The 57,671-nt window shown below is 51.0% G+C and carries 54 protein-coding genes and 1 riboswitch (1 of these 55 only partly in view); of the genes, 47 read left to right on the forward strand and 7 right to left on the reverse strand.

All coding sequences use genetic code 11. The annotated features are described in order from the left end of the window. The 3 genes from AC3ARB_RS04015 to AC3ARB_RS04025 form a co-directional block, all read left to right on the forward strand. Nucleotides 1–497: the 3' portion of an ABC transporter ATP-binding protein gene (locus AC3ARB_RS04015; protein WP_488321271.1), read on the forward strand. 262 nt of this gene lie to the left of the window's left edge; 497 of the gene's 759 nt are visible here — the last part of the coding sequence; its start codon lies beyond the left edge, outside the window; its stop codon occupies nt 495–497. A gap of 191 nt (nt 498–688) precedes the next feature. Next, entirely contained in the window at nt 689–2,926 is a 2,238-nt protein-coding gene (gene metE / locus AC3ARB_RS04020) for a 5-methyltetrahydropteroyltriglutamate--homocysteine S-methyltransferase (RefSeq protein WP_488321272.1), read from the forward strand. Between the two features lie 161 nt (nt 2,927–3,087). Beyond that, nucleotides 3,088–4,929 carry a bifunctional homocysteine S-methyltransferase/methylenetetrahydrofolate reductase gene (locus AC3ARB_RS04025; protein ID WP_488321273.1) on the forward strand — a complete coding sequence of 614 codons (1,842 nt, stop codon included), beginning with the start codon at nt 3,088–3,090 and terminating at the stop codon, nt 4,927–4,929. A gap of 59 nt (nt 4,930–4,988) precedes the next feature. Here AC3ARB_RS04025 and AC3ARB_RS04030 read toward each other — a convergent pair whose 3' ends face one another. Beyond that, complete coding sequence (locus tag AC3ARB_RS04030) at nt 4,989–5,486, reverse strand: hypothetical protein (RefSeq protein ID WP_488321274.1); 498 nt, start codon at nt 5,484–5,486, stop codon at nt 4,989–4,991. Nucleotides 5,487–5,737: 251 nt separating this feature from the next. On the opposite strand from AC3ARB_RS04030, the gene AC3ARB_RS04035 reads away from it, so the two are divergent. From AC3ARB_RS04035 to AC3ARB_RS04045, 3 genes are all read left to right on the forward strand, one after another. Further along, nucleotides 5,738–6,838 carry a galactose ABC transporter substrate-binding protein gene (locus tag AC3ARB_RS04035; RefSeq protein WP_488321275.1) on the forward strand — a complete coding sequence of 367 codons (1,101 nt, stop codon included), beginning with the start codon at nt 5,738–5,740 and terminating at the stop codon, nt 6,836–6,838. Nucleotides 6,839–6,967: 129 nt separating this feature from the next. After that, the gene (locus AC3ARB_RS04040; protein WP_488321276.1) at nt 6,968–8,491 is read left to right on the forward strand and encodes a sugar ABC transporter ATP-binding protein; all 1,524 of its coding nucleotides are present in this window, start codon (nt 6,968–6,970) and stop codon (nt 8,489–8,491) included. A 1-nt stretch (nt 8,492) separates the two neighbouring features. Next, on the forward strand, nt 8,493–9,488 hold the full coding sequence (locus AC3ARB_RS04045) for an ABC transporter permease subunit (RefSeq protein WP_488321277.1): 996 nt from the start codon (nt 8,493–8,495) through the stop codon (nt 9,486–9,488). Nucleotides 9,489–9,534: 46 nt separating this feature from the next. Here AC3ARB_RS04045 and AC3ARB_RS04050 read toward each other — a convergent pair whose 3' ends face one another. The 3 genes from AC3ARB_RS04050 to AC3ARB_RS04060 all read right to left on the reverse strand — a co-directional run bounded on the left by AC3ARB_RS04050 (nt 9,535) and on the right by AC3ARB_RS04060 (nt 12,527). Next, entirely contained in the window at nt 9,535–10,809 is a 1,275-nt protein-coding gene (locus tag AC3ARB_RS04050; protein ID WP_488321278.1) for a hydroxymethylglutaryl-CoA reductase, degradative, read from the reverse strand. 1 nt (nt 10,810) lies between these two features. Further along, nucleotides 10,811–11,980, reverse strand: a complete 1,170-nt coding sequence (locus AC3ARB_RS04055) for a hydroxymethylglutaryl-CoA synthase (protein ID WP_488321279.1) — start codon at nt 11,978–11,980, stop codon at nt 10,811–10,813. 340 nt (nt 11,981–12,320) lie between these two features. Next, nucleotides 12,321–12,527 carry a hypothetical protein gene (locus AC3ARB_RS04060; protein ID WP_488321280.1) on the reverse strand — a complete coding sequence of 69 codons (207 nt, stop codon included), beginning with the start codon at nt 12,525–12,527 and terminating at the stop codon, nt 12,321–12,323. Between the two features lie 276 nt (nt 12,528–12,803). On the opposite strand from AC3ARB_RS04060, the gene ylqF reads away from it, so the two are divergent. The 20 genes from ylqF to smpB all read left to right on the forward strand — a co-directional run bounded on the left by ylqF (nt 12,804) and on the right by smpB (nt 31,057). Further along, nucleotides 12,804–13,661 (forward strand): ribosome biogenesis GTPase YlqF, encoded by an 858-nt coding sequence (ylqF, locus tag AC3ARB_RS04065; protein WP_488321281.1) that lies wholly within the window; start codon nt 12,804–12,806, stop codon nt 13,659–13,661. Continuing rightward, a complete protein-coding gene (gene rnhB / locus AC3ARB_RS04070) occupies nt 13,639–14,412 on the forward strand; it encodes a ribonuclease HII (protein ID WP_488321282.1) in 774 nt (257 codons plus the stop codon). The genes ylqF and rnhB overlap by 23 nt, the downstream gene beginning before the upstream one ends. After that, entirely contained in the window at nt 14,412–15,422 is a 1,011-nt protein-coding gene (locus AC3ARB_RS04075; RefSeq protein WP_488321527.1) for a YdcF family protein, read from the forward strand. Before rnhB ends, AC3ARB_RS04075 begins: the two co-directional genes overlap by 1 nt. Before the next feature lie 3 nt (nt 15,423–15,425). Beyond that, nucleotides 15,426–15,986, forward strand: coding sequence for a sugar O-acetyltransferase (locus AC3ARB_RS04080; RefSeq protein WP_488321283.1), 561 nt, complete (start codon nt 15,426–15,428; stop codon nt 15,984–15,986). An 836-nt stretch (nt 15,987–16,822) separates the two neighbouring features. Further along, on the forward strand, nt 16,823–17,899 hold the full coding sequence (proB, locus tag AC3ARB_RS04085) for a glutamate 5-kinase (protein ID WP_488321284.1): 1,077 nt from the start codon (nt 16,823–16,825) through the stop codon (nt 17,897–17,899). Between the two features lie 10 nt (nt 17,900–17,909). Then, nucleotides 17,910–19,151: a glutamate-5-semialdehyde dehydrogenase gene (locus AC3ARB_RS04090; protein WP_488321285.1), complete on the forward strand. Its 1,242-nt coding sequence runs from the start codon at nt 17,910–17,912 to the stop codon at nt 19,149–19,151. Between the two features lie 7 nt (nt 19,152–19,158). Next, nucleotides 19,159–19,959 (forward strand): pyrroline-5-carboxylate reductase, encoded by an 801-nt coding sequence (gene proC, locus AC3ARB_RS04095; protein WP_488321286.1) that lies wholly within the window; start codon nt 19,159–19,161, stop codon nt 19,957–19,959. A gap of 128 nt (nt 19,960–20,087) precedes the next feature. Next, a complete protein-coding gene (locus AC3ARB_RS04100) occupies nt 20,088–20,786 on the forward strand; it encodes a GntR family transcriptional regulator (protein WP_488321287.1) in 699 nt (232 codons plus the stop codon). 78 nt (nt 20,787–20,864) lie between these two features. Continuing rightward, complete coding sequence (trmFO, locus tag AC3ARB_RS04105; protein WP_488321288.1) at nt 20,865–22,199, forward strand: methylenetetrahydrofolate--tRNA-(uracil(54)-C(5))-methyltransferase (FADH(2)-oxidizing) TrmFO; 1,335 nt, start codon at nt 20,865–20,867, stop codon at nt 22,197–22,199. Nucleotides 22,200–22,243: 44 nt separating this feature from the next. Beyond that, a complete protein-coding gene (locus AC3ARB_RS04110) occupies nt 22,244–22,552 on the forward strand; it encodes a hypothetical protein (RefSeq protein WP_488321289.1) in 309 nt (102 codons plus the stop codon). Nucleotides 22,553–22,592: 40 nt separating this feature from the next. Next, the gene (locus tag AC3ARB_RS04115; RefSeq protein WP_488321528.1) at nt 22,593–22,898 is read left to right on the forward strand and encodes a DNA-formamidopyrimidine glycosylase family protein; all 306 of its coding nucleotides are present in this window, start codon (nt 22,593–22,595) and stop codon (nt 22,896–22,898) included. A gap of 166 nt (nt 22,899–23,064) precedes the next feature. After that, entirely contained in the window at nt 23,065–23,907 is an 843-nt protein-coding gene (gene mutM / locus AC3ARB_RS04120; RefSeq protein ID WP_488321290.1) for a DNA-formamidopyrimidine glycosylase, read from the forward strand. An 11-nt stretch (nt 23,908–23,918) separates the two neighbouring features. Further along, nucleotides 23,919–24,740 (forward strand): hypothetical protein, encoded by an 822-nt coding sequence (locus AC3ARB_RS04125; RefSeq protein WP_488321291.1) that lies wholly within the window; start codon nt 23,919–23,921, stop codon nt 24,738–24,740. A gap of 127 nt (nt 24,741–24,867) precedes the next feature. Then, nucleotides 24,868–25,467, forward strand: a complete 600-nt coding sequence (gene coaE / locus AC3ARB_RS04130) for a dephospho-CoA kinase (RefSeq protein ID WP_488321292.1) — start codon at nt 24,868–24,870, stop codon at nt 25,465–25,467. A gap of 116 nt (nt 25,468–25,583) precedes the next feature. Then, a complete protein-coding gene (locus tag AC3ARB_RS04135) occupies nt 25,584–26,141 on the forward strand; it encodes a hypothetical protein (protein ID WP_488321293.1) in 558 nt (185 codons plus the stop codon). Continuing rightward, the gene (locus tag AC3ARB_RS04140) at nt 26,138–27,649 is read left to right on the forward strand and encodes a helicase HerA-like domain-containing protein (RefSeq protein WP_488321294.1); all 1,512 of its coding nucleotides are present in this window, start codon (nt 26,138–26,140) and stop codon (nt 27,647–27,649) included. Before AC3ARB_RS04135 ends, AC3ARB_RS04140 begins: the two co-directional genes overlap by 4 nt. A gap of 70 nt (nt 27,650–27,719) precedes the next feature. Beyond that, the gene (gene rpmG, locus AC3ARB_RS04145) at nt 27,720–27,866 is read left to right on the forward strand and encodes a 50S ribosomal protein L33 (RefSeq protein WP_488321529.1); all 147 of its coding nucleotides are present in this window, start codon (nt 27,720–27,722) and stop codon (nt 27,864–27,866) included. A 47-nt stretch (nt 27,867–27,913) separates the two neighbouring features. Then, entirely contained in the window at nt 27,914–28,150 is a 237-nt protein-coding gene (gene secG / locus AC3ARB_RS04150) for a preprotein translocase subunit SecG (protein WP_488321295.1), read from the forward strand. Nucleotides 28,151–28,266: 116 nt separating this feature from the next. After that, the gene (rnr, locus tag AC3ARB_RS04155) at nt 28,267–30,627 is read left to right on the forward strand and encodes a ribonuclease R (RefSeq protein WP_488321296.1); all 2,361 of its coding nucleotides are present in this window, start codon (nt 28,267–28,269) and stop codon (nt 30,625–30,627) included. Beyond that, nucleotides 30,590–31,057, forward strand: a complete 468-nt coding sequence (gene smpB, locus AC3ARB_RS04160; protein ID WP_488321297.1) for an SsrA-binding protein SmpB — start codon at nt 30,590–30,592, stop codon at nt 31,055–31,057. Before rnr ends, smpB begins: the two co-directional genes overlap by 38 nt. A 62-nt stretch (nt 31,058–31,119) precedes the next feature. Here smpB and AC3ARB_RS04165 read toward each other — a convergent pair whose 3' ends face one another. Next, on the reverse strand, nt 31,120–31,410 hold the full coding sequence (locus tag AC3ARB_RS04165; RefSeq protein ID WP_488321298.1) for a hypothetical protein: 291 nt from the start codon (nt 31,408–31,410) through the stop codon (nt 31,120–31,122). Between the two features lie 359 nt (nt 31,411–31,769). Between AC3ARB_RS04165 and AC3ARB_RS04170 the strand changes: the two genes are divergently transcribed. The 19 genes from AC3ARB_RS04170 to AC3ARB_RS04260 all read left to right on the forward strand — a co-directional run bounded on the left by AC3ARB_RS04170 (nt 31,770) and on the right by AC3ARB_RS04260 (nt 53,686). After that, nucleotides 31,770–32,882, forward strand: a complete 1,113-nt coding sequence (locus tag AC3ARB_RS04170; protein ID WP_488321299.1) for an LPXTG cell wall anchor domain-containing protein — start codon at nt 31,770–31,772, stop codon at nt 32,880–32,882. A 221-nt stretch (nt 32,883–33,103) separates the two neighbouring features. Continuing rightward, nucleotides 33,104–38,590, forward strand: a complete 5,487-nt coding sequence (locus AC3ARB_RS04175) for a G5 domain-containing protein (RefSeq protein ID WP_488321300.1) — start codon at nt 33,104–33,106, stop codon at nt 38,588–38,590. A 181-nt stretch (nt 38,591–38,771) separates the two neighbouring features. Beyond that, complete coding sequence (locus tag AC3ARB_RS04180; RefSeq protein ID WP_488321301.1) at nt 38,772–39,506, forward strand: TSUP family transporter; 735 nt, start codon at nt 38,772–38,774, stop codon at nt 39,504–39,506. Then, a complete protein-coding gene (locus AC3ARB_RS04185; protein ID WP_488321302.1) occupies nt 39,506–39,778 on the forward strand; it encodes a DUF1294 domain-containing protein in 273 nt (90 codons plus the stop codon). The genes AC3ARB_RS04180 and AC3ARB_RS04185 overlap by 1 nt, the downstream gene beginning before the upstream one ends. Nucleotides 39,779–39,834: 56 nt before the next feature. Then, on the forward strand, nt 39,835–40,329 hold the full coding sequence (locus AC3ARB_RS04190; protein ID WP_488321303.1) for a GAF domain-containing protein: 495 nt from the start codon (nt 39,835–39,837) through the stop codon (nt 40,327–40,329). Further along, nucleotides 40,329–41,999 carry a DNA polymerase III subunit gamma/tau gene (dnaX, locus tag AC3ARB_RS04195; protein WP_488321304.1) on the forward strand — a complete coding sequence of 557 codons (1,671 nt, stop codon included), beginning with the start codon at nt 40,329–40,331 and terminating at the stop codon, nt 41,997–41,999. Before AC3ARB_RS04190 ends, dnaX begins: the two co-directional genes overlap by 1 nt. Before the next feature lie 75 nt (nt 42,000–42,074). Next, nucleotides 42,075–42,914: a diadenylate cyclase CdaA gene (gene cdaA, locus AC3ARB_RS04200; protein WP_488321305.1), complete on the forward strand. Its 840-nt coding sequence runs from the start codon at nt 42,075–42,077 to the stop codon at nt 42,912–42,914. A 1-nt stretch (nt 42,915) separates the two neighbouring features. Then, entirely contained in the window at nt 42,916–43,878 is a 963-nt protein-coding gene (locus tag AC3ARB_RS04205; RefSeq protein ID WP_488321306.1) for a CdaR family protein, read from the forward strand. Nucleotides 43,879–43,938: 60 nt separating this feature from the next. Next, a complete protein-coding gene (gene glmM, locus AC3ARB_RS04210) occupies nt 43,939–45,288 on the forward strand; it encodes a phosphoglucosamine mutase (RefSeq protein ID WP_488321307.1) in 1,350 nt (449 codons plus the stop codon). Nucleotides 45,289–45,555: 267 nt separating this feature from the next. Then, the gene (locus AC3ARB_RS04215; protein WP_488321308.1) at nt 45,556–46,038 is read left to right on the forward strand and encodes a hypothetical protein; all 483 of its coding nucleotides are present in this window, start codon (nt 45,556–45,558) and stop codon (nt 46,036–46,038) included. 262 nt (nt 46,039–46,300) lie between these two features. Continuing rightward, entirely contained in the window at nt 46,301–47,191 is an 891-nt protein-coding gene (gene ifs / locus AC3ARB_RS04220; protein ID WP_488321309.1) for an NAD glycohydrolase toxin immunity factor, read from the forward strand. Between the two features lie 238 nt (nt 47,192–47,429). After that, nucleotides 47,430–47,783, forward strand: coding sequence for a DUF2200 domain-containing protein (locus AC3ARB_RS04225; RefSeq protein WP_488321310.1), 354 nt, complete (start codon nt 47,430–47,432; stop codon nt 47,781–47,783). Nucleotides 47,784–47,989: 206 nt separating this feature from the next. Next, nucleotides 47,990–48,286: an HIRAN domain-containing protein gene (locus tag AC3ARB_RS04230; RefSeq protein ID WP_488321311.1), complete on the forward strand. Its 297-nt coding sequence runs from the start codon at nt 47,990–47,992 to the stop codon at nt 48,284–48,286. 56 nt (nt 48,287–48,342) lie between these two features. Beyond that, entirely contained in the window at nt 48,343–49,479 is a 1,137-nt protein-coding gene (gene hemW, locus AC3ARB_RS04235) for a radical SAM family heme chaperone HemW (protein WP_488321312.1), read from the forward strand. A 1-nt stretch (nt 49,480) separates the two neighbouring features. Beyond that, nucleotides 49,481–50,218, forward strand: coding sequence for an acyl-ACP thioesterase domain-containing protein (locus AC3ARB_RS04240; protein ID WP_488321313.1), 738 nt, complete (start codon nt 49,481–49,483; stop codon nt 50,216–50,218). Between the two features lie 104 nt (nt 50,219–50,322). Beyond that, nucleotides 50,323–50,943 carry an NUDIX hydrolase N-terminal domain-containing protein gene (locus tag AC3ARB_RS04245; protein ID WP_488321314.1) on the forward strand — a complete coding sequence of 207 codons (621 nt, stop codon included), beginning with the start codon at nt 50,323–50,325 and terminating at the stop codon, nt 50,941–50,943. Between the two features lie 603 nt (nt 50,944–51,546). Continuing rightward, nucleotides 51,547–52,734, forward strand: a complete 1,188-nt coding sequence (gene metK, locus AC3ARB_RS04250; RefSeq protein ID WP_488321315.1) for a methionine adenosyltransferase — start codon at nt 51,547–51,549, stop codon at nt 52,732–52,734. Between the two features lie 54 nt (nt 52,735–52,788). Further along, nucleotides 52,789–53,208: a hypothetical protein gene (locus AC3ARB_RS04255; protein ID WP_488321316.1), complete on the forward strand. Its 420-nt coding sequence runs from the start codon at nt 52,789–52,791 to the stop codon at nt 53,206–53,208. A gap of 178 nt (nt 53,209–53,386) precedes the next feature. After that, the gene (locus AC3ARB_RS04260) at nt 53,387–53,686 is read left to right on the forward strand and encodes a GNAT family N-acetyltransferase (RefSeq protein WP_488321317.1); all 300 of its coding nucleotides are present in this window, start codon (nt 53,387–53,389) and stop codon (nt 53,684–53,686) included. Nucleotides 53,687–53,853: 167 nt separating this feature from the next. Here AC3ARB_RS04260 and AC3ARB_RS04265 read toward each other — a convergent pair whose 3' ends face one another. Further along, nucleotides 53,854–54,285 carry a GtrA family protein gene (locus AC3ARB_RS04265; RefSeq protein ID WP_488321318.1) on the reverse strand — a complete coding sequence of 144 codons (432 nt, stop codon included), beginning with the start codon at nt 54,283–54,285 and terminating at the stop codon, nt 53,854–53,856. A gap of 28 nt (nt 54,286–54,313) precedes the next feature. Beyond that, a riboswitch (PreQ1 riboswitch) is annotated at nt 54,314–54,422 on the forward strand. Here AC3ARB_RS04265 and AC3ARB_RS04270 point away from each other — a divergent pair. Continuing rightward, entirely contained in the window at nt 54,420–54,929 is a 510-nt protein-coding gene (locus tag AC3ARB_RS04270) for a QueT transporter family protein (protein ID WP_488321319.1), read from the forward strand. Its footprint overlaps the riboswitch before it by 3 nt. Nucleotides 54,930–54,998: 69 nt before the next feature. Then, on the forward strand, nt 54,999–56,147 hold the full coding sequence (locus tag AC3ARB_RS04275; protein ID WP_488321320.1) for an MFS transporter: 1,149 nt from the start codon (nt 54,999–55,001) through the stop codon (nt 56,145–56,147). A 66-nt stretch (nt 56,148–56,213) separates the two neighbouring features. Here AC3ARB_RS04275 and mnmE read toward each other — a convergent pair whose 3' ends face one another. After that, nucleotides 56,214–57,581 carry a tRNA uridine-5-carboxymethylaminomethyl(34) synthesis GTPase MnmE gene (gene mnmE / locus AC3ARB_RS04280; protein ID WP_488321321.1) on the reverse strand — a complete coding sequence of 456 codons (1,368 nt, stop codon included), beginning with the start codon at nt 57,579–57,581 and terminating at the stop codon, nt 56,214–56,216. Between the last annotated feature and the right edge of the window lie 90 nt (nt 57,582–57,671).

Here is a 57,671-nt window from a genome sequence, read left to right on the forward strand (position 1 = left end):
TTTTCCAAGACCCTAAAATGGGCACCGCTCCCCGCATGACGGTGGCCGAAAACCTCCTGATTGCCCAAGAGCGGGGCCAGAAACGCCGTCTGGTTTCTCGCCAGCTGGCCCAACACCGTTCGGCCTTTCAGGAGCTCCTGGCTCAGGTTGGTAACGGTCTGGAGGAGCATTTGGATAGCCCAGCGGGCAGTCTGTCTGGCGGCCAACGCCAGGCTCTGAGCCTGCTCATGGCCACCCTCAAACGGCCTGACCTCCTCCTTTTGGATGAGCACACGGCCGCCCTTGACCCCAAAACTAGCCAATCCCTCATGGCCCTGACCCAGCGGTTTGTGGCTGAGGACCAGTTGACCGCCCTCATGATTACCCACCAGATGGCTGATGCCCTGACCTACGGCAACCGCCTCCTGGTTATGAAGCAGGGCCGCATCATCCGTGACTTGACTGCTGAGGAGAAGCAGGAGATGACCATTCAAGATTACTATCAGTTATTTGATTAGAACTAAGGTTGGGATTTAGTCCCGACCTTTTTTCAGTCAGGAGTTGTTAGTTTTTTTGATATAGTTTGAAACTATACCTCTCCATAAAAACATAATAACTTGAAACCTATTGATTTTTAGCCTTGTATGCCTTATCATAAAACTGTAAACAAAAACGACCTTATAGTTTGGCTATTAGAAGGAGACTGATTATGACAAAAATTTCAAGTTTGGGTTACCCACGTTTGGGTGAAAACCGTGAGTGGAAGAAGCTGATTGAGGCCTACTGGGCTGGCACCATCAGCCAGGAAGACCTCTTTGCCCAGGCCAAGGACCTGCGGACCAGTTTCTTGACCAAGCAGCTGGAGGCTGGTTTGGACCTGATTCCAGTCGGTGATTTCTCCCTCTACGACCACATTTTGGACTTGTCCTTGCAGTTCAACATCATTCCTGAGCGTTTCCGTGACCTGCCGCTGGATATTGACCTCTACTTTGCGGTGGCCCGTGGCAACAAGGCTAACGTGGCCTCTGCCCTCAAGAAGTGGTTCAACACCAACTACCACTACATCGTTCCTGAGTGGACACCGACCACCACGCCAAAACTGACCAACACCCGCCTCTTGGACCTCTATTTAGAGGCACGCGAGCTGGTTGGCGACAAGGCCAAGCCAGTCATCACGGGTCCGATTACCTATGTGGCTTTGTCAAATGGCCTAGCTGATATCAAGTCAGCCGTTGACAGCTTGCTCCCACTTTACAAGCAGGTCTTTACAGAACTGGTTGCCGCTGGTGCTGGCTATATTCAAATCGATGAGCCAATCTTTGTGACTGATGAATCAGCTGACTACCTGGAGCTGGCAAAAGAGGTTTACGCTTATTTTGCCCAGGAAGTGCCAGAAGCCAAATTCATCTTCCAAACCTATTTTGAAGCTCTGATTAGTCCAGACTTGGCAGACCTGCCTGTGGCAGCCTTTGGTCTCGACCTGGTTCACGGCCTGGAGGAAAACCTGGCTAGCCTGACAGACGGCCGCTTTGCGGACAAGGAAGTCTTCGCTGGGGTGGTTGATGGCCGTAACATCTGGTCAACAGACCTTACCAAGACCTCTGCTCTGCTATCCGACCTGAAAGGTCGTGTCAAAGAACTGGTGGTGCAGCCATCATGCTCCCTCCTCCACGTGCCAGTAACCACTAAAAACGAGACCGACCTGGACCCAGTTCTCTTGGGCGGTTTGAGCTTCGCTGACGAGAAATTGACTGAAATCAAGCTCTTGGCGGAGAAATTGGACGGTCAGGACAATCCAGCCTACGACCAACATGTGGCCGCCTTTGATGCCCTGCAAGCGGCAGACTTCCGTCACCTGGACTTGGAGAAAATTGCTGACATCCGCACCGAGCGGACTTCAGGTCATGCCGAGCGTAAGCTTATCCAACAAGAGAAACTTGGCCTGCCAATACTGCCAACCACGACCATCGGTTCCTTCCCACAATCATCAGAAGTGCGTCAGACCCGCCTGGCTTGGAAGCGTGGCGACATCACCAATGAACAATATGAAGCCTTCATCAATGCAGAAATCGAGCGTTGGATTCGGATTCAGGAAGACTTGGACATCGACGTGCTGGTGCACGGTGAGTTTGAACGGGTGGACATGGTGGAATTCTTCGGTCAGAAGCTGGCTGGTTTCACCACAACCAAGCTGGGTTGGGTCCAGTCTTACGGTTCTCGTGCTGTTAAACCGCCAATCATCTACGGTGATGTCAAACATATCCAGCCATTGACCGTTAAGGAATCAGCCTTTGCTCAGAGCTTGACTGACCGTCCGGTTAAGGGCATGCTGACTGGACCAATCACTATCACCAACTGGTCCTTTGAGCGGACAGACATTTCCCGTGCTGAACTCTTCAACCAAATCGGTTTGGCCATCAAGGACGAAATCAAGCTCTTGGAAGAGGCTGGCATTGCCATTATCCAGGTGGACGAGGCGGCCCTGCGTGAAGGTCTGCCGCTCCGCAAGAGCAAGCAGCAGGCTTACCTGGATGACTCGGTCAATGCCTTCCGCATTGCGACCTCGTCTGTGGCGGACAGCACCCAAATCCACACCCACATGTGCTACTCTAAGTTCGAAGAAATCATCGATTCCATCCGTGCCTTGGATGCGGACGTGATTTCCATTGAGACCAGCCGTAGCCACGGTGACATCATTGAGGCCTTTGAAACGGCTGTTTACCCGCTGGGTATCGGTCTGGGGGTTTACGATATCCACTCCCCTCGTGTACCAACCCAGGAAGAAGTGGTGGCCAACATCAAACGCCCATTGCAGCAGTTGTCAACGGATCAATTCTGGGTTAACCCAGACTGCGGCCTCAAGACCCGTGGCGAAGTGGAAACACTAGCGGCCCTTGAAGTTCTGGTGGCAGCGACCAAGGCTGTTCGTCAGGAATTGGAAGGCTAGCCAGATTGCATTAACTAATTGTTGCTAGAGCCACCCAAGCTCACTCGCCAAGTCTGGCCGAGCAGGGCTGGGTGGCTCTTCTTAGTTGGGAAACGGGTTTGCCTGCTCGGCTATTGGCGAGCGAAAGCGAGCCCCCCTAAAAAATCCCCGAAGGAGAGCTTATGTCCAGATTATTGGAACGTTTAGAAAAAGAAATTTTAGTGGCAGATGGGGCCATGGGGACCCTGCTCTATGCGGATGGTCTGGACACCTGTCACGAGGCCTACAACATCAGCCATCCTGAGCGGATTGCGGCCATTCATCGTGCCTATATCGAGGCGGGAGCGGATATTATCCAGACCAATACCTATGCGGCCAAGGCCCATCGCTTGCGGTCTTTCGGTTTGGAGGGGCAGGTCAAGGCCATCAACCAGGCCGGTGTGGCCCTGGCTCGGGCGACGGCAGGAGACGAGGTCTTTGTTCTGGGAACCATCGGAGCGTCTCGGAGCTTACGCCATTGTGAGCTGAGCTTGGCCGCTATTGTGGCTGAGACGGTGGAGCAGGCGGGCTACCTTTTGGAAACAGGTCAGGTGGACGGTCTCTTGCTAGAAACCTACTACGATTTGGAAGAATTGGTGGCGGTTCTTAAAGCTCTCCGTCCCTTGACCGACCTGCCTATCATGACCAACATCACCCTGCAAGAGGTGGGGCTGACCGCAGACGGTCAGCCTGCTGCGGAAGTCCTGGCCCAGCTCAGCCAGCTGGGGGCAGATGTGGTGGGGCTTAACTGCCACTTGGGCCCTGCACACATGCTCCAATCGTTGGAGAACCTGCCCCTGCTGGACCATGCTTACTTGGCGGTTTACCCCAATGCTAGCCTGCTCAGTTTGCAGGAAGATGGCAACACCAGCCAATACAGTTTCAGCCAGAATGCGGCCTATTTTGGTCAGGCCAGCAAGGCCTTTGCGGAGCAAGGTGTTCGCCTGATTGGTGGCTGTTGTGGGACGACACCAGACCATATCCGAGCCGCTAAAACTGCCTTGCGGGGCGTGGCACCCATTTCTGAAAAAGAAGTGAGAGCTGAGAACCTTGAAGAGTTGGTGGTCAGACTTAGTCAGCCGACCAGATCACTAGCCGACCGAGCCAAGAGAGAAGTGACGGTCATTGCGGAGATTGACCCACCCAAAACCCTTGACCTGGAACGGTTTGTGACTGGGGTCAAGGCTCTGGATCAGGCTGGCCTGTCGGCCATTACCCTGGCGGACAACTCTCTAGCCAGCACGAGGATTTGTAACCTGAGCCTGGCGGCTAGCCTAAAAAACCAGATTGAGACGCCTTTCTTGCTCCACTTGGCCTGCCGTGACCACAACATGATTGGTCTCCAGTCTCGCCTCTTGGGCATGGATGTTTTGGGTATTGACAACATTCTGGCCGTGACGGGTGACCCTTCTAAGATGGGGGATTTTCCTGGGGCGACCAGCGTTTACGACCTCAACAGTTTCAAGCTGATTGGTCTGGTTAAGCAGCTCAACCAGGGCTTGGGCTACACAGGGGCTGCCCTCAAAAAAGCCACCAACTTCACGGTGGCGGCGGCTTTCAACCCCAACATCAAGAACCTGGCTCGCTCCTACCGCCTGATTGAGAAAAAGATTGCGGCCGGGGCCGACTACTTCATCACCCAGCCCGTTTACAGCTCGGCTATTCTTGAGGAAATGGCAGAGCTGGTAAGACCGTATGAGCAGCCGTTTTTTATCGGGATCATGCCGATTGTGACCTACAACAATGCCATGTTCCTCCACAATGAGGTACCAGGAATCACTCTGGATGAGGACCTGTTGGCCCGTTTGGAGGCGGTCAAGGAAGACAAAAAAGCCTGCGAGGCCATCGGTTTGTCTGAGAGCAAACGGCTGATTGACCGAGCTCTGGAACTTGGTTTCAAGGGCATCTACCTGATTACGCCTTTTATGCGATATGATTTGACCTGCCAGCTGGCAGAATATGTGCAGGAGAAGGTTAGTGAGTAGATCGATTTTTTTCTAAAAATGACACGCTAAAAGCTAGGCCCTGGGACCTAGCTTTTAGCTTAGTTTTCGATGATACCATTGCTTGACGAATGGGTCAGCAAGTCTTTGGATTTCTTGATAGCGAAGTAGTAGAGGACAATCAGTCCACCTTGAATCGCCAAGCCAATCAGATTAAACCCGTTCACTTGGCCACCAATCAAATTGAAAACAGCAACAATCCCTCCAATATAGTAAGGCACCAGGCTAGGCTGGTTGGCAGCAATCTTCTTGCGGTTAAGCAGGGCTAAAATGGCAACAATCAAGGGGAACATGGTTGCGGCAACCATGATGAGAATACCGATGGTACCGAAGAGGCTTTGGACCATTTGCAGTTGTTCTGGGCTGGTTCCAGCCCCATCTGCTAAACCGGCTTGAAAGTCTGGATTGCCTAGCATAGCCATCCCAAAGATGATGCCAACAAGGCCCAAGAGACCAAATGCAGCAAAAATAAAGTTGAGGACAATAGTCGTCATATTGAGGGACTGAAGGTCTTGACGTGTTTTTTCTAATGAAATCATGATAAATCTCCTTTTCTTTTATACTGATAGAATAACACAAAAAAGAGAGAAAAGCAAGCCATAACATGCTGTTTTTACTAAATTTTCTGAATTTAATAACGGAAATCTAGGAAAAAATTTCAAAAAAATTTTCAAAACCACTTGACAATTGTTTAGTAAAAGTTTACCATAGAGTTGTTAAGGAAATCGCTTGCAGTGGTTTCGAAACAAAATTGGTTACTCTTTTATCTTTAGAAAGGATAAGTTTTACAATGAAAAAAAGTTTGAAGTATTTGGCTCTCTCAGCCTCAGTTTTGTCTCTCGTAGCATGTAGCAGTGGTGGCGGCGGTTCTGAAGCTGCTGGCGGTGGCTCAGGCAAAACCTACAACGTTGGTGTTGCCATCTACAAATTTGATGACAACTTCATGACCCTCTACCGTGAAGAGTTGCAAACTTACTTTGACAAATTGAGCGAAGAAACTGGTGACAAATACGTTCTTGATTTCCAAGACGGTAAACAAGACCAGGCCACTCAAACTGAGCAAATCAACAACTTCATCGCTCAAGGCAAAGACGTTATCTTGGCTAACTTGGTTGACCCAACTGCGGCTGGTGCCATCATCAACCAAGCTAAATCAGCTGAAATTCCAGTTGTTTTGATTAACCGCGAACCAGAAGTATCTGAACTTGAAATTTGGGAAGGCAAGACAGCCTATGTTGGTGCTGATGCCACCCAATCAGGTACCTACCAAGGTGAGATCATCGCTGCAACTGATTCTAAGGGGGATATCAACGGTGACGGTAAAGTCAACTACATCACCCTCTTCGGTGACCCAGCTAACGTTGACGCACAACAACGGACAGCTTACTCTGTTAAAGCCCTTGATGATGCTGGTATCAAGCGTGAAGCCTTGGCTGAGCCATACCTGGCTAACTGGGATACCGCTAAAGGTCAAGAAGTTACTGCAACTGCCCTTGAGCAATTCGGTGACAAACTGGAAGTTGTCTTCGCCAACAACGACGGTATGGCGGTTGGTGCGGTAACAGCTATCAAGGCTGCTGGTCGTACCGTTGGTAAGGACATCTTGGTAGTCGGTGTAGACGCTATTCCAGATGCCATGGAGCTTCTTGAAAAAGGTGAGTTGACTGGTACTGTTTTGAACGACCACTACAACCAATCACACACTGCAGCTGACGTTGCTGTTAAGTTGATTAAGGGTGAAGATGTGTCTTCTTACTACTGGGTTAACTACGTGAAAGTAACCTCAAAAGCTGATGCTGAACTTAAAGATGCAGAAGCGAAAACTGAAACAACTAAAGAAGCTAAAGCGCGCTACGAAGAACGTGCTAAGAGCGAAAAATCTAGCAACTAATCAGTCATAAAAGAGTAACCCAATTTAGAAAAGTCGAATATGTTCTTGCCTTCTTAGGCCAGTCAGGGTATCTGGTGGCTCTGGACGGTAAGAACATATTTCGTTAAAAGAGAAAGTGAGCCGTGGCGAATGAGTAATTATATTTTAGAAATGACCAACATTACCAAGACATTCCCAGGGGTCAAGGCTTTGGATAATGTGACCTTCAAGCTCCGTCCAGGGACGGTGCACGCCCTCATGGGGGAGAATGGTGCAGGTAAGTCAACCCTGATGAAGTGTCTGTTTGGGATTTACCATCGTGATGGGGGCAAGATTGTCTTTGATGGCAAGGAAGTTGATTTCAAGGATTCCAAGGAAGCCATTGACGCTGGTGTGTCCATGATTCACCAGGAATTGCAGCCTATCCGCATGATGTCTATCGCAGAAAACGTCTTTTTGGGCAACTACCCCCTCGGTAAGTTCAACCTGGTTGACCATGCCAAGATGAATGCTGATACCAAGGAACTTTTGGATGAGGTAGGCCTTTACATTGACCCCAAAACCTTGCTGAATGAATTGACCGTGTCCCAGATGCAGTCTGTTGAGATTGCCAAGGCCATTTCCCACAAGGCCAAGGTCGTGATCATGGATGAGCCGACCTCTTCTCTGACCAGTTCAGAGGTTGAGAAACTCTTTGAAATCATTGATAGCCTCAAGAAGAAAAATATCGGTATCATTTACATTTCTCACAAGATGGATGAAATCTTGCGGATTTCAGATGATATTTCCATCATGCGGGATGGCCAGTATGTGGGCACTTGGCCTGCCAGCGAGATGACCACCGCCAAAATCATCCAGAACATGGTTGGTCGTGAGTTGACCAGTCTTTTCCCACCTAAGACCAATGTGGTGTCTGAGGAGCTTATCCTCAAGGTGGATAACTTGACCTCACCAAACCCGCTGTCCTTCAAAAATGCCAGTTTTGACCTCCACAAGGGTGAAATCTTGGGTATCGGTGGACTTGTTGGTGCTCAGCGGACCGAGCTCATGGAGGCCCTTTACGGGATGCGGGTTCTAAAAGAGGGACAAATCTCTGTCCATGGTCGTCCTGTGACCATCAAGAAACCAGCGGATGCCATCGCCAACAAAATCGCCCTGGTAACGGAAGACCGCCGCTACAACGGTATCTTTGGGGTGCTTTCGATCACGGACAACGCCTCAATCGCGGCCCTCAAGCAATATGTCGGTGGTTTTGGGCTCTTGGATGACAAACGAATGAACGAGGTTGTGGATACCAACGTGTCCCGCCTGCGGGTTAAGACGCCAAACACCAAGACCAAGATTGGTACCCTGTCGGGTGGTAACCAGCAGAAGGTTATCCTGGCTCGCTGGCTGGCCAATAACCCAGATATTTTGATTCTGGATGAGCCAACTCGGGGTATTGACGTTGGTGCCAAGTACGAGATTTATCAAATCATCAATGATTTGGCAGCCGAAGGCAAGGCCATCATCATGATCACCTCTGAAATGTCTGAGCTTTTGGGCGTTTCAGACCGTGTAATGGTTATGTGTGAGGGCCGGGTAGCTGGTTTCCTGGACAAGGAAGAGGCCACTCAAGAGTCCGTAATGACCTTGGCAACGAAATTTATGGTAGGCAATCAAGAAGGAGAATAAGATGACAGACGCTAAAAAAGCCTTTAATCTAGGGGAGTTTTTAACCAAGAACTCCATGTACATCGTTGTAGCCGTGATGATTCTCTATACAGGTCTCACGAAAGACAACTTTTTCACCATGGGGAATGCGGCCAACATCATGGCCAACACCTCAGTTCGTTTCATCATCGCTCTGGGGATTTCAGGGTGTTTGATTACGCGTGGTACTGACCTGTCGGCAGGTCGTGTGGTTGGTTTGACCGCCATCATCACAGCAACACTGGTTCAGAAACCTGACTTTGCAGGTAAGTTCTTCCCTAACTTGCCAGATTTACCGATTATTGTGCCACTCTTGGCTGCCCTTGTGGTTGGTGCACTCTTGGGCTTGCTCAACGGTTCCATCATTTCCTTCCTCAACGTGCCACCATTCTTGGCAACCTTGGGTACTCAAATCATGACCTACGGTTTGGTCTTGATTTACTCACAAAGTAAGCCAATCGGTACCTTCAAGGATGAGTTCGTTAACCTGGGTCAAGGTAAGCTCTTTGGGGTTATCCCTTACATCACCATTATTGCTGCCCTGGTTGGTCTGGGCATGTGGGTTCTTTACAACAAGACCCGTTATGGTAAGTACATGTACGCTATCGGTGGTAACGAGCACGCTGCTGAGGTTTCAGGGGTAAACGTTCGTTTGTCGAAAGTTAAGATTTTCCTTTTGGCAGGTCTCCTCTACGGCTTGGCAGGCTTCCTCTTGACCGCTAAGACTGGTTCGGCTGGTGCTGGTGCTGGTATGGGTTATGAGCTTGACGCCATCGCCTCTGCGACAATCGGTGGTGTTTCTACCGCTGGTGGTCAAGGTACTGTTCCAGGCATTCTCCTCGGGGTATTCGTCTTCGAGCTCCTCAAGGTCTGCTTGACTTACCTGGGGGTATCACCAGACATGACCAACGTTATTCAAGGTATCGTCATCATCGTGGCCGTTGCCCTGGATATCCGCAAAACTATGGTTAGAAAATAAGATAAAAAAGAGCGTCCGCGTGGTCGCTCTTTTCTTATGGGATTACTTATTTTTTTCGCTGTTTTTGTAAAATAGCTGTCGCAGTCTCCAAGTTGAGGTGAGGGGCGGTCAGGAGCTCTTTGACGACTTGGTCAAGTTCCCCAGCTGTCGCTCCTGCAAGGAGTGCCAAGGATTTGGCATGGAGTTTCATGTGACCAGCCTGAATGCCAGCCCCAGTCAGGGCCTTGACTGCTGCCAGGTTCTGAGCCAGACCTATTGAGACAATCAAGCGAGCCAATTCCTTGGCAGTTGGCTGACCTAGCAGATCATGGGCAACTTGAACACTGGGGTTGAGGCCGATGGAACCGCCCTTGGTCCCAATCGGCATGGGCATGGTCAGCTGACCGAGAAGTTTTGTCTTGTCTTCGCTAAGGGTCCAGGTTGAGAGGCCCTGATAGCGGCCGGCTCGGCTGGCGTAGGCATGGCCGCCAGCCTCGATGGCCCGCCAGTCATTGCCAGTTGCCAGCACCAAGGCATCAATGCCATTGAAAATGCCCTTGTTGTGGGTGCTGGCTCGGTAGGGGTCAGCCTGGGCAAAGTCGCTGGCCAGGGCAATCCGCTCAGCCAACTCCAAGGCTTCCTTGGGGTCTCTGCTGAGATAAGGGAGGTCAACAGCACACTTCGCCGTGACTAGGCTCTCGGTGGCATAGTTGGACAGGATGGCCATGAGGCTCTTGCCACCAGTCAGCTCTTCCAGAGGACCACGCAGGGCCTCCATCATGGTGTTGACCATGTTGGCTCCCATGGCCTCCTGGGTGTCCACCTTGAGGTAGGCCACCAGAAAGCTGGTCTGACCGTCGACCAGTTCAACAGTCAGGTCTCTGGCTCCGCCCCCTCGTTTGACGATGGAGGGGTGGGCGTCATTGGCGATTTGCAGGAGCTGGTCTTTCTGAGCAAGGACGGCAGCAGTAGCGGCTGTCACGTCAGCAACCCCATAGAGGGCCACTTGCCCAATCATGAGGCGGTTGTGGAGGGTGGTGGTGAAGCCACCTGACCGACTGATCAGCTTGCTGGCGTAGCTTGCTGCCGCCACAACGGAGGGCTCCTCAGTGGCAAAGGGTACCTGGTAGATCTTGCCGTCCACCAGGACATCGGGCACCAAGGCCAGGGGCAGGCTGAGGGTTCCCAGTACATTTTCCACCATGTTATTGGCCACGTCCAGCGGGAGCTGGCTGTTAGCGGCCAACTTGCCCCAGTTTTCTGCTGACAACAGGCCCTGTTCTTTGAGAATGGTCAGCCGTTCTTCACGGCTTTTCTTGTAAAATCCTGTCCAAGTTCCCATCTTAGTTTACCTTTTTATAGATGCGGCGGTGCTGGTCGATAGCGGTTAGGGCGTAGTCGCCCGTCAGGTAGCTGCCAAAGCTGGCAGAACCGTCAGCGTCAAGCACAGCTTCTTCATAGAAGAGTTTTTCATAGTCTTCTGTGGAAATGGCTGAGCGGCTATCCAGTTCCGCTTGGCGGTCGGTTCTCAGTTGCTCTTCAAAACCGTCTACCAGCGTTGCTGTGAAGACCTCACAAACTGCACCAGAACCGTAGCTAAAGAGACCAATCCGGTCACCCGCTTGCAAAGCTCTGCTATTTTCCAAAAGAGAAAGAAGAGAGAGGTAAAGCGATCCGGTGTAGATGTTGCCCACCTGGCGGTTGTAGGCGATGGCGGCCTCGAAGTTGGCCAGGAGCTGGTCGCGTTTGGCCTCACTCAGGTCAGCAGGCATGAGGCTCAGCAGGCCTTTTTGGGCCAGTTTAGGGAAGGGCACGTGGAAGCAGAAGGCGGCCAGGTCGTCCAGCTTGCTGTCGAAACGGTGCTGGTGCTCGGCCCAGGTCGTGGTCAGGCAGTCTAGGTACTGTTCGGTCGAAAAACGGCCATCCACATAAGGGGTGCTGGAATAGTTTGGTCGCCAGAAGTCCATGATGTCGCGGGTTTGGGCCACATTGTCATCATGGAGAACGAGCAAGCGAGGCTTGCTGGTCACCAGCATGGCCACGGCACCAGCCCCCTGTGTCGGTTCACCGCCAGAGCGGACGCCGTACTTGGCGATGTCGCTGGCGATGACTAGGACCTTGCTGTCAGGGTGCTTGGCCAGGTGGGCCTTGGCGTAGTCCAAACCAGCCGTAGCGGCATAGCAGGCCTCTTTCATCTCGATGGAGCGGGCAAAAGGCTGGATGCCCAAGAGGCTGTGGAGGAAGACGCTGGCCGCCTTACTCTGGTCGATGCCGGTCTCAGTGCCAACGATAATTAGGTCGATGGTCGCCTTGTCCTCGTCGGTCAAGATTTGACTGGCAGCAGAAGCGGCCAGGGTCACAATATCTTCGGTAATGGGTGAAATGCTGATGCTATCTATCATCAGGCCCTTGTGAAATTTGCCGACGTCCTCGCCACGAGCCGCAGCAAAATCCGTCATCTCTAAACGGTATTGACTGGTCGAAAAACCAATCTTATCAATTCCGATGGTCATGTTACAATCCTTTTCTTTCATTTTCAGACTGTACTATTTTATCATAATTTGGGCAAAAAGCTGTGCGAAAAAACCTAGACCGGCTGGAAATCAGTCTCGAGACGGATAGAGTTGTAGCTATTCTGACGAAGCTGGCTAAAAAATCTTTCAGTTTTGTAAAATCGTGGTATAATAGAAGCCACTTATAGACTTTAAGCACTAAAGCAAAGACCTCTTGTATACGAAAGGATTTTTTTACTATGGCGACTATTCAATGGTTTCCAGGCTACATGTCCAAGGCCAGACGGCTACGGGAACTAAAAAAGACACCTGCCGGGAAGATTTTCCCGACAGGTTTTTCTTATGACTGATTGTTTTGGTCTTGGTAGAGCTTATCCTTGACCTGATTGTGAAGGTGAATAAAGCAGACCCCGTGCATGCCAATCAGACCTAAAGCCAGTAACAAGGCCCAGTTGGCAGACAGGATAGCAAAGTTGACCAGGTGCAAGGGAATCAAGATGTCCCAAAAAATGACAAAGTATGCGGTGCGACGAATCAGCTTTAACATGGCAGCCCTCCTTGGTTGTTCTAAGTTTATTATCTCACAATTTTTAGAAAAGGTCCAAGAAAAACAGGTTCCTAGTAGGGAAAAACAAGGGAAGGGCGATAAGGTTCAGACTTCACCTCTTCCTAACTGAAAGCTGTTTACAATTTCTGAAAAAACGCAGCTTGTATCAAAAATTAAAGCATGGGTTTTGGCCATACCCTGACCTCTCTCCCTTTCAAAATCTAGCCATTTGTGCTAGAATGGTCTGATAGACAGAAAGACGAAAGGATGATTACTATGGCGACTATTCAATGGTTTCCAGGCCACATGTCCAAGGCCAGACGGCAGGTCCAGGAAAACCTTAAATTTGTTGATTTTGTGACCATTTTGGTGGACGCAAGGCTGCCCTTGTCCAGCCAGAACCCCATGCTGACCAAGATTGTGGGCGACAAGCCCAAACTCTTGATTCTCAACAAGGCTGATTTGGCAGATAAGGAAGCCACCAAGGCCTGGCGGGCTTTCTACGAGGCTCAGGGCATCAAGACCCTGGCTCTTAACTCCAAGGAGCAAATCACGGTCAAGCTGGTGACTGAGGCAGCTAAGAGCCTCATGGCTGACAAGCTGGTTCGCCTGCGGGAGCGGGGGATTCACAAGGAAACCCTGCGGACCATGATCATCGGCATTCCCAACGCTGGTAAGTCCACCCTCATGAACCGCCTGGCTGGCAAGAAAATTGCTGTGGTCGGCAACAAGCCTGGGGTGACCAAGGGCCAGCAGTGGCTCAAGACCAACAAGGAGCTGGAGATTTTGGACACGCCTGGTATCCTCTGGCCCAAGTTTGAGGACCAGCTGGTCGGTCTTAAACTGGCTTTGACCGGTGCCATCAAGGACAACCTCCTGCCCATGGACGAGGTGACCATCTTCGGCCTGGACTACTTCAAGGCTAACTACCCTGACCGCCTCAAGGACCGTTTCAAGGGTGTGGATTGGGACCAGGACACGCCTGAGCTCATCATGGACTTGACTCAAAAACTGGGATTCAAAGATGACTATGACCGCTTTTACCAGCTCTTTGTCAAAGAGGTGCGGGACGGCCGTTTGGGCACCTATACCCTAGACAAGGTGGACGAGCATGGCGACTATACAGGAGATTAAGGCCCAGCTGGCTGAACTGACGGATTTGGCAGACCCCCTTTTTGCTGTTTTTTTGGAAGATAGCCGAGCAGGGGTGCAGGCGGCCATCAGGAAACGCCGTAAGGAGCTGGAAGCAGAAGTCGCCGAGGACAGCCGTTTAGAAGCTCTGCTATGCTACGAAAAAGACCTCAACCAAAAGGGCTACCAGCTTATCGCAGGCATCGACGAAGTCGGGCGGGGCCCCCTGGCGGGACCAGTCGTGGCGGCGGCGGTTATCCTGCCTGTCGGCTGCAAAATCAAGGACCTCAATGACAGCAAGCAGATTCCTAAGAAAAAGCATGCGGCGGTTTATGAGGCGGTCATGAGCCAGGCTCTGGCCGTGGGCATCAGCGTGCAGGGGCCTGAGGTCATCGACGCGGTTAACATCTACCAGGCCACCAAGCTGGCCATGCTGGATGCCTTGAATCAGCTGGCTGTTCGACCCGACCACCTGCTGATTGATGCCATGACCTTGGAGAGTGACCTGCCGCAAACCAGCCTGATTAAGGGCGATAGTAAGAGCATGTCCATTGCGGCGGCCTCCATCGTGGCCAAGGTGACCCGTGACCGCCTGATGGCGGATTATGACCAGCTTTATCCAGGCTATGATTTCGCCCAAAATTCGGGATACGGCACGGCCAAACATTTGGCGGGTCTTCGAAATTTGGGTGTTACGCCTATCCACCGAAAGAGTTTTGAGCCAGTAAAAAGTATGGTGGAGGAGAAGATGTGATGATTTGGATTGCCGTTTTAGCCTGGTTGGCTTTTTTACTGATGTTTATATTTGAACGCCGTCAGATCTTGATTGGCTTTAGTTTCTTGGTGGTCAGTGGCCTGACCACATTGGCTCTTGGGGCTAATTTACTGAATCAAGAGGGCCCAATCAATCCTTTAGCTTCTCTGATAATCGGTCTCATCGGGATCGTTGTTCTCTTATCCATCGTTTTTGGCCCCTTCTTGCTATTGCTTACCCTCCTGTACAACAGTTGGCAGTTGCTTCGTCGGGAAGGAACCCGTTGGTACAATTTCTTGTCCTTGGGCTTGGCTATTGGATTAGGCATTTACCTTTACTTGTTTCCACGCTTGGGCAATCAGTTGCAGTCACCGACAATCTGGTACTATCTCTACCTTCTTGTCGGTCTTTGGATTTTCTATGCCATAACCCTGAGCATTTCCTACACCGTTGCTAGTTTTCTCAACCTCATCAATCTGGTCACCAACCCCTTAAACTATGTCGTGGTTCTGGGGGCTGGTCTTAATGGTGAGGAGGTTACGCCGCTTCTGGCTTCTCGGATTGATAAGGGCATTGCTATTTACCGTAAACACAAGGGCAGCAAGTTGATCATGTCGGGTGGTCAGGGTGCTGATGAGGTCATCTCAGAAGCTCAGGCCATGACCAACTATGCCCTCAAGCAAGGCGTGCCAGCCGAGGACATTCTCTTGGAGAACCAATCGACCAATACTAGGGAAAATATCCGCTACTCGGTGCGTTTGATGATGGGCGAGAAGCGATTTGCCATCGTGACCAATTATTACCACCTCTTTAGAGCTCTGATTTTTGCCCGCAAGGAAGGGGTCAAGTGTATCGGCTACGGGGCCAAGACCAAGTTCTACTTTAGTCTCAATGCCTTCATCCGGGAATTTGTCGGTTATGTGACCATCAGTTGGAAATGGCATGCTGGCCTTCTAAGCCTCTTAACCCTTGTTTATCTGATTGTCGTTGCTCTGGTTTTGAAAGGCTAATCCATGACCGAATGTGACAAAATGATTACCGGCCAGCTTTATGATGCCAGCCACTCCGACCTAGTTGCCCTGCGACGACAAGCTCGGCAAAAGATGCAGGCTTTCAACCAAGAACTGGATGAGATTAAACGCAGCCAGCTCCTTAAGGGTTGGTTTGGGCGAACAGGCCAGCATCTTGTGATTGAGACTGGATTTGCCTGTGACTATGGTATCAATATCCATGTAGGCGAGAACTTTTTTGCCAACTTCAACTGCACTTTCTTGGACGTCTGCCCCATTACCATTGGTGATCATGCCATGCTGGGCCCTAATGTCCAACTCTTGCCCCCCTCGCACCCCCTGGATGCGGAGGAACGTATTGCTGGTCTGGAATACGGCAAGCCTATCACCATCGGTGACAAGGTTTGGATTGGGGGCGGGGCGATTATTCTGCCTGGTGTTACTTTAGGAAATAATGTGGTCGTGGCAGCAGGGGCGGTAGTGACAAAATCTTTCGCTGAAGATAATATTGTTCTGGCTGGCAATCCAGCCCGTATTATCAAGCGCCTTAATATGGCACTTTAGTTTATAGAACTGCCTGTTTTAGTTTGTCTTACGACGGCTTCTCCATGCCTCTGACTAAGGAGAGATGAGAAGGCCAAGTATAAACTTAGTCAAAATCCAATAGGGGCTGGCGTGTTTCTACCATCAGCCTGATTTCTTATTTCTGGCTCGCTCCTTCAATAGTTCACTAGCTTGTTGGATTTATTGGTGGTAACCATCATCGCCCTAAAAGAAAACCAAAGCATTATAACTAGAACAAGTCGATCAGTTTCTCGACTTGTTTTTTCATTAGCCTTACCGAGCCTTTTCTTGTATCCTACAGAGTTGCAGGATACCAAATGAGGCATTTTTCCGTACGATTTATTTTTCATTAGCCTTGCCGAGCATTTTCTTGTATCTTGCAGTTTTGCAGGAGGTCAAATGAGCCATTTTTCCGTACGATTTATTTTGCATTAGCCTTGCCGAGCCTTTTCTTGCATCCTGCAGATTTGCAGGAGGTCAAATGAGCCTTTTTTCCGTACGATTTGTTTTGCCTTAGCCTTTCTGAGCCTTTTCTTGCATCCTGCAGATTTGCAGGAAGTTGAACGAGCCTTTTTTCCGTACGATTTGTTTTGTATTAAGACTTCTCTTTGCCTCGCAGGGGGGAGGTTTCTCCCTCGAATCGCCATCAAACGAGAGGGGGGCTTAGCCTAGAGTGGAAAGACTTGCGGTTTTATGTTTTATAGATGGCGATTTTCTTTGATAGAAATTGCAGAAGTGAAATCTGGGGAGCATTTTGAGTTGGCTGATAATCTTAGGAAGTAATGGAAATTCCAGTTTTGTGGTATAATGGAGCAATCATCATTTAGGAGAAACCTATGACCTATCATCGGATTGTTTTTAAGGTTGGGACCAGTTCCCTGACCGATGCAGCAGGCAACTTGCTGCCAGAAAAGATTGAAAAAATTACCCGCCAGCTGGCTCAGCTCCACAAGGCTGGCCACCAGTTGATTTTGGTGACCTCGGGTTCCATCGCTGCTGGCTTCAGACGGTTGGGTTTTGATAAGCGACCGACCCGGATTGCGGAAAAACAGGCCTCAGCAGCTGTTGGTCAAGGGCTTTTGATTGAGGAGTACACCAAGTTCTTGCTCCAAGACGGGATTGTCTCGGCCCAGGTGCTTTTGACCCAGGATGATTTTGCCGATGCCAGACGCTACCAGAACGCTTCTCAGGCCATGCAGGTCCTGCTCAAGCAGGGGGCCATTCCCATCATCAACGAAAACGACATGGTGGCTGTTGAGGAAATCAAGGTCGGGGACAATGACACCCTGTCTGCCCAGGTAGCTTCCCTGATCAAGGCGGATTTGCTGGTGCTTTTGACCGATGTTGACGGCCTCTACACGGCCAATCCAGCGACCGACCCAACTGCCCAGCACATTCCAGAGGTTCATGAGATTTCACCAGAACTTCATGCCATGGCAGCAGGAGCAGGGACGGCTAACGGGACAGGTGGCATGGCCACCAAGATTCAGGCGGCCGTTTTGGCCACCCGGTCTGGGGTTCCGGTTTACATCTGTTCGTCAGCAGCTGACACGGCCATGATTGAGGCTGTTAGTCAGGCCAACCGTGGCACCCTCTTTCATGCTGACCGGCAAAAACTCAACCAACGCAAGCAATGGTTGGCCTTCTATGCTCGGACAGAAGGGGCTGTTTACCTTGACCAAGGAGCGACCCAGGCCATGAAGGACCAGGGCAGAAGTCTGCTGGTTTCTGGTGTCAAAGCCCTGGATGGCAGCTTTCAGGCTGGTGACATCGTGTCCGTTTATAGCCAGGCTGACCAGACCCTCATCGGTAAGGGACGGGTCAAGCTGTCTTCCGACGAGCTCCGCCAGAAGATGACGGCCCTGAACCCAGAGGGCATTGTCATTCACCGTAACGACTGGGTAAGTTTGTAAAGGAGACCAAATGAGTACAACACAAGAGTTATTAGACAGCCTCTTGGCCCACAAGGCGGCCATCAATTTTGCGACAAGAGACCAGAAAAATCAGGCCCTGGCTGCCATGGCGGATAGTCTGGTTGAGGCAAGCGAGGCTATTTTAGCGGCCAATGCCCAGGACATGGCTGCGGCCAAGGGGCAGATTTCAGAGGTCATGCTGGATCGTCTGCTCTTGACCCCTGAGCGGATTGAGGGGATGGCAGCGGGCATTCGAGCCTTGATTGACCTGCCAGACCCTGTTGGTCGGATTCTGTCTCAGGAAACCCGTCCCAACGGTTTAGTCTTGACCAAGACCAGCGTTCCTTTTGGTCTGATTGCCATGATTTACGAGAGCCGTCCCAACGTGACCTCAGATGCGGCAGCCTTGGCTATCAAGAGTGGCAATGCCTGCATCCTTCGGAGTGGCAAGGAGGCTTGGTTGTCTGCGCAAGCCATTGTGACCGCCCTAAAAGACGGCCTCCAAAAGGCTGGCCTCTCCCCTCAGGTCATCGAGCTGGTTCAGGATACCAGCCGAGCGTCGGCTACGGAGCTGATGACGGCTAAGGGCAAGGTGGACCTCCTCATCCCTCGGGGCGGGGCTGGCCTGATTCAGGCGGTGGTGACCCAGGCGACGGTGCCGGTCATCGAGACGGGCACGGGCATCTGCCACCTCTATGTGGACCAGGCGGCCGATTTGGCCATGGCCCTGGAGATAGCGGTCAACGCCAAGACTAGCCGACCATCTGTCTGCAATTCCGCTGAGGTGCTTTTGGTCCATGAAGCTGTCGCTGGTCAGTTTTTGCCAGCCCTAGAAGAGCGTTTGGCCGGTCAGGTGACCCTCAAGGCAGACCCTGAGGCTCAAAACCATTTGCCTTCAGCTCAGGCAGCAGGGTCAGAAGATTTCGATACAGAGTTTTTGGACTATGTCTTGGCAGTCAAGGTGGTTTCAGGGGTTGCTGAGGCGATTGCCCACATCAACCAGCACTCGACCGGCCATAGTGAAGCCATCGTGACGGCGGATCAGGCTGCCGCTGACCAATTCACCCTCCAAGTGGACTCGTCTTCAGTCTATGTGAATGCCTCTACCCGTTTTACCGACGGCGGGGAATTTGGCTTGGGCTGTGAACTGGGCATTTCCACCCAGAAAATGCATGCTCGTGGCCCAATGGGTCTCGAAGAAATGACCAGCTACAAGTACATCATTCGTGGCAATGGCCAGGTCAGAAAGTGAGGTGCCCATGACCATCGGATTTATCGGTGTGGGCAATATGGGCGGAGCTCTGGCTCAGGCCGTTGCTGCCAGGGGTCAGGATATTGTCCTGTCCAACCACAACCTGGAACGGGCTCAAGCCTTGGCTCAGGCCTTGCCAGGGGCCCAGATGGCTAGCAATGCAGAAATCGTTCGGACCTGCTCGGTCATTTTTCTGGGGGTCAAGCCCTATCAGATTCAGTCGCTCTTGACTGACCTTCAAGTCGAGATTGCTCAAAACCCGACCGCCCTCTGGGTGTCCATGGCGGCTGGCCTAACCTTGAACCAGCTGGCCAGTCAACTGCCTCAAGAAGCTGGTCTAATTCGCCTCATGCCCAACACCCCTGTGGCCATTGGTCAAGGCATGTCTACTTACGCTGTCAAGGTTGGGGAGCGGGAGCAGGCAGACCGAGAGCTCTTTGAAAATCTTCTAGCCACTTCTGGAAAACTGCTCCAGTTACCAGAACACTTGATTGATGCAGCGACTGGCATTGCTGGCTGTGGTCCTGCCTTTGTTTACCAGTTTATTGAAGCCTTGGCGGATGCTGGGGTCAAGCATGGCCTGCAGCGCCAGGACAGCCTCAATTTGGCTGCCCAAACCCTGCTTGGGGCAGCTAGTTTGGTTTTGGAAACTGGCCAGCATCCTGCGGTCCTGCGTGACCAGGTGACCTCGCCTGGTGGGTCAACCATTGCTGGGGTTGTGGCCTTGGAGGAGCATGGCTTCCGCCACGCGGTCATCTCTGCGGTCAGCCAAGCCATTGCTCGCACCAAAGAATTGGGAAACAGCTAGGATTAGAGTTACAGAAGTAGCACATCTCCCCTTTATGATCATGTTGTTTTTTGATAAAATAGAACTAGGTCAATTTCAGTCTCTCATTTGAGAATAATTATCAAGACAGTGTTTAATAAGGAGGGCTTATGCAACCAATTTATGTGACCATTCGAGATAGTATCAAGCAGCGGGTGGACGAGGGGGTCTGGACCATTGGTGACCGCCTGCCCAGCGAGCGGGATTTGGCGGAGGAGTTTGCTGTTAGTCGGATGACCCTGCGTCAGGCAGTCAGCCTCCTAGTCGAAGAAGGGGTCTTGGAACGGCGGGTCGGTTCAGGGACCTATGTGGCCAGCCGCAGGGTTCAGGAGAAGATGCGGGGAACCACCTCCTTTACCGAAATCGTGACTTCCCAGGGCAAGGTAGCTTCCAGCCGTTTGATTAGCTATCAGAAAAAATTGGCCAGCGAGACTGAGCTGCACCAGCTGGGCCTGACTGTTAAGGATTATGTCATCCGAATGGAACGGGTTCGCTACGCAGACGGCCTTCCTGTGGTTTATGAAGTGGCCAGCATTCCTGAGAAATTGATTCGGGGGGTGGACAAGAAGGCCGTCACCGAGCATTTTTTCCAGACCTTGATTGACAGCGGCTATACCATCGGCAAGAGCCAGCAGACCATTTACGCCAAGACGGCCAGCGACCGAGTGGCCAGCTATCTGGGTCTGCAAAAGGGTCATGCCATTTTGGCCCTGACCCAGGTATCCTACTTTACCGACGGCCAGCCCTTTGAATACGTTCGCAGTCAGTACGTCGGCGACCGTTTCGAGTTTTATTTGGAGAATAACTAGACAGTTCAAGGCCCTTGAACTGTTTTTTAAAGTAAAATTTGGTAAAATAGAGGGATAAAACTAGAAATGGAAACAAACATGACAGCAAACTATATCAACGTTATCGGAGCAGGTTTGGCGGGTTCAGAAGCCGCCTACCAGATTGCCAAGCGGGGCATTCCCGTCAAACTCTACGAAATGCGTGGGGTCAAGCCAACGCCCCAGCACAAGACAGACAGCTTTGCCGAGCTGGTTTGTTCTAATTCCTTCCGTGGGGACAGCCTGACCAATGCGGTTGGCCTCCTCAAGGAAGAAATGCGTCGTCTGGACTCCGTCATTCTCCGCAACGGTGAGGCCCACCGCGTTCCTGCTGGTGGCGCCATGGCGGTGGACCGTGAGGGATACGCTGAGGCCGTGACGGTTGAGCTCCACAACCACCCTCTGATTGAGGTCATTCGGGAGGAGATTACCGAGATTCCTGATGACGCCATCACGGTGATTGCGACTGGCCCATTGACCAGCGACAGCCTGGCAGAAAAGATTCACGCCCTGAACGGTGGCTCTGGCTTTTACTTCTATGACGCGGCAGCCCCTATTATCGATAAAAACTCCATCGACATGAGCAAGGTCTATCTCAAGTCCCGCTACGACAAGGGCGAGGCGGCCTACCTTAACTGCCCCATGACCAAGGAGGAGTTCCTGGCCTTCCACGAGGCTTTGGTCAATGCTGAAGAGGCACCCTTGAACAGTTTTGAAAAAGAGAAGTACTTCGAAGGGTGCATGCCCATCGAGGTTATGGCCAAGCGGGGCATCAAAACCATGCTCTATGGGCCAATGAAGCCGGTAGGTCTGGAATACCCAGAGGACTATGAGGGGCCACGAGACGGCGACTTCAAGACCCCTTACGCTGTTGTCCAGCTCCGTCAGGACAATGCGGCTGGCAGCCTCTTTAACATTGTCGGCTTCCAGACCCACCTCAAGTGGGGCGAGCAGAAGCGGGTCTTCCAGATGATTCCAGGTCTGGAAAATGCAGAAATCGTCCGCTACGGGGTCATGCACCGCAATTCTTACATGGATTCGCCAAATCTATTGGAGCAGACCTTCCGCTCCAAGCTCCGTCCCAATGTCTTTTTCGCTGGTCAGATGACCGGTGTTGAAGGTTATGTGGAATCAGCTGCTAGCGGTCTGGTGGCCGGTATCAACGCCGCTCGTCTCTTCAAGGGTGAAGAAGAAGTCATCTTCCCAGAAACAACTGCCATCGGCAGCCTGCCTTACTATGTCACCCATGCGGAAAGCAAGCATTTCCAGCCTATGAACGTCAACTTCGGTATTATCAAAGAGTTGGACGGCCCACGCATTCGTGACAAGAAAGAACGCTATGAAAAAATTGCTGAGCGGGCTCTTAGCGATTTGGAAGCTTTTTTGACGGTTTAAACCTAAATTATTCGCACTGTCACATAGAGACATGAGGGAGCATTATGGCTAGGGAAATCAACAAAACAGAATTTTTACGGTTGATAAAAGCCGTTTACAACCAGCACCACCAAGTCCTGACCGAAGATTTGAAACAAGAACTATTGTTAGCGGCTCGAGAGATTGAAACGGGTGGCAATCTAGATTTAGCTGCCGTTCGTTTGGCGAGCAGAACCACCGCAGAAATTCGTTACTTTAGTCTGGGGCAAACAGCCCCTAAGGAATTGGTTGAATTGACCAATTTTCTCAACCAGAGAAAAGGGAAATACTGGTTCTGGTCAAGTTTAACCCGTCCGCCAGGCGGTGGACGGTAAGACCATCGAGGCGGTTCGAATCAGTTAGCCTCGTCTAGTGGTGACGGGAGCGGACCAGTTGACGGCTGACCTGGTTGGGGCTACCATCACGGGCATGGCTCGTCGGGGCAAGTACCTGATTTTTGAACTGGGCGACCGAGCCATGATTTCCCACCTCCGCATGGAGGGCAAGTGGCTGCTTTTCCCTCAAGACCAGGTACCTAGTAGCAAGCATTTCCAGCCTATGAACGTCAACTTTGGTATTATCAAGGAACTGGACGGCTCACGCATTCGTGACAAGAAAGAACGCTCCGAAAAAATCGCCGAGCGAGCTCTTAACGATTTGGAAGCCTTTTTAACGGTTTAGTTAGCAGGTGTCACGGAACTTTTGTCAAAGTTTTTTGTAACAGGAGTAGGGAACAATGCCAACTAAAATTGACCACGATACTTTGCTAGACCTAATAAAATCCCTCTATAACCAGCTTCATGAGAGATTGAACCGTTAACGATAACAACTTTTACAAGGAGGACCTATGCCAGAATTACCTGAAGTCGAAACGGTCAGACGGGGTCTGGAAGGCTTGGTGGTCGGCAAGACCATCACGGCGGTTGAGATTAGCTATCCCCGTTTAGTGGTGACTGGGGCGGAGCAATTGGCGACCGACCTGGTTGGTGCCACCATAACTGGCATGTCTAGGCGGGGCAAGTACCTGATTTTTGAACTTGGCGATCGAGCCATGATTTCCCACCTCCGCATGGAGGGCAAGTGGCTGCTCTTTCCCCGAGATGAGGTGCCCGCCAACAAGCATTTTCACGCCTTTTTTGACCTCTCGGACGGCTCCACCCTGGTCTATCAGGATGTGCGCAAGTTCGGCACGCTTGAGCTTTTGGAAATGGCAGAGCTGCTCAGCTATTTCACCAAAAAGAAACTGGGGCCAGAGCCTGTCAAGGGCAAGTTTGGCTATGCCCCTTTTGAGCGGGCGGTGCTTGCCAGTCGCAAGCCCATCAAGCCCCACCTGCTGGACCAGTCGCTGGTGGTTGGTCTGGGCAATATCTATGTGGACGAGGTTCTCTGGGCCAGTAGGGTCCATCCTGAGTCTCTGTCCAGCCAGCTCAAGCCTGCCCAAATCAAGCGGCTCCATGCTGAGACTATTCGTATCTTGCAGCTGGGCATTGAAAAAGGTGGCTCGACCATCCGTACCTATCGCAATGCCCTGGGCGAGGACGGCACCATGCAGGCCTACCACCAGGTCTATGCCAAGACAGGCCAACCTTGTGGCCGTTGTGCCACCCCAATTGAAAAAATCAAGGTGGCGGGGCGTGGCAGCCATTTCTGTCCAAAATGTCAGAAACGGGCAAAGTTGGAAATAAGTTGAAAGAAAAACCTATGGAGAAACTAATCTATCGTTCGCAGACCAAAAAATGGTATAACAAATATACAAAAGTTCGAAGTGAGTATTATCAAGATAATGATATTGTTAAAAAATATACCGTAACAATCAGGAAGGGTGTTGGGAGAGGTGAGGGTTGGAGTGAATATTCAACTTTGAAATCAAGTTGGCAGATTGATGATCCATTAATGCCAGATTGGTTGCATTCTTATATTGATTATAAGGCGGTTAGTGAGTTTATGATAACCAAGATTTCTGAAAGAAATGCTAACCAGGTACAGTCAAAACTGATTGAGTTTGAAGAGCTGGGGTATATAATTGATGAATTTGATGCAAATCAATGGATAGTTTTTAGCTCTGATACAGCTTTAGTTTGTACAAATCCCAAGAGTCTTCATCCATGGAACGATATTAAACATTTGATTGTATTAGCCTATCAGCGACAACGGATGAGTTCTAAATTGTTAAAAAAATTTCAAGATGATTGGTTTAGTAAGAGAATTGACTATCCTAGATTACTTGAACAAGCGAAAACCAATGATTTGATTTTGGCAGCGAGTGCTGCACAGCAAGAGAAAGAGAAACAGGATAAAATTAACGCTGAAAAATATGATGAGATTAATTTTTTACTGAATCGCATGCGTGAGAATCTTCAAGCAGTTATTCCCAAGATTAGTGATAGAGCTGCCGATGAGCTTAACTTGATTATTGAATTAAGTCATGACCTTGAGGTAACCCAGTATAATTATGAATTTCTTTACAGGGAGGCTAGAAAGATTATGATTGCCGAGAATAAAAGAAATAATCGTTCAACTTGATTGATGGGGTATAATCTGATTACCTGAGTCTATCATTCGATGGGAGCAGTTGTACTAATTACTTTAAGGCTAGAGAAGTTTCTTTCACTAGCCTTTTATGGTAAAATGAAAGGAGAAGAGGTGCGTGATGACAAAGACCATTATCGGCCTGACAGGCGGGATTGCCTCAGGCAAATCAACAGTGAGTGCCTACCTGCAAAAGCAAGGTTACCCTGTTTTGGACGCGGACCAGCTGGTTCATGACTTGCAGGCTCCTGGTGGCAGGCTTTATGAGGCCTTACTGGCTCAGTTTGGGCCAGCTATCCTGGCAGCTGATGGTCAGTTGGACCGCCCCAAGTTGGCTGAGTTGATTTTTTCCAGTCCAGAGAACTTGGAGCTGTCTAATCGACTGCAGGACCAGATTATTCGTGAGGAACTGGCTGAGGAGAAAGACCGCTTGTTGGCTCAGGCTGACCTGATTTTTCTGGATATTCCCCTCTTGTTTGAGAAGGGGTATGAGGTCTGGTGCGACCAGGTCTGGCTGGTGGCTGTTGATGAAGCTGTCCAGCTGGAACGGCTCATGGCCCGCAACGGTTATAGTCTGGAAGAAGCCCAAAAACGAATGACCAGTCAGCTACCTCTGGCTGATAAACTGAAACGTGCTGACCGAGTGATTGACAACAATGGCTCGCTAGAAACCACCTATGAGCAGGTCCAGAAAATGCTGGATGAATCGAGAATTTTCTAGAAACTATCTGAAAATAGAGCCTGAAAAAATCAAGTTCTATCCCAATCGTAACCAATCAGGCAGGGACTAGCATGACGCTCTGCCATTTTCCTAAAGAATAAGGAGTTTTTACCGTCTTGCCTATGATTATTTTGGCTAGTTTAGCCCTGATTTTCCTTATTTTAGGGTTAACCGCCTGGTTTGTCTTTCGGGTGATCCGTAGGGCCAGAGAAGAGAATACCCAGTACCAGATTTTTGCCCAGGAACATGGATATCAGTATGATCGGGCCCAAGGAAACCCTAATTATCGGCTGATCCATCGAAAGACGACTAAGTCAGCTATCTTAGTTACAGTTGGAGATAATCCCTATGTAACCAAGTACGCTAACTTTAAGACTTACCCTTTTGGTAGGGGTGGTCAGCAAAAAGTGGCGGATGTCATCTCAGGTACTTATGAGGGAGAGACTTTTCGAGCTTTTACCTATTATTTTACTGGCAGCAGTTTAGAAGGAACTGGTCCTGGTGGAACCTTCAGTATCCTATTGATGACAGGAAATCCTGATCGTCTTGATTTACCAGACAATGTCTTTGCGGAAGATGGTATGCTCTGCCATTATTTACCTGAACTACTGACGGTTAGCACCCTACATGATCGTATCAACGACCTTAAAACCATTAAAAGGAGACTCCAATGACCCAACTTCAAATCGCTAAGGGCAAAAATCCTGCCCAGCTTCACCTCAACATGCTCAACCGCCACGGCCTGATTGCTGGGGCGACGGGGACGGGTAAGACCGTGACCCTCAAGGTTCTGGCCGAGCAGCTGAGCCAGGCTGGCGTGCCGGTTTTTCTGGCCGATATCAAGGGCGATTTGGCCAACTTGGCCAAGAGCGGTCAGGTGACCGACAAGCTGGCCGAACGCTTGGATAAGCTGGGGCTGGCGGATAGCTATGAAAACATGGGCTTTCCAGTCCGACTCTGGGACGTCTTTGGGGAGGCTGGTCTCCCTGTTCGAACCACCATTTCGGAGATGGGGGCACCGCTTTTGGCCCGCATCCTCAACCTCAACGAGACCCAGACCGGCATCCTCAACATCGCTTTCAAGGTGGCGGACGATAATGGCTGGCTCCTGATTGACCTCAAGGACTTGCAGGCTCTTCTACGGGAAATAGCCGAGCAGGCCAGTGTGTATTCGGCCCAGTATGGCAATATTGCCAAGCAGTCAGTGGCAGCTATCCAGCGAAGCCTTTTAGTCTTGGAGCAAGAAGGTGGGGACATCTTCTTTGGTGAACCTGCTTTGGACCTGGCAGACTTTATGCAGGTGGACAGCGAGGGCAATGGGGCCATCAACATCCTCAATGCTACCAAGCTCTTCAACTCCCCTAACCTGTATTCGACTTTCCTCTTGTGGATGCTGGCGGAGCTTTTTGAGAACTTACCAGAAGTGGGCGATTTGGACAAACCAAAATTGGTCTTCTTCTTTGATGAGGCCCACCTGCTCTTTAAGGATGCTCCGAAAATTTTTGTGGACAAGGTGGAGCAGATTGTTCGCTTGATTCGGTCAAAAGGGGTAGGGATTTTCTTCATCACCCAGAACCCGCTGGACCTGCCAGAGGCGGTCTTGGCCCAGCTGGGCAACCGGGTCCAGCATGCCCTTCGGGCCTACACGCCAAAAGAGCTTAAGGCTGTTAAAACGGCTGCGGAGACCTTCCGTCAGAACCCTGATTTGGACGTGGCCAGGGTCATCACCGAATTGGAAGTGGGTGAGGCTTTGGTGTCCTTCCTCAACGACAAGGCCCAACCGAGCGTGGTAGAGCGGGCCTTCATCTACCCACCTCAGTCCAGCTTTGAGCCCCTCTCTGCCTTAGATGTCCAAGGCTTGATTAACAGCTCGCCATTTTACAACAAATACATGGACAGCCTAGACCGTGAGTCTGCCCATGAGGTCTTGGAAAAACGCCTGCTCAACCAGCAGGCTGAGGCTGCTGCTGCCCAGGAAGCCAAGGAGGCCGAAAAAGCGGCCAAGGCCCTGGCCAAGGAGCAGGAGCAGGCCAGAAAAGAGGCTGAGAAAGCCGTCCGTGCCAAGGCTCGCCAGCCTAAATCAGCCGTAGAAAAGGCGGCAGACAGTTTCATCAACTCAGCGGTGCGTGCTGTCGGGCGTGAGCTGGTTCGGGGGATTTTTGGTAGCCTGAGAAAACGTTAGGCTCATGCCCCTAGGCGGCAGGCCAGTCTTGTGGTATAATATAGTATCATGTAAGAGAAAGGCTGGTGCCATGCGGGTCAAAATCCACCTCAAATGCCAGGAATGTGGCAGCAAAAATTATCTAACCAGCAAGAACAAGACGACTCATCCCGACAGGATTCAGGTGCCCAAATATTGCCCCAAGGAGCGAAAAGTAACCTTACACCTTGAAACCTGAGCCCGAATGTGTTAGAATAGTCAAGACGATAGTGGAGGACAAGACAGATGTATGACATTTTACTGGTGACCTTGCTGGTCTTATCGGGTTTCTTGGTGATTGCTATTTTTATGCAACCCCAGAAAAACCCAAGCAGCAATGTCTTTGATAGCAGCGGTTCAGAAGCTCTTTTTGAACGGACCAAGGCCAGAGGCTTTGAAGCCTTTATGCAACGCCTAACGGGGATTTTAGTCTTCTTTTGGTTGGCGGTTGCCCTGGCCCTTGCGGTATTATCAAGTAAGTAGTCGGAAAATGAGCTTGACGTGAGTCAAGCTTATTTTTGGCTTTGTCCCCAAGACCATGTCAGGTGGTGTGACCTGAGGCAGTTGGATAGACAAGACGGATAGAATAAGGAAAACAAATGAAAACACAATTATTAGAGTATTTAGCCCAGGTGGGCAAGGTCAGCATGGCTGACCTGTCAGCGGGTCTGGGTCTGCAAGGGGCGGCCCAGTTCCGTGACCTGGTCAAGACCATTTCACAACTAGAAGCCAAAGGTCAGCTGACCTTTGATGACTTGGGCAACATTGCCCTCAACACCAAGAAACCTGCCAAGCAGGAAGTGACCATTCAGGGGATTTTCCGAGCCAACAAGGCTGGTTTTGGTTTTGTCAGCGTGGACGAGGCGGAAAACGACCTCTTTGTCGGCCGTAACGACGTTGGCCATGCCCTAGACGGGGACACGGTTGAGGTGACCATCACCAAGGTGGGTGACCGCCTCAAGGGAACGGCTGCGGAAGCCCGTGTGGTTGGTATCGTCAAGCGGGCCATGGCCACCATCGTGGGCAAGGTGACCCTGGACGACAGCCTGCCAGGCCATGTCGGCTATATCCTCAGCAAGAACGCCAAGATTAACCAGAAGATTTATGTGAAAACCAGCCCGCTGGTGTTGGAAGGCACAGAAATCCTCAAAGTGGATATCCTGACCTACCCATCAGCGGACCAGGCTCATTTTACAGCAGAGGTGCGGGACATCATCGGCCACGAGGGCGATGTGGGCATCGATGTTCTGGAAGTCCTGGAAAGCATGGACATCGTGTCGGCCTTCCCAGAGGCAGTCATGGCAGAAGCCGAAGCCGTGCCTGATCTGCCCCAGGAAAAAGACTATGTGGGTCGGGTTGACCTGCGTCAGGAAATCACCTTTACCGTCGACGGGGCGGATGCCAAGGACCTGGACGATGCCGTTCATATCAAGCGGCTGGACAACGGCAACTTCGAGCTGGGTGTCCACATTGCCGACGTGTCCTACTATGTGACCGAGGGCTCTGAGCTGGACAAGGAGGCCCTGCGTCGGGGCACTTCGGTCTATGTGACCGACCGGGTGGTTCCTATGCTACCTGAGCGGCTTTCTAACGGCATTTGCTCCCTCAACCCCCAGGTGGACCGCCTGACCCAGTCGGCCATCATGGAGATTGACGGCAAGGGTCGCCTGGTCGACTACCAGATTTGCCAGTCGGTCATCAAGACCACCTACCGCATGACCTACTCGGACGTTAATAAGATGTTGGCGGGCGATGAGGAGCTCCTGGCTCGCTACGAGGCTATCGCTGCTAGTGTGGGGGAAATGGCAGAGCTGCACAATATCCTTGAGCAGATGAGGGTTAACCGTGGTGCCCTCAACTTTGACACCAGAGAAAGCAAAATCATCGTGGACGACAAGGGCCTGCCAGTCGATGTGGTCGTTCGTGAGCGGGGCGTGGCTGAGCGACTGATTGAGTCCTTCATGCTGGCCGCCAACGAGTGTGTGGCCAAGCATTTTGCAACGGCCAAGCTGCCCTTCATCTATCGGATTCACGAGGAGCCAAAGGCCGAGAAATTGCAGAAGTTCATGGACTACGCCAGCCTCTTTGGGGTTCAGGTGAGAGGAACAGCCAGCAAGGTATCACAAGATGCCCTCCAAGACTTTATGCGTCGGGTGGAAGGCCAGCCAGGGAGCGAAGTGTTGTCTATGATGCTCCTCCGCTCCATGCAGCAGGCCAAGTATTCGGAGCACAACAATGGCCACTATGGTCTGGCGGCCGAGTTCTACACCCACTTTACCAGCCCAATCCGCCGTTACCCAGACCTCTTGGTTCACCGCCTGATTCGGGACTACGGTCAGGTGACGGCTGAGAAAACCGACCACTATGCTCAGGTTATTCCTGAGATTGCTAGCCAGTCTTCTAACCTGGAACGCCGAGCCATCGATGCGGAGCGCGTGGTGGAGGCCATGAAGAAGGCCGAGTACATGGAAAAACATGTGGGCGAGGAATTCGAGGGCATCATTTCCAGCGTGGTCAAGTTTGGCCTCTTTGTGGAGTTGCCAAACACCATCGAAGGCCTGGTTCACGTGACCAACCTGCCTGAGTTTTACAGCTACAATGAGCGGAACTTGACCCTGCAAGGGGAAAAATCTGGCACGGTCTTCCGGGTTGGTCAGCCGATTAAGGTTAAACTGACCAGGGCGGATAAGGAAACGGGTGATATTGATTTTGAGTATCTGCCAAGCGAGTTTGATGTCAAGGAAAAAGTGGCTAAGTCTGCTAGAGGCGGTCGTCCTCCTCGTCGGAAAGGGCAGCGGTCCGAGAACAAGGATGGCGACAGCAAGTCAGACCACAAACCGCGGCACGGTCACTTCGTCATTCACCAAAAAGACAAGAAAAACGGCAAGAAGTTGAAGGAAAAAGCCAAGAAAGGAGCCAAGCATGGCCAAGGGGCAGGGAAACGTCGTCGCTCAAAATAAGAAGGCACGGCATGATTACACCATTGTTGACACGTTAGAGGCGGGGCTGGTCCTGACGGGCACGGAGATTAAGAGCGTGCGGGCGGCCAGGATCCAGCTCAAGGACGGCTACATCCAGATTAAGCGGGGCGAGGCCTGGCTGGTCAATGTTCACATCAGCCCCTTTGAGCAGGGCAACATCTGGAACAGCGACCCTGAGCGGACCCGAAAGCTCCTCCTCAAAAAGAAGGAAATTGCCAAGTTGGAGCAGGAGGTCAAGGGCACGGGCATGACCATCGTGCCCCTCAAGGTCTACCTCAAGGACGGCTTTGCCAAACTCTTGATTGGCCTGGCCAAGGGGAAACACGACTACGACAAGCGGGAGTCCATCAAAAAACGGGACCAGAACCGCGACATTCAGCGGATCATGAAGAAGGTCAATGGGAGGTAGTTTATCTTCTCATTGAGCCTGCAATCATCGAAAAGGAGGTGCTTGGATGCACCCCCTTTTTCTTATATTTTTTGCCATTCCAGTTCCATATTTTTGTTGCTCAACCTAGAGAAATTTCTGACAATGGCTTCAATCTTACTCTGAACCTCTAATAACCCAGCTTCATCATACTCTCTTTCAGTAAAGAAATCAATGATGAGGGCATCTTCCGTGAAATGCTCTTGTTGTAAGAGATTATCACTGAAATTCCAACCATATTTTAAGCCGTTGATTAAAATCAAACTAGGTGCTAGGAGGTCGTTTTTCAAGAGAGTAGGGTCTTCTGGTTTGATGATTAAGCGTGTTGCTGACATAAAATCTCCTTTTGATATATATATATATATATATCAGTATACCATGAACGAGGATTGATTGTCAAGCCCAAATAGGTTACATTTTGCTGGAAATTTGGTTGAAGCTCTAGCTCGTTGTTGTGGGCAGGTTTTTAAGGTGTTTGTCAGCTGGTGTCGGGGAAATGTTTTTCAAAAACTTTACATTTTATTTCAGAAATCACTTTCTTGCCCAAAATCGCAGTAAATACTTGACAAATTCGGGGGGGGGGGTATCCTATCAACATAGGGAGCCTGGCTTGGTTCTGACCTTGTCCTAGCAGGCCCCTAAGCTATTAAAGAAAGGATCCGCCAGAGCCAGTGGCGGGTTAAGGTAGTTACTTATGGCAAAGAAAATGACTAAAGTCGGTCTGTCCCTGGCCTGTGTGGCAGCTCTTGGAGCTGCACAGCTTGCACCGGTTGCGGTGCCTGTTTTTGGGTACACCTCGGTCAAAGCTGAAAGTCCTACCGAAGAAATTGTAGCCGTGGTTATTAGAGGTGTTGACGCCAATAGCGAACTATTATCTGGGCCAAGTCAAACACTCCATCCTAAATCAGACAACTACACTGTAGTGGCTGAAGATATCGAAGGGTATACTCCTGTAAGCTATCTTGTTTTAGCTCAAAGTTTCCTGTGGGAGACTAGAGGCAATGGAGGCGAAGCTTCTTTTAGTCATCAGGATGCTTTCTCCAGAGGAGAGACTCTGGTTGACGTAATATTCACTTACGTCAAAAACGAATCACAACCCAAATCACCCGAAGCAGTCCCAACCCCACCGTCAACTGATAACCAACCAGGCCAGCCGACTTCACCAACCCCACCGTCACCAGACGAGCAACCAGGCCAGCCAACCCCACCTGCCCCACCGTCAGCTGACGAGCAACCAGGTCAGCCAACCCCGCCTGCTCCACCGTCACCAGACGAGCAACCAGGTCAGCCTACCCCGCCCGCCCCACCGTCACCAGACGAGCAACCAGGCCAGCCAACCCCACCCGCTCCACCGTCACCAGACGAGCAACCAGGTCAGCCAACCCCGCCTGCCCCACCGTCACCAGACGAGCAACCAGGTCAGCCCACTCCGCCTAGCCCACCGTCATCAGACGAGCAACCAGGTCAGCCCACTCCGCCTGCTCCACCGTCAGCTGATGAGCAACCAGGTCAGCCAACCCCGACTACCCCACCGTCAGCTGACGAGAAACCAGGCCAGCTGACTTCACCGACCCCAGCTCCTAAAACAGACGGGGCAGAGGCAGGTAAGGAAGCGGCCAAGCCTAGCACCAACCCAACAAGTGCCCAAGCTCTTCCAGCGACCCAACAGTCGGCAAAAGCTACTGGCTCAAGTTCCAAAACCCTGCCAAACACTGGTGATGTGACCGTAGAACCCCTAGCTCTGGCAGGTTTAGGCCTCTTCTTGGCCAGTCTGGGTCTTCGACATCTGAAAAAAGAGCTAGACTAAAGCAACTCCCCTCTACTGGAGTGAGGCTTAGTTATCAGTCTCCTAGTGAAAAGGCGTTCTGATTGGCCTTCCCTTTGTATGATTGGCCTGTCCACCAGTGGTGGGCAGGTTTTTTTACTGTTTTGACCTATTAAAAATTGACATTTTAATCTAAAAAGGTTAAAATAAAAATGTATGCGTTTACTTTTTAGTCTGATGATTACTTAAATGGAGAATAGCCTATGCCTCAACACAAGCCAAGATTTTTTGACCAGCAAAAACGTTATGCCATCCGAACATTAGCGGTGGGAACAGGTTCGGTCTTGATTGGGTCTTTTTTATTGGGGGGCCAGACGGTTTGGGCTGATGATGTGACCAGCCCTGACGCCTCGCTACTTCCAAGTGCTCAAGAGTTACCCAAGGACCATACGCAAGAAACTGCACCTGTGCTTGCCGAAGACCTTGCACAACCTCTTCCGACAGAGGCGGCTTTGCCTCTTGTGTCTGCCTCACCAGCGGTCATGGCTTCGGAGACGACCGCCCCAGTTTCAGAGAACCTGATTCAGCACAAGCAGGCTGTGACCAGTTCTGGCGTGGATTTGGAGGATTTGGAGCGGTTTTCTCACGACTACGCCTTTGACGGCAATCCTGAAACCCGCTATGCTGCCCCAAAGATGAAGGAGAACGGCAGCTCGATCACCGACCCGCAAACCCCTCAGTGGCTCCAGCTTGATTTGGGGCAAAAGACCATGCTGACGGGCGGCGGCGTGGATTTCTATCGCCTGGTTTACTCGCCCGACTATGAGATTTTGACGGCAGCTCAGCCCGACGCGGCTGACACAGATTGGCGGCAGGTGCTTCATCGGACAGCTTTGGTGGACAATGGCAGAGCTGACCAGTCCGATAACTTCACCCTAACCACTCCCCAGGAGTTAGACCGCCATGTTCGGATTCGTTTCAACAGGGTCAATGCAGGAGCGGGCGGCTATGCTGTTTCGGTCAAGGACATCCGCTTGCAGGGCTACTTGCTGGCTAACCAGTCTCAACCAGCACCAACTGCCCCAGCGACGACAGACCTGACCAACATGGCCCTCAACCGACCAGCGACCGCTTCGGGTGTAGAAGCAGGCACAAACACCGCACCTAGCCATGCCTTTGATGGCAGTAGCGATAGCCGCTGGGCGGGCCTGCCCATGAAAACCAGCACCAGCCCTGACGAGACCCAAACCCCACAATGGTTGCAAGTTGATTTGGGAGCCGCTGGTCAGGTTAAGCAGATTGAAGTGGATTTTTACCGCAAGGTTTATGCCACAGACTACACCATCTTGACGTCCGCCACCGGCCAGGAGGGGTCTTGGCAGGAGGTGGCCCGTTCAAGACAACTGACGGCCGATGCTCAGGCGACTGATTTGACCGACCGCCTCACTTTTGACCAGCCTGTGGCAGTTAACCGCTACCTCCGCTTTACCTTTAACCGCATCAATCACCATGCCGGTGGCAATTCTGTCTCCGTCAAAGACGTTCGGGTGCTCGGCCATTTATCCAAAGAAGTGGCAGTCCCAGCCGACCCTGTCGCTAAAATCACCGCAGCCAAGCTTGAAATCGTCGGCGACCGTGTGCTTGTGACCAATGCCCCAGAAGATGACCAGTACACCTATGAGGTCATCGGCTCGGCCAATGAATATGTGGTGGACAACCAGGGTAATCTGGCCAGCTACCGCCTCAATGACCTGGATGTGGTCATGGTGGTGGCGGCCAGACGCAAGGACAATCAGGAGTTGGTTGCAGCCTCTAAGGTTAACAAGACAATCCATGTGCCAGCCAGCCACCGAGAAAGGGTCCAAGGCACCAATACCAAGCCTCTCCTGGCCTTGGAAATCCAGGAATTTCTACCTGATCAAGGTGTGTTGGAGCTGACCCCATCAGCTACGGTGCATATGGCGGCTGACCAGGACAAGCAGTTGGCCCTCTTTAACAAGGACTTGCAGGGCCTTTTGGGTTACCAGTTGCAGACCGCCCCAGCCGACCAAGCCACCATTAGTTTCAAACTGACCGATGATTATGACCTCAAGGATGAGGGCTACCTGATGCGGGTTGGGGACAAGGTGGAAGTCTTTGCCAAGGAGGCCAAGGCCTTCAACTACGCAGCCGTGACCATCGCTCAGATGTTGCAGGCTCAAGGTCACCTGACCAAGGGTGTTTACCGAGACTACCCTAATTATGCCATTCGGGGCATGCTTTTGGACGTGGCTCGGATTCCCATGCGGCAGGACTTCTTGGAGGAGGTGTCCCATCTCTTCCGCTGGTACAAGCTCAATGAGCTCCACCTTCATGTCAACGACAACCAGTGGCCAGACGGTCCTCGAGGCAGTGTCGAGCCTTGGTCTAAGACTGAGGCAGCCCACCGTCTGGAATCAACGGTCTTCCCTGGGCTCAATAAGCTGGACTTCAAGCATGACCGATACGAGGGCGAGTATGATTTCTACCGTCAGGTCTATGGTAACCCTGCCTATTCGCTGGAGGACTTCAAGACATTTCAAGCGGATAACACCGCAGCTGGTATCAATACCCTGGTGGAAATTGACACGCCAGGTCACTCAGCAGTTTACTCGCTTTATGCCTTGAAAAATCCTGACAAGGTTGATTACCTGGGCAAGCCCATTCATCACCCAAGCGACCTAGAAGCGCTAGCCATTAACCCTGAAGCCTACCCAGAAGAAACGGCTCGTGCCAAACGTTTTGTTAGAGAGTTGCTCAAGGGCTACTTGGATACTGGGGTCTTCACCTACGACCAAATCCATCTGGGTGTGGACGAATACTGGCAGAAAAACGGCAACCTGGAGGCCTTTAGAACCTACCTCAATGAGCTCAATGACCTGGCCAAGGAGCACGGCAAGACCCTGAGAACCTGGGGTGCCCTGTCCATGTTCCCAGGCAAGACGCCAGTCTCCAAGGACATCATTTTTGATGAGTGGGCTCAGTACGAGTCGGTGACGGTTGATCGCATCAACGAGGGCTTCAAGGTGGTCAATGTGCCCCAGCCTTTTACCTATGTGACCCCAGGCCGCAACCACAAGGACATCATCAATGAGCAGTATGTTTTTGACCACTGGAAACCTTACATTTTCAACCTGGATGTAGCAGCTGATAAGCGTCAGGCTCTGGATGGTGAACCGCTCTTGCTGGGTGCTAAGGGGGCCATGTGGGGGGATGAGCATTATGAGGGGATTGAGGAGAGTGACCTCTATTACCGCTTGGAAAAATCCCTGGCCATGATTGGCTTTAAGACCTGGAATGACAAGTCCCAGCGGACCTATCTGGACTACCAAAAGGCCTTTGAAGCGACCAGATTGCGGAATAACTACCTGCCGTATGAGACCAAGTCGTCCCTGGTCCTTAACCTTGACGCTGCCTATGCCAGCGACAAACAACTTCCTGACTTATCTGCCAATGGCCTGACGATTCGGTCCGAGGGGCGGACGGAAGTGGTTGATTTGGACGGGGACAAGTGGTTCAAGTTTGATGGCACCAACCACCTAGAGACGGAACTGGAGACCCTGGGTCTGCCTTACACTCTCGAATTGACCTTCAAACCGACCAATGTGGACAAGGGGAGCTTGCTCTCTTCAGAAGACGGGGCCCTCTTCCTCAATGGCAAGGGGCGTAACCAGGCTGGCGACGTTCTTGAAGGCTTCGGCCTCAACCGCTATTTCTATTCCCAATATCTAGCTCCGAAATTGGAAGTCGGTAAGGATTACAAGTTGACCTTGACAGGCACTCGGGAAGTGCTCAATGTCTACCTCAACGATGAGCGGGTGGCTTCCCTGACCCATGTGGAAGGCTCTAATTTGGGTACTCGGGGGAATTTCAGAACCTCCTTCAACCTGCCGATTAAGACCATCGGCAAGGGCTTTGAAGGCTACATCAAGGACCTCAAGGTCTATAATAGAACGCAGGAAGCTGCTGAAATCGGCAAGGAAAACCTGGAACGGATCAATATCGCCCTCCACAAGCCAGTCTATGATTACCGCCACCAGTCGGATTTTTGGAACCAGCACATCAAGCCCTACCATAAGGGTCGCTTGACGGATGGTGATGTGGATGGAGCCGAGGGCCGCTGGAACTCCTCCAACCATGACCGGGATTACTTCATTGTTGACCTGGAAAAAACGCAGGATTTCAACGCGGTTCAGGTCGTCTTTGACCAGGCTCGACCAGCGACAGCCTTTAAGGTTCTGATTTCAGATGACCTGGTGACTTTTAGGGAGGTTAAGGCTGTGGCGGACAATAGCAGAGCAGATGTCACACTTGATTTGGGGGCGGTCAAGGCCCGCTATGTCAAGTTTGAATCCGTCGCTAGAAAGCAGGGCACCAATGAGGTGGCTGTCAAAGAGTTCAGGGTGTATCAAACTCAGGCAGTTGATAAATCGCTCCTCGCTCAGCAATTTGCCAAAAAAGCAGTGACCCCAGAACAAGAGGACTGGCTGACCATCAGGAGCGTGCTGGCCAACAAGTTTGCGACGGCCCAGGAGGTCGCAAAGGCCCTGTCTCTTGTGGGGCGTTTGGCAGACCAGGGCAGTTCAAAACCTGCTAGCGAGACGACTAAGGAGCCTCAGCCAGACCCAGTCCTGCGTAAGGAAGTCGTCCCCCTGAACGTCGCTCCCGAGCAGATTCTTGATGCTAACCTTGATGCTGGTGAGGTGCTCACGCTTCGTGAGGGCCGTCCAGGTCGCTTGGTCAAGGTTTATGCGGATACCCTTATTGATGGCCAGACCTTATCGAAGCTGGTTGAAATTGAGGAGCTTGTTCTGCCAACCAGCAAGATTGTCCGTGTCGGTACTCGGCCTGTTGCCACCAAGACCACTCGTTCAGTGGTTGAACCGCTTGATTTTCTGGTTGAACGGATTCCTGTTGCCCATCTGGAAGTCGGTCGCGAAGTGGTGGTGCGTGAGGGAGTTGCTGGGCGTTTGACCAAGGTTTATGAAGACCAGACGACAGCTGGCCAGACAACTAGCCGCTTGATTGAGCTCAAAGACCGAGTAGAACCTATCAGCAGGTTGCTATTGGTGGGAACTGCTCCTAAACTCATCACCCAAACCAGCAAGCGTGAGGTGGTGACTGATTGGCCAATTGAGCTAGAACGGGTTGAGACAGCAAGTTTGCCGCTTGGCCAAGAGCAGGTTTTGCGTCAGGGTCGAGCTGGACGGATAGTGACCGTTTACGAAGACACCTACACCAATGGCAGCAAGACCAGCGAACGAGTTTTGGAAATCAAAAATTTGGTAAGTCCTGTTAAGACCTTGGTTCTGGTCGGCACCCGTCCAATAGTGACCAGCCACACCCAACGGCGTGAAGTGGTTGAGACTCTCCCGATGACAGTAGAGCGTGTGGCGACCACAGCACTAAAACCTGGAGAAGAAAGAATTCTACGTCCAGGTCGGGCTGGTCAGGTGATTAAGGTCTATGAAGACACTTATACTAATGGCATAAAAACGGGTGAACGGGTCTTGGCTGTGACCTCTGTGGTAACTCCGATTAGGCAGTTGATTTTAGTGGGCAGTTTGCCTGCTGAGCCAGCAAGACAAGCCTTACCTAGCCCGTCCCCAGCTCAGCCTAGCCGAGTTGTAGAGAGTAAGTCCAAGCTGGATTTAGCAGCTACACCCTTGGCCATGAGTGGAGCAGGACTACTGGCTACACTTGGGGTCGCTGGTCTGAACAAAGAGGAGTAACCTAGTCTTTCCTAGTGTCCAATGACCCAAGTTTCCCTGATGGACAAAGTTGATGAGATGATTTACAATAGAGAGGCAAGACTGAATAGGTCTTGTCTCTTTGTCTAAAAGCATAGTCCATCTCAGGTGATGGCTTTTTGGGGTCGAAAACCATGAAAAACAACTAATCGAAGGAGCAATGATGACTTATTTTTATTTTGCCTTGGCTGCCCTTTTGGGTGGCTTGGTTCAGGGCGTGACGGGCTTTGGGGCTGGTGTCATCAGCATGCTGGTTCTGCCCTACCTCTTGCCCCTGCCTGAGGCGGCTGCGGTGTCTGGTGCGGTGGCCATTTGGATTTGTGGACTAGTTGCTCACAAGCAGCGCCAGCACATTGTTTGGGGTAATATTGCCGTGACCTTGGTAGCCTATTTGGCGGCCAGCACCACGGCTATTCGGATTGCCCCTTTACTTGATACGGTCAGTCTCAAACTGGCTTTCGGGGTTTTCTTGCTGGCTTTGGCAGCCTACTTTCTCTTGGTCAAGGATGGTTTGACCATCAGGCCCAATCTGGCGACCAAGCTGGTGGTGGGGTTCTTGTCTGGCCTGTCTGACGGCTTCTTTGGCATTGGTGGCCCCCTCATGGTCTTGCTCTACCTGGCCATGTCCAAGAGCAGGGAGGAGTACCAGGGAACCTTACAGATGACTTTTTTCTTGGTCAGTTTGGTTAATTTAGCCCTACGTTTGCAGAAAGGCATTTTGGAGGCCAATCACCTCCCCTACATCCTGCTTGGTCTTTTAACCATGACCCTTGGCCTGCAAGTGGCCCATCGCCTCAATGATCGCCTCAACCCGACGATTCTCCGTCAGGCCACCTATGCTCTGATTGGGTTTTCGGGCTTGACCACCATCCTGACCACCATCCTGGGAGGTGGCTGATGGACTGGCGGCTTTTTCTAACCCTGGCCTTGCTGGTTTGGAACCTCCTGGTTGCCTGCCTCTATGCCTGGGACAAGCGGCAGGCGGTCAAAGGAGCCTGGAGGGTGCCTGAAGCCCGTTTGCTCCTGACAGCCCTCTGTTTTGGCGGTTTGGGGGCAATGGTGGCCAGTCACCAGATTCGCCATAAGACCAAGAAATGGTACTTTCATCTCGCTTGGTGGCTGGGACTAGCGGTGCTGGCCATCAGCCTCTACCTGATTTGGTTAACCTAAGATTGTCCCAAGTGGGCAATCTTTTTCTTTTCTGTTATAATAAGAGTATGGAAAAAATGACTAAACAAGATAAAATTGACGCTTACAAACTCCTCTTGGCCCAGACTGAGGCCCTCTTTGCCAAGGAGACCAATGCCTTGGCTAACCTGTCCAATGCTTCGGCTCTAATTAACCAGACCCTGCCTAATTCGGTCTTTGCAGGTTTTTACCTCTTTGACGGCCAGGAATTGATTCTTGGACCTTTCCAGGGCAAGGTGTCCTGTGTCCACATCGCCCTGGGCAAGGGGGTCTGTGGGGAATCGGCCGAGAAGCGCCAAACCTTGATTGTGCCAAATGTCAAGGAGCATGATAATTACATTGCCTGTGATTCGGCAGCCATGTCTGAAATCGTGGTACCTATGGTCAAGGATGGTAAGTTGATTGGTGTGCTGGACTTGGACAGCCACTTAATCGGTGACTACGATGAGGTCGATCAGGAGTACCTAGAAGCTTTTGTCGCTTCTCTCTTGTCCAAAACAACCTTCAACTTTAGCATGTTCGGAGAAAACTAATGTACCAAGCTCTTTACCGCAAGTACCGCAGCCAGACCTTTGGGGAGATGGTGGGCCAGGAGGTCATCGCCAAGACCCTCAAGCAGGCGGTGGCGACGGGGAAAATCAGCCACGCCTACCTCTTTTCTGGTCCTCGGGGGACGGGGAAGACTTCGGCGGCCAAAATCTTCGCCAAGGCCATGAACTGCCCCAATCAGGTGGACGGCGAGCCTTGTAACAGTTGCGACCTCTGTGTAGACATCACCCGTGGGGCCCTGGAGGACGTGATTGAGATTGACGCGGCCTCCAACAACGGGGTGGATGAGATTCGGGACATCCGCGACAAGTCCACCTACGCTCCCAGTCGGGCCAGCTACAAGGTTTACATCATCGACGAGGTTCACATGCTCTCGACGGGGGCCTTCAACGCCCTGCTCAAGACCCTGGAGGAGCCGACCGAGCAGGTGGTTTTCATCTTGGCGACGACCGAGCTCCACAAGATTCCAGCCACCATCCTGTCCCGGGTTCAACGCTTTGCCTTTAAGAGCATCCAGCAGACCGACATCCATCAGCACCTGGCAGCCGTTCTGACCCAGGAAGGTCTGACCTACGAGGACCAGGCCCTGGCTCTGATTGCCAACCGGGCCGAGGGTGGCATGCGGGATGCCCTCTCCATTCTGGACCAGGCCCTGAGCCTGTCTGGTCCCGATGGCGTGACGGCAGCGGTGGTGGAGGAGATTACGGGTTCCATCGCCCTCTCTGCCCTGTCGCTTTATTTTGGGGCAATAGCCGAGCAGGACAGCTTGTCTGCTCTAGCTCACCTGCAAACGATTTTTGACAGCGGCAAGTCCATGAGCCGCTTTGCGACTGACCTGCTCAACTACCTGAGAGACCTGCTCATCGCTAAAAACGGTGGTCATGTAGCTTATGTGTCAGCAGATTTTGCCCAGCAATTGGAGACTGACCAAGACAGGCTCTTTGCCATGATTGAGGTGGTGACCAAGAGCCTGCCAGACATCAAGACAGGGACCCAGCCAAAAATCTATGCGGAGATGATGACCATCAAGTTGGCCCAGTCGGGGAAAGCGGTGGGTCTGCCAGCGGATCTGGCTGACCAGCTGCTTAGTCTCCAAAACCAGGTGACGGAGCTCAAAAACCTGCTCAAGGAGGTGCAAAACCGCCCTGCCAGCTCTGCTATTTCCCAAAAAACAAGTTCAAACAAGCCTACGGCCCCAGCCTACAAGCTGGACAAGGGCAAAATCATGGCCATCATGGCAGAGACCGTCCAGGAGGCCCAGCAGTCACGGGCCTATCTGGAGGCCTTAAAAGGAGCCTGGAATGAGATTTTAGACAGCATCTCGGCCCAGGACCGGGCCCTGCTCTTGGGGTCTGAGCCAGTTTTGGCCAACGCAGAGAATGCCATTCTGGCTTTTGACACCGCCTTTAGTGCCCAACAGGCCATGAAGCGGGCCGACCTCAACACCATTTTTGGCAACATCATGAGCCAGGCGGCGGGTTTTTCGCCCAACATCATGGCCGTGGCCAAGGAGGATTTCCAGGCCATTCGGGCAGAATTTGCCAGAAAACGCAAAGGAGACCAGCCAGCTCAGGAGGAACCTGAGCAGCAGGAGCTGGACATTCCAGATGGTTTCCAGTTCTTAGCCGACAAGATTGAAGTGGTTGAAGACTGAGGCCCTGTCCCCTACTTTTTAGGCAGGCCTGTGCTATAATAGAAACAAATAACTGATAGAAAGTGAGGAAATCAGGTGATTGAACGAGAGTTATTAGAGAGCCTGGTTGCTAGTCCTTGGGACATTCTAGTGAACCTGCTAGACCTTTTTCTAGTTGCCACTCTGATTTACCGTTTTATCAAGGCCTTGGCAGGAACCAAAATCATGTCCTTGGTGCAGGGAGTTGGCCTTTTTATCCTCTTGCGTTTCGTGGCAGAGTGGCTACGCTTGACCACCATTACCTACCTGATGAACCAGGTGATTACCTATGGGGTTATTGCAAGCGTTGTGATTTTTGCTCCTGAAATTCGATCCTTTTTGGAAAAATTCGGTCGCTCACCTCAACAGTTAATCAAACAGCAGTTTGTCAGCCATGAGGAGCAGTTGGTGACAGCCTTACTGACAGCGGTCAAATACATGTCGCCGCGTCGGATTGGTGCCTTGATTGCCATCGAGCAAACCCAGACCTTACAAGCCTATATCGCTTCAGGAATCGCCTTGGACGCGGACGTCTCCAGTCAACTTCTTATCAACATTTTCATTCCCAATACGCCTTTACATGACGGTGCTGTCATCATCAAGGGGAACAAGCTGGCTTCTGCTTCGAGCTACCTTCCCTTGTCTGAATCCCAGTATATCGCCAAGGAATTTGGGACGAGGCACAGGGCTGCAATCGGTCTGTCAGAGGTGTCTGATGCCATCACCTTGATTGTGTCTGAGGAAACAGGTGGCATTTCTCTGGCCTACAAGGATGTTTTCAACCATGACTTGTCTGTCGAGGAGTTGGAAACCCTCTTGAAGCGATTGTTGATTCCTGTTCAAGAGCCGTCTGGTCTTTTGAACAAGTGGTCAAACCTGCTGAAGGGAGGGCGTTGATATGCTTAAAAAAGAACACTTGAAGCGGCTAGGTTTAGGGGTGGTGTCCCTCCTCTTTGCTCTGCTATTGTTCCTAACAGCCAAGACGACGGCTTACAACAGTGCGGGAGTTAGGGTCAATCGCTTGACCGAAACCTATGCCCATACCTTGGAGAATGTGCCGATTGATATTAAATACAACAGTGAGGAGTATTTTATCAGCGGGTATTCTTATGAGGTGGCGGTTTATCTGACGTCTACCAATCGGGTCAAGTTGGACTCGGAGATCAATCCTGACACGAGAAGCCTCAAGGTTGTGGCAGACCTGTCCAATCTCCCTGAAGGGACGACCAAGGTGACCTTGGAGGTTAAGGATTTGCCCAGCGATGTGACCGCAGAAGTGAGGCCAGCGACCATGACAGTGACCTTGGGTCGTCGTCAAACCAAGACCTTCACTCCTGAATTGGTCTTGGAGGACAGCCAAATCGCTACGGGTTATGAACTGGTGTCAGCTGAACTGGATTTGGAGGCTGTTGAGGTGACCAGTGATGAGACCACCATGAGCCAAGTGGATCGTTTGGTGGCCAAGTTGCCAGAAGACAAGGTTTTATCAGGTAAGGAGGTGACAGAAGCTGTTTACCTGCAAGCCGTGACGGAAAACGGGACCATTTTGCCAGTCATTACCTCACCTGCTAAGGCAGAAGTGACGGCCAAGTTGAAAAAATTGACCAAGACGGTGCCAATTGTGGTTGACTTGGTTGGTGAACTGGATAGTAGCCTGTCAAATATCCATTACGAATTGGGGCTGAGTGAGGTGATTATCTCAGGAAGCCAGGAAGCCTTGGATGCGACTGATCAGGTTGTGATTAAGATTGACATGACTAACATCAAGAAAGATACTCGGAAAACGGTCACCTTATCAGCGGATAAGGTTAGCCTGACTCCAGAAGTGGTGGATGTGAAATTGACGGTGACCAAGAAATAGTCGCGGTCCAAATAAATTAAAAAAATAGAAAGTGAGTGGCGGATTTCCGCCAGTAAAAACATGGGAAAATATTTTGGAACGGACGGTGTCCGTGGAGAAGCAAACGTTGAATTGACGCCTGAATTGGCCTTTAAGTTGGGCCGTTTCGGTGGCTACGTCCTCAGCCAGCACGAAGTGGGTACGCCCAAGGTCTTTGTGGCCCGCGACACCCGCATCTCTGGCCAGATGTTGGAGGCTGCCCTGGTGGCCGGTCTCCTCTCAGTCGGTATCGAGGTTTACCAGCTTGGGGTGCTTGCCACGCCAGGTGTTTCCTATCTGGTTCGGACGGAAAAAGCTAGCGCTGGTGTCATGATTTCAGCCAGTCATAACCCTGCCCAGGACAACGGCATCAAGTTCTTCGGTTCAGACGGCTTCAAGTTGGCGGATGAGACCGAACTTGAAATCGAAGCTCTTTTGGACGCGCCAAACGATGACCTGCCAAGACCATCAGCTGCTGGTTTGGGTAAATTAGTAGCCTATCCAGAGGGCTTGCGTAAGTATGAGAAATTCTTGGTCTCAACTGGTCTGCCCCTCAACGGGCTCAAGGTGGCTCTGGATGCAGCCCACGGGGCAGCCTACTCATCAGCCCGTTCCATTTTCTTGGACTTGGGTGCTGAGATTACCGTTATCGGTGACCAGCCAGATGGCCTCAACATCAACGACGGTATCGGGTCAACCCACCCAGAAAAACTGCAAGAGACCGTCCTTGCTTCTGGCTCTGCTATTGGCCTTGCCTTTGACGGCGATAGCGACCGCCTGATTGCGGTAGATGAGCGTGGGGAAATCGTCGATGGCGACAAGATCATGTACATCGTCGGCAAGTACCTGGCCGACAAGGGGCTTTTGGCCAAGAACACCATCGTGACCACTGTCATGAGTAACCTGGGTTTCCACAAGGCTCTGGAGCGTGAGGGCATTGACAAGGCTGTAACGGCTGTTGGTGACCGCTATGTGGTTGAGGAAATGCGGGCTGGCGGCTACAACCTGGGCGGTGAGCAGTCTGGTCACGTGATTATCATGGACTACAACACCACCGGTGACGGCCAATTGACCGCCATCCAGTTGACCAAAATCATGGCTGAGACAGGCAAGACCCTGTCAGAATTGGCCAGCGAAGTGGATATCTTCCCGCAGAAATTGGTCAACATTCGTGTGGAAAACAGCATGAAGGACAAGGCCATGGAAGTGCCTGCCATTGCAGAAATCATCGGTAAGATGGAAGCCGAGATGGCTGGCAACGGCCGTATCCTGGTTCGTCCAAGTGGAACAGAGCCGCTCTTGCGGGTCATGGCAGAGGCGCCGACCGATGAGCTGGTGGACTACTATGTGGACACTATTGCTGACGTGGTTCGGGCTGAGATTGGCATTTAAGACCATTGACAGAGAAAAAAGGTTGGAGATTATTCAACCTTTTTGTGATGATTGGGGTAAAAAAGCAGGTGTGTTGTGGTTAGGCTAGCAGTTTCCTAGTAAATCCATTGAGGAGCTATGAGATTATTGAAGCTTTTGAATCTGAGGATGATAGATAGGACTAAAACTGTGACACAATTAGGAGATAAAGGGACTAGTTCCTTATAGGGATGAGGATCGTTCTGACTTTCTATACGGAGTAGTGTTATCGTTATAAGGGAGAAGATGATGAGCAAGAAACAACCTCCGGTAACACCGGAAGAGTACCAACAGATTAGAGTTGAATCTCGGATAGCGGCCACATTATTTGTCATATTTATGATATTTTTTGGAGTAACGAGCCGTCACTTGGCGTCTATAGGGGCTCGTTACCATAGTTTTATGTCTTTAGGAACGACAATTGGCCTTGGTGTTGGTATGAGAGTTTTCATTCCAGTTTTTCATCGAAAGGCCTATCTTGACCTTGATTATCCAACATTGAAAAAGACGGTGCCTAAAGGTGGTCGGCCGTCAACGGACTTTTTGATCAAGCAGGTATTGACCTATCTGGCTGTCTTTATGCTCTTATCAAGTTTGGCGGTCAAGGCCTTGAATGATGTTCGACCTGAAATAGATCTAAGCGAATGGCAAAAATATAGGGAGTTGGAACAGAAAGAACAAGAGTCAAGGGATAGCTTGCCTAGTATTGATTTTCCGCCATCAGAAGAATAGAGGAATAGGAGAAAAGCAATGGAATCTGCTGCAGATCAGGCACTGAGACGGAGTATTTACTCTTTAGAAAGAAAGCGTGAGAAGTACAGAAGAGTCAGTCAGTCAATTTCAGCTAATCAATTGAACTATAAGAGGGGGGAGCAGCAGCCGTTAACCGACAAGGTTATTTTGAAATTACAAATCCAACAGTTATCGTATCTGGAACGTCCAATCGAATTCAGGTACCTGGTATCCTTAAAATTACGAAATGGAGCGATTAAGAATGAAAGACTATCCAATTGCTAGTCCAGATGATTACAAATATTATATCAAGCATTATAGAGAAGCCATGGCAGAGGGAAGAGAAGAAAATCTATTTTTGGGTATAGACCCTAAAGATAGAGTTCTACAGCGAACTTCTCAGGAAGTAGACAAAACCGATTTATGGACCTTAATTAAGTTCTGTTTGTTTCCCTTGTATGTCGAAGGGGATAGGGATATCGCCCGTCGGACCGAAGAGATCTTAAAGGGCTTTGCGAAGAGTACCGATTTGTTAAAGCTGGACCGGGTATGTGACTATATTTTTATTGAACACCGATCATTATCTAAATATAAATCTGTCCCCTTTTGGATTGATATCAAGGCCTTAGTTCCCCTGATACTGGATAGTGTTGACCAACTGACGGAAGCACAAAAAGAAGATGAGTTGTTTGATGGTGTTTCTGGTACTTTAAAGGTTGTACCAGAGTTTAGGGCATTTGACCAAGAGCGGGTTGATGCCATTGTTGAGGCGCATGAGGTTAGAAAAAGTCGTCGGAAACCCTTGAAACCAGCTTCTGAAGTTTATCCAGTTGTTTTAGATACCACCAGTATCGACGCTATCGGCATTGTGGATGGTCACTTGGAGCTACTTTTATTGGATAGTAACCATTGGTATTCATATACCGAACACGACCACCTGTTGAAACTTCAGGAGAAGATTAACAACTACATTCATTATCTTGAAAGCAAGCAGTATGTGGCTCAATATGGTGATCAGTTTGACAAGAAGGTCATTAACATCACTTTCAAGTATTCCCCATCTGATAATGGTTTGGCTTTCCTCGTTCAGGTTCAGAAGGCTTTACAGCACACAGATATGAGTTTGACAGTTGTTTTTCCAGATGAGGCATAGAGAAATGGATTTTTCCATTTTTCTTTCTATTCTCAGAGCTATCTTTTCGGAGGTAGAACATGGTATAATGAAGGTATAAAAAAGGTGGGGGCAGAAAGTTCGTTGCTCAAGGATATCCTTAGAGAAAGAGGTGTCATCGAGCAACTCAGATTTCTGGCCAATCAATTAGCTAAAGTTCACTCCTGTTGGAACGGGTGGTTTATACCCACAATGCTGAGTGAGGAAAAGGAGGACTGAGATGAACAAAACAAATGAACGGGTCTTTAAGATGAGCTTTGGTCGGGTCTATGAGGCCCTGATTGCCAAGGCAGAGCGAAAAGGTCGGACACGGGCAGAGGTGGACCAGGTGACCAGCTGGTTGACGGGCTATTCGCCAGCTAGTTTGGAGGATTTTAGGGAGAGTGACTTGACCTATGGGGACTTTTTTGACCAGGCACCCCAGCTCCATGACAATCGCCATTTGATTACAGGGAAAATTTGTGGCGTGCAGATTGAAACCATCGAGCACCCGACCATGAAGGCCATCCGTCAGCTGGACAAGTTGGTGGATGAGTTGGCCAAGGGGCGCCCCATGGAGAAGATTTTACGCTAAGACGACTGACCTCTGCTGGACAATCTGGCAGAGGGTTTGATTTTTGGTGGTAAAAGATAGCTGGCTGTGTTATACTAAAAGAAAACGTTTTAGGAGGTGTGAGATGACCTTTGCTCCCTTTGAACCGACAAGAAATGTTGAGGATTTTCATCTGTCGGCTTTTGCCTATTAGTCAAACAGTCCAGTGGACTGTTTGAGGTCGCTCCTTGAAAATAAAAAAGGAGCGAGGCTTAGATGTGATTGGTGACTTGACCCACGGGACGGTGGTGGACCTGATGGCTGAGCCGACCAATCCTTATGATTCAGAAGCTGTGGCTCTCTTTTATCAGGGGAAAAAGTTGGGCTATGTGCCCAAACACAAGAATAGCTTTATCAGTCGGATGCTCTTTTATGGGCATGGGGACATCTTGGAGGCGAGAATCCAGTCGGTGGATTTGACTGAGCACCCAGAACGTCAGTTTCGGGTAGTGGTCAAGCTCAAGGACGCTCGGCCGAAAAATTAGGGCAAGCTGTGGTGTTAGCTCTGCTATTTTTCCAAAAAAAATGGTAAAATAGGGGCATGAAGAAACCGACATCAGCCTATGTGCATATCCCTTTTTGCACGCAAATTTGTTACTATTGCGACTTTTCTAAGGTCTTTATCCAGAACCAGCCTGTGGATGACTATCTGCGGGCTCTTGTGCGTGAGTTTGAGAGCTACGGCATCCACCAGTTGCGGACCCTCTACATGGGGGGCGGGACACCGACAGCCATCACGGCCAAGCAGTTGGACTATATCCTGAGCGAGTTGACCAAGTTTTTGGACATTTCCATGCTGGAGGAGTTCACCATTGAGGCCAACCCTGGCGACCTGGATGCGGATAAGATTGATGTCCTGAAAAATTCAGCGGTCAATCGGGTGTCCCTGGGGGTTCAGACCTTCAACAACAAGCACCTGAAGAAGATTGGCCGCAGTCACAACGAGGCCCAGATTTACGAGAGCATTGATGCCTTGAAAGGGGCTGGCTTTGACAATATCTCCATCGACCTGATTTATGCCCTGCCTGGTCAGACTTTGGACGATGTCAAGGATAATGTGGCCAAGGCCCTGGCTCTGGACATTCCCCATCTGAGTTTGTATAGTTTGATTTTGGAGCACCACACGGTCTTTATGAACAAGATGCGGCGGGGCAAGCTCAATCTGCCGACCGAGGATTTGGAGGCGGAGATGTTTGACTACATCTTGGAGCAGATGAAGGGGGCTGGGTTTGACCACTACGAAATCGCCAACTTTGCCCGTCCTGGTTTTGAGAGCAAGCACAACCTGGTTTACTGGGACAACGATGAGTATTTCGGTTGCGGGGCAGGGGCTTCGGGCTACCTGAACGGGGTGCGTTACCGCAACCGTGGTCCTATTCAGCACTACCTCAAGGCGGTTGCTGAGGGCAATGCCCGCCTGTCTGAGGAAGTCCTGACCAAGAACGAGCAGATGGAGGAGGAATTTTTCCTGGGTCTGCGGAAAAAATCTGGGGTTTCGCTCAGCCGTTTTGAGAAGAAATTTGAAACCAGCTTTGAGAACATTTATGGCCAGGTGGTGCGTGAGTTGACCGCCGAGGGCCTAGTTCAGCTGGATGGTGACCGCCTGCGGATGACCCAGAAGGGCCTTTTCTTGGGCGACACCGTGGCGGAACGCTTTATCTTGGACAAGGAGGACTAGCATGGGCAAGATTTACCGACAGGACTATATCATTCCTTTTTACGAGGCGGACGAGACCAGCAGGGTCAAGCTGTCCCACCTGGTCAACAAGTCCTTAGAGGTATCGGGCTGGCAGGCCCACAGTCTGGGCTGGAGCGACCAGCGGGTCTTTGAGGACTATGGCCTGATTTGGGTGGTGACCGACTACCAGTTCACCATCAATCGCCTGCCGGTTTTCGCCGAGAAAATCACCATCGAGACCGAGGCGGTCAGCTACAACAAGCTCTTTTGTTACCGGGAGTTTCGGATTTTCGACGAGGGCGGCCAGCTCCTGGTCAGCCTCCTCTGCAGTTTCGTCCTCATGGACGCCCAAACCCGCAAGGTCCACCCCGTCATTGCGGACATCGTTGCCCCTTTTGAGGCGGAAGCCATCAAGGCCATTCGTCGGGGTGAAAAAATGGCAGAGCTGACTGAGCCAGTTTTAACTGAAAAAACCGTGACCTACTTTGACCTGGATATGAATGGTCATGTCAACAACAGCAAGTACATCGATTGGTTTATCGAGAGCCTGGGCCGAGACTTTCTCAGCCAGCACAGCCCTAAAACCTTGACCATCAAGTACAGCAAGGAAGTCCATTATGGCAAGATGGTACAAGTGGCCTATCAGCTGGACGGTTTGACTAGCAGACACGACTTGCTGACAGAAGATGGTGTTTGTACCCAGGCCAGTATCGACTGGGTGCGACTGGAACAGCAGTAAGCAGAAAAAGCGATGTTCAACCAGAGGGTTGATAGTTTTCAGGCTTAGTTAGGAGCTGCTCTTACTGAAACGGCTGGTACCAACAAGGAAATAAGGAGAAAAGCATGACCAATCAAGACAAATGGCTAGACTGGGCGGTGCGTTTGCAGGCTCTGGCCCAGAATGGTTTGGCCTATACGACCAATGACTTTGACAAGGAGCGGTTTGAAGAAATCAGACAGATTGCAGCAGAGATGCTGGTGGAACCGTCAGGCCAGCCTTTGGAAGTCGTAACAGACCTCTTTGCCAGCGAGACAGGCTACCAGACCCCAAAACTGGATAGTCGCGCAGCCATTTTCCAAAATGAAAAAATCCTCTTGGTTCAGGAAGCCGATGGGCGATGGAGTTTGCCGGGCGGTTGGGTCGATGTGGACCAGTCCTTGATGGATAACACGGTCAAGGAGTGCAAGGAAGAGGCAGGGCTGGACGTTGAGGTTTATCGGCTGGTGGCGGTCCTGGATAAGCACAAGAACCAGCCAAGCCGGATGGCCCACCATGTGACCAAGTGCTTTTTCCTGGCCAGAAGCCTGGGCGGTCAGTTTGTGGCCAACAGCGAGACCTTGGATAGTGCTTACTTTGCCCTGGATGAGCTGCCTGAGCTGTCGGTTAACAAGACGACTAAGGAGCAGATTGAATTGTGTTATGAGGCTTATCAGGCGGAAGTCTGGGAGGCCAGGTTTGATTAGGAGAACGAGATGATTTGGGTCAAGGCTGTTGGACTGATTGGTGAGGACCTAGAAGGTGGTGCAGATGTTTGGTTACAGATGGCACATACGAGATAACATGTTTTGAATACCCAATTGTTCTTGAAGACCATTACCAAGGGGTACTTGGTTTTGAAGGAGAGTGATAAAAAATTTCTATCTCCTGTTTTGGATTGAGACAAGACAGGTGTCCTGAAATATGGTATACTAGGGGTGTTATGAGTCCCGAAAAGGCGGCCTTTGAGTCTAAAATTACTTTATACCTTGTCGGTTGACCTCGCCGTACCTTAGTACTGTCTTCGGTCTACCCTCCTCGTCTAAAGCAATTTTAGCTCTCAAATGCACTTTTTAGCGAGTGTAGGTCGGTGCTTTGTGTTTGCATCTTGTCTAGAGCTTATTACTGATGATTTATGTTGTCAGAAGGAGCAGTAGCTATCAGCTAGTGCTTTGCTCAGGGCAAGCTCATCGCAAAGACCCGACTTTGGTCGGTTCTTTGTAACTCTTAATGCGGTCATTTGGCCGTCAGGGGGGACTGCTAGTGGGCAGTCTCTCCTGAAAATTAATTATTTTAGGGGGGACATTTTTATGTCAGAACGGAAATTATTCACGTCTGAGTCGGTATCGGAGGGGCATCCCGATAAGATTGCTGACCAGATTTCAGATGCCATTTTGGATGCCATTTTGGCCCAGGATCCAGAGGCCCACGTGGCGGCGGAAACAGCTGTTTACACAGGTACGGTCCATGTCTTTGGTGAGATTTCGACCACGGCCTATGTCAACATCGACAAGGTGGTGCGGGATACCATCGCCGAGATTGGCTACACCAACGCTGATTACGGTTTTTCAGCCCAGTCCGTCGGGGTTCACCCATCGCTCATTGAGCAGTCGCCAGACATTGCTCAAGGGGTCAACGAGGCCCTGGAGGTGCGGGACGGTGATGCCGACCAACTTAGCTTGATTGGTGCGGGGGACCAAGGCCTCATGTTCGGCTTTGCTATTGACGAAACGCCGGAACTCATGCCACTGCCGATTTCTCTTTCTCATGCTTTGGTTCGGAAAATAGCAGAGCTCCGTAAGTCAGGGGCCATCTCTTACTTGCGACCAGATGCCAAATCGCAGGTGACGGTGGAGTATGATGAGAACGACAGCCCAGTCCGCGTGGACACGGTGGTCTTGTCAACCCAGCACGACCCAGAAGCGACCAATGAGCAAATCCGCAAGGATGTCATCGAGCAAGTCATCAAAGCTGTGATTCCAGCCAAATACCTGGACGAGGAGACCAAGTTCTTCATCAACCCAACCGGCCGCTTTGTTATCGGAGGCCCGCAAGGGGATTCAGGTCTGACGGGCCGTAAGATTATCGTGGACACCTACGGTGGTTACTCTCGTCACGGTGGCGGTGCTTTTTCTGGTAAGGATGCGACCAAGGTTGACCGCTCGGCTAGCTATGCCGCCCGCTACATCGCCAAGAACATCGTGGCAGCAGGCCTGGCTAGAAAAGCCGAAGTTCAGCTGGCCTACGCTATCGGGGTAGCCCACCCTGTGTCGGTTCGGATTGACACCTTTGGCACCAGCACCGTTCCTGAAAGCAAGCTAGAGGCAGCAGTTCGTCAGATTTTTGACTTGCGACCTGCTGGTATCATCCAGATGTTGGACCTCAAGCGACCAATCTACCGCCAAACAGCGGCCTACGGCCACATGGGGCGGACAGACATTGACCTGCCATGGGAACGCTTGGACAAGGTTGAGGCCCTGCAAGAGGCTGTTTTATAAATTAATCGTCGCCCAACTTAGGTTGGGCGATGTTGCTAAGGAAAGGAAAATGAGATGAGCTTACTGACCTTGTTCAATCGGTTCAATCCTCTTGGTCGCCTAACGGTGACCTGCCATTACCCACAAGAGGAGGAACTGGTGTTCCATCGTCAGCTGGGACGACGGTTCAGGCTTCAAGTCCGTCCAGGACAGGTCTTTGAGGTCCTGGCTTTAGACATCAAACCTGCTGTTCCAGGATTGGACCGTTTTATCTCTGACGGGGCCATTGCAGGAGCTGCCGCTGCTTCTTTTCGTGGACAGGAAGTCCTGAAAGGGGCCATAATCGGTCATTGGTTAGAAAAGAGGTACCAGCCTCAGGGCAGTCATCAACTTTCCCTCAGCTTAGTCAATGTGGCCAGCGGTGAACAGGTCAATCTTGGTTTTTCTCTGAGAGCAGACGACTGCAAGATGGTTTACCGTTATTTTTTAGGTTAGTCAGTTGCTTTGGACAGAATGAGGGAATGAGATGGCCATTAGATGATTGCGTTTAGAAGATGAATCAGATTTTTAATCTTTTATCAGAATCTTGGTTACGGAGCGTGAGGCGGGTAATGACTTGATTGACAGCGACTTGGTCACAGGTTTCCCTACTTTTGATGTCAAAGCCAAGTGATTGGAGACAGAGACCGAAGACTCGAATTGGTTATGGGTGACCGTTTACTATGCCTTTAGTGATGGTCAAGTGGCAGGCTGGATTTCCTGCCGATGGGATTTGGACGAGGGAGACCTGAGCACGGTTGGTGGCCACGTGGACGATGTGACCGAACCCCAGTTCCGCAGGCAAGGGGTCAGGTCAGCCTTTCTGGCCTATGCTTGTGACCGTTATGGGGAAAGAGGGATTAACTGTTTCATTATTACTGCTTTGGAGCAGAAGGAGAGGTTGGCTCGTTATTGGATAAACTTGTTGGGATAAAGAATGAGGCTGGGACAACAGTCCAACCCCAACATTAAAAAACGAACAAAGAAGGATTTCTGAAAAACAGTACCTCTTTGTCCGCTTTTTTTGTTTTCATCAGGGGGTAATTGTATGAGATTTCGAAAACTCAAAATCTTTTTGTCCCAGCTTCATTTTTGTCTTACTTAGGATGATTTATTGGTGAAAATGATGAATTTGCTGAGAAAGTAATTACCGACGATAATGAGGATTTGGGCACTGAGGCTTTCAATCACGTTAATCAGTTCAAGGTCCTGGTTGACAAATTGGCCGATGATGCCTGGGTAACGGTCGATGAAAAGGTAGGCCAGTGCCATGTCCAAAGCTAGGGTTCCTAACCGAGCCGTGACAAACTTGGCAAAACGGGTTTGCCAGCCCTGCCGATTTTGCCGAAAAACAAAGCGGTCGTTGGTGACAAAGGCAAAGAGGATGGCCGTTAGATTAGCCACAACACTGGCATGCAGGGCCGTCACGTTGAGAAGGCTAAAGAGGCTTGTTCGTACGCTCAGATAGACCAGGGTGGCCAAGCCCCCGAAGAAGAGGTAGGAGATAATTTGGTTGTTCATCAATTTTTTCATGTTTCTACTATACCAAAAAATAAAATTTTATGCTACAATGGAGAAGTTCTGGTTATTTTGGTCAGAACCCTTGGTGCTTAAGTCCCTTTCGCCAAGCATATTATACGCGGCATGACCGCTAAAGGAGTACACACATGAAAAAATTATCCCTTGTCGATTTGACCCAGATTGCCCTGGTGGCTGCTGTTTATGTTGTCTTAACGGTGACCCCACCGCTCAATGCCATCAGCTATGGGGCCTATCAGTTTCGGATTTCCGAGATGATGAACTTTTTGGCCTTTTACAACCGCAAGTACATCATCGGCGTAACCTTGGGGGTTATGATTGCCAATTTCTTCACCTACGGTTTGATTGATGTGGTGGTTGGTGGCCTGTCAACCCTGGTCTTTGTGACTTTGGGGGTCAAACTCTTTGCTCGTTACCAAGAAGAGCGAGTTCTCGTCGGCCTCTTTAACAAGGCCTTTCTCTACTTTTCACTCTTCTTTGCTGCCAGTATGTTTACCATCGCGGCTGAGTTGAAGGTGATTGCTGATTTGCCATTTTTCTTGACCTGGCTGACCACTGGTTTGGGTGAGTTGGGCTCGCTCTTGGTGGGAGCTCTTCTGATTGAAGCCCTGGCCAAGCGGTTTGATTTGACCAAATAAGCTTTTACAAGGGTTTGCCTGACCAGCGCAAGCCCTTTTTTAATAAAATAATCGGATAGAAAGCCTCTTATGAAAGCATTTTTTGAAAAACTCAGTATCCTCTCCCTGTCCTTTATGTTGGTGTCCACCTTTGCGGTGTCGCCTGCCCTACCTGCCATGGTTGATTTTTTTGCCAATCAAGGCATCGGCGGCACCCAGGTAGAGTTTCTCATCACGGTGACCTCTCTAGCCATCATGGGTTCGCTCTTGGTCAACCCGATAATCAGTCGCTTTTTACCTGAGCGATCCATGATTAGTTTGGGCTTGATCCTGCTGACGGTCGGCGGTGTCCTGCCTTTGGTGACCAGTTCCTACTGGCTGATTTTTCTGGGCCGTCTGGTTCTGGGCTTTGGACTGGGCCTTATAAACGCTAAGGCTATCACCATCATCAGTAGCCACTATGAGGGGCAGGAGCGGCTCAAGCTCTTGGGCTGGCGAGGCTCTGCTGAGGTTCTGGGCTCTGCCAGCCTGACGGCGGTTGTTGGTTTGCTCCTGCCTCATGGTTGGTCAGCGGCCTTTGGGATTTACTTCCTAGCCTTAGTCATCCTTGGGCTTTATTTGGCTTTTGTTCCTAAGAGAAAAGCTGACGCAGACCAGGTTGATGGACCTGTCAAGGCCACGTTGCCAGCCAGCCAGTGGCGGCAGGCCATTTTCCTGTCATTGATTGCAGGCTTTGTTATCCATGTCAATACCCTCTTAACCCTCAAAATCCCCCTCATGGTTGAGGCGGGCAAGCTGGGAACGCCTCAAGGAGCCAGCCTGGTCCTGAGTGCCATGATGTTGATGGGGATTGTGGCTGGGCTTGTCTTCAGCCGCCTCTTTGAGCTCTTGGGCCGCCTGCTCTTGCCTTTAGCCATCTTGATATTTGCGGCCGCCATTATCCTGGCAGGTCTGGGGCAGAGTTTCGTGACCCTTGCGGTCGGAGCAATCCTGTCCGGTTTTTTTTACAGCATTGTCCTGACTGTCGTTTTCAATAAAACTTCGGAGAATACACCAGCTCACCTGCTCAACCAAAAAATGACCATCGTTTTGGTGGGGTGTAACTTGGGTGGGGCCAGTTCCTCTCTCTTGCCAGCCTTGCTGGAGCAGGTTATTCCCAGCACCAGTGCTGTTCTGGTAGCCTATGCAGGCCTGGGCTTGCTTTTAGGCTTGGCTTTATTGGGTCATGCCCGCCGTTAATGCTAAAAAACCAGCTTTTGGGCTGGTTTTGGTCGTTTATCTGGGGGAAATCCGAGGTCTGCTCGGCTATTTGCCCAAGCAAAACTGGCTAAAGAGTTGGGTGATGAGCTCGTCAGGTGCCGCGTCACCAGTGATTTGTCCCAGAATCTCCCAGCAGCGGGTCAGGTCAACCTGGAGGAGGTCAACAGGCATGCCCAAAACCAGCCCCTCGTTGACGGCCTTGAGGCTGTCGAGGGCCTGTTCAATTAGGGAAATGTGGCGGGCGTTGGACAGGTAGGTGGCGTCCTTTTCCACCAAACCAGCGTTGTCGAAGAAGAGCTGGTTGATGCGGTCCTCAATCTGGTCGATGTTGGTATTCTCAAGGACAGAAATGCTGATGACGTCCTCTGGCAACTCGCTACGCTCGATGGCCTCGGTCAAATCGGTTTTGTTGAGGAGGATGATGCGGTTGCTGGTCTGGCTGATGGCCAGAAGTTCTCGGTCTTGGGCGGTCAGAGGCTCGGCGGCACTGAGGACCAGGAGGACCAGGTCAGCCTCGGATAGGGCCTTTTTGGAGCGCTCGACCCCGATTTGCTCAACGATGTCGTCGGTCTCCCGAATCCCAGCCGTGTCAATCAGTTTGAGGGGCACGCCTTTGATGTTGACGTATTCTTCGATAACGTCACGGGTGGTGCCAGCGATGTCGGTCACGATGGCCTTGTCTTCCCGCAAGAGGTTGTTGAGGAGGCTGGACTTGCCCACGTTTGGTCGGCCGATGATGGCGGTAGCCAGACCTTCACGGAGAATTTTTCCCCGTTTGGCGGTCCGCAGCAGGTTTTCCAGTAAGGTCTGGAAGGCTGCCGTTTTTTCTCGAACCATGGCTGTGGTCATCTCTTCCACATCGTCGTATTCGGGGTAGTCGATGTTGACCTCAACTTGAGCCAGGGTGGCCAGGATTTCTTGACGGGTATTGTCAATCAAGTCCCGCAGGGAACCCTCTAACTGACTGACCGCTACGGCCATGGCCTTGTCGGTCTTGGCCCGAATCAGGTCCATGATGGCCTCGGCCTGGGTCAGGTCAATCCGACCATTGAGAAAGGCCCGCTTGGTAAACTCACCTGGCTCGGCAAGTCTTGCCCCATTCTTAATCAGGAGCTGGAGGATTTCGTTGGTGACGGCAAGTCCGCCGTGGGTGTTGATTTCCACCACGTCTTCACGGGTGAAGGTCCGAGGGGATTTCATGAGGCCGACCATGACTTCGTCCACGACTTGATCGCCGTCCACCAGATGGCCGTAGGTCAGGCTGTGGCTGGCCACGGTGGTCAAATCCTTGCCCTGAAAAATCCTGCTGGCGATAGCGATAGCGTCCGTTCCCGACAGGCGGACAATCCCGATGGCCCCTTCGCCAAGGGGGGTTGAGATGGCTGCGATGGTGTCAAATTCTTTGGTAATCATAGTTTTCCTTAATCATGTGAGTGTTACTATTATACCATGTTTTTGATTGAGGAGGGGAGATAAGCTATGCTCAGAAACTTAACCACTAAT

This window comes from Streptococcus sp. ZY171113, assembly GCF_057748235.1.

Bases quoted from the DNA above. Each gene is read 5' to 3' on its own strand.
- metE (WP_488321272.1), top strand. From the start codon at position 689: ATGACAAAAATTTCAAGTTTGGGTTACCCACGTTTGGGTGAAAACCGT.
- AC3ARB_RS04025 (WP_488321273.1), top strand. From the start codon at position 3,088: ATGTCCAGATTATTGGAACGTTTAGAAAAAGAAATTTTAGTGGCAGAT.
- AC3ARB_RS04030 (WP_488321274.1), bottom strand. From the start codon at position 5,486: ATGATTTCATTAGAAAAAACACGTCAAGACCTTCAGTCCCTCAATATG.
- AC3ARB_RS04035 (WP_488321275.1), top strand. From the start codon at position 5,738: ATGAAAAAAAGTTTGAAGTATTTGGCTCTCTCAGCCTCAGTTTTGTCT.
- AC3ARB_RS04040 (WP_488321276.1), top strand. From the start codon at position 6,968: ATGAGTAATTATATTTTAGAAATGACCAACATTACCAAGACATTCCCA.
- AC3ARB_RS04045 (WP_488321277.1), top strand. From the start codon at position 8,493: ATGACAGACGCTAAAAAAGCCTTTAATCTAGGGGAGTTTTTAACCAAG.
- AC3ARB_RS04050 (WP_488321278.1), bottom strand. From the start codon at position 10,809: ATGGGAACTTGGACAGGATTTTACAAGAAAAGCCGTGAAGAACGGCTG.
- AC3ARB_RS04055 (WP_488321279.1), bottom strand. From the start codon at position 11,980: ATGACCATCGGAATTGATAAGATTGGTTTTTCGACCAGTCAATACCGT.
- AC3ARB_RS04060 (WP_488321280.1), bottom strand. From the start codon at position 12,527: ATGTTAAAGCTGATTCGTCGCACCGCATACTTTGTCATTTTTTGGGAC.
- ylqF (WP_488321281.1), top strand. From the start codon at position 12,804: ATGGCGACTATTCAATGGTTTCCAGGCCACATGTCCAAGGCCAGACGG.
- rnhB (WP_488321282.1), top strand. From the start codon at position 13,639: ATGGCGACTATACAGGAGATTAAGGCCCAGCTGGCTGAACTGACGGAT.
- AC3ARB_RS04075 (WP_488321527.1), top strand. From the start codon at position 14,412: ATGATTTGGATTGCCGTTTTAGCCTGGTTGGCTTTTTTACTGATGTTT.
- AC3ARB_RS04080 (WP_488321283.1), top strand. From the start codon at position 15,426: ATGACCGAATGTGACAAAATGATTACCGGCCAGCTTTATGATGCCAGC.
- proB (WP_488321284.1), top strand. From the start codon at position 16,823: ATGACCTATCATCGGATTGTTTTTAAGGTTGGGACCAGTTCCCTGACC.
- AC3ARB_RS04090 (WP_488321285.1), top strand. From the start codon at position 17,910: ATGAGTACAACACAAGAGTTATTAGACAGCCTCTTGGCCCACAAGGCG.
- proC (WP_488321286.1), top strand. From the start codon at position 19,159: ATGACCATCGGATTTATCGGTGTGGGCAATATGGGCGGAGCTCTGGCT.
- AC3ARB_RS04100 (WP_488321287.1), top strand. From the start codon at position 20,088: ATGCAACCAATTTATGTGACCATTCGAGATAGTATCAAGCAGCGGGTG.
- trmFO (WP_488321288.1), top strand. From the start codon at position 20,865: ATGACAGCAAACTATATCAACGTTATCGGAGCAGGTTTGGCGGGTTCA.
- AC3ARB_RS04110 (WP_488321289.1), top strand. From the start codon at position 22,244: ATGGCTAGGGAAATCAACAAAACAGAATTTTTACGGTTGATAAAAGCC.
- mutM (WP_488321290.1), top strand. From the start codon at position 23,065: ATGCCAGAATTACCTGAAGTCGAAACGGTCAGACGGGGTCTGGAAGGC.
- AC3ARB_RS04125 (WP_488321291.1), top strand. From the start codon at position 23,919: ATGGAGAAACTAATCTATCGTTCGCAGACCAAAAAATGGTATAACAAA.
- coaE (WP_488321292.1), top strand. From the start codon at position 24,868: ATGACAAAGACCATTATCGGCCTGACAGGCGGGATTGCCTCAGGCAAA.
- AC3ARB_RS04140 (WP_488321294.1), top strand. From the start codon at position 26,138: ATGACCCAACTTCAAATCGCTAAGGGCAAAAATCCTGCCCAGCTTCAC.
- rpmG (WP_488321529.1), top strand. From the start codon at position 27,720: ATGCGGGTCAAAATCCACCTCAAATGCCAGGAATGTGGCAGCAAAAAT.
- secG (WP_488321295.1), top strand. From the start codon at position 27,914: ATGTATGACATTTTACTGGTGACCTTGCTGGTCTTATCGGGTTTCTTG.
- rnr (WP_488321296.1), top strand. From the start codon at position 28,267: ATGAAAACACAATTATTAGAGTATTTAGCCCAGGTGGGCAAGGTCAGC.
- smpB (WP_488321297.1), top strand. From the start codon at position 30,590: ATGGCCAAGGGGCAGGGAAACGTCGTCGCTCAAAATAAGAAGGCACGG.
- AC3ARB_RS04165 (WP_488321298.1), bottom strand. From the start codon at position 31,410: ATGTCAGCAACACGCTTAATCATCAAACCAGAAGACCCTACTCTCTTG.
- AC3ARB_RS04170 (WP_488321299.1), top strand. From the start codon at position 31,770: ATGGCAAAGAAAATGACTAAAGTCGGTCTGTCCCTGGCCTGTGTGGCA.
- AC3ARB_RS04175 (WP_488321300.1), top strand. From the start codon at position 33,104: ATGCCTCAACACAAGCCAAGATTTTTTGACCAGCAAAAACGTTATGCC.
- AC3ARB_RS04180 (WP_488321301.1), top strand. From the start codon at position 38,772: ATGACTTATTTTTATTTTGCCTTGGCTGCCCTTTTGGGTGGCTTGGTT.
- AC3ARB_RS04185 (WP_488321302.1), top strand. From the start codon at position 39,506: ATGGACTGGCGGCTTTTTCTAACCCTGGCCTTGCTGGTTTGGAACCTC.
- AC3ARB_RS04190 (WP_488321303.1), top strand. From the start codon at position 39,835: ATGACTAAACAAGATAAAATTGACGCTTACAAACTCCTCTTGGCCCAG.
- dnaX (WP_488321304.1), top strand. From the start codon at position 40,329: ATGTACCAAGCTCTTTACCGCAAGTACCGCAGCCAGACCTTTGGGGAG.
- AC3ARB_RS04205 (WP_488321306.1), top strand. From the start codon at position 42,916: ATGCTTAAAAAAGAACACTTGAAGCGGCTAGGTTTAGGGGTGGTGTCC.
- glmM (WP_488321307.1), top strand. From the start codon at position 43,939: ATGGGAAAATATTTTGGAACGGACGGTGTCCGTGGAGAAGCAAACGTT.
- AC3ARB_RS04215 (WP_488321308.1), top strand. From the start codon at position 45,556: ATGAGCAAGAAACAACCTCCGGTAACACCGGAAGAGTACCAACAGATT.
- ifs (WP_488321309.1), top strand. From the start codon at position 46,301: ATGAAAGACTATCCAATTGCTAGTCCAGATGATTACAAATATTATATC.
- AC3ARB_RS04225 (WP_488321310.1), top strand. From the start codon at position 47,430: ATGAACAAAACAAATGAACGGGTCTTTAAGATGAGCTTTGGTCGGGTC.
- hemW (WP_488321312.1), top strand. From the start codon at position 48,343: ATGAAGAAACCGACATCAGCCTATGTGCATATCCCTTTTTGCACGCAA.
- AC3ARB_RS04240 (WP_488321313.1), top strand. From the start codon at position 49,481: ATGGGCAAGATTTACCGACAGGACTATATCATTCCTTTTTACGAGGCG.
- AC3ARB_RS04245 (WP_488321314.1), top strand. From the start codon at position 50,323: ATGACCAATCAAGACAAATGGCTAGACTGGGCGGTGCGTTTGCAGGCT.
- metK (WP_488321315.1), top strand. From the start codon at position 51,547: ATGTCAGAACGGAAATTATTCACGTCTGAGTCGGTATCGGAGGGGCAT.
- AC3ARB_RS04255 (WP_488321316.1), top strand. From the start codon at position 52,789: ATGAGCTTACTGACCTTGTTCAATCGGTTCAATCCTCTTGGTCGCCTA.
- AC3ARB_RS04265 (WP_488321318.1), bottom strand. From the start codon at position 54,285: ATGAAAAAATTGATGAACAACCAAATTATCTCCTACCTCTTCTTCGGG.
- AC3ARB_RS04270 (WP_488321319.1), top strand. From the start codon at position 54,420: ATGAAAAAATTATCCCTTGTCGATTTGACCCAGATTGCCCTGGTGGCT.
- AC3ARB_RS04275 (WP_488321320.1), top strand. From the start codon at position 54,999: ATGAAAGCATTTTTTGAAAAACTCAGTATCCTCTCCCTGTCCTTTATG.
- mnmE (WP_488321321.1), bottom strand. From the start codon at position 57,581: ATGATTACCAAAGAATTTGACACCATCGCAGCCATCTCAACCCCCCTT.